53 protein-coding genes, 3 tRNA genes, 1 rRNA gene and 1 pseudogene (1 of these 58 running past the window's edge) are annotated in these 57,341 nt (G+C 61.2%); 25 read left to right on the top strand and 33 right to left on the bottom strand.

What is annotated here, in order from left to right:
* From DNK06_RS22135 to DNK06_RS22115, 5 genes are all read right to left on the bottom strand, one after another.
* On the bottom strand, positions 1-607 hold the beginning of the coding sequence (locus tag DNK06_RS22135; protein ID WP_131182153.1) for a type I secretion system permease/ATPase. It extends 1,529 nt beyond the left edge of the window; the window shows 607 of its 2,136 coding nt (coding positions 1-607); its start codon is at positions 605-607; its stop codon lies off the left edge, out of view.
* Between the two features lie 64 nt (positions 608-671).
* Positions 672-2,456, bottom strand: a complete 1,785-nt coding sequence (locus tag DNK06_RS22130) for a TolC family outer membrane protein (RefSeq protein ID WP_131182152.1) — start codon at positions 2,454-2,456, stop codon at positions 672-674.
* 660 nt (positions 2,457-3,116) lie between these two features.
* A complete protein-coding gene (locus tag DNK06_RS22125) occupies positions 3,117-5,459 on the bottom strand; it encodes a TonB-dependent receptor (RefSeq protein ID WP_242674774.1) in 2,343 nt (780 codons plus the stop codon).
* Positions 5,460-5,700: 241 nt separating this feature from the next.
* Complete coding sequence (locus DNK06_RS22120; RefSeq protein ID WP_131182150.1) at positions 5,701-8,115, bottom strand: hybrid sensor histidine kinase/response regulator; 2,415 nt, start codon at positions 8,113-8,115, stop codon at positions 5,701-5,703.
* A 55-nt stretch (positions 8,116-8,170) separates the two neighbouring features.
* Positions 8,171-8,944, bottom strand: a complete 774-nt coding sequence (locus tag DNK06_RS22115; RefSeq protein ID WP_131182149.1) for a response regulator transcription factor — start codon at positions 8,942-8,944, stop codon at positions 8,171-8,173.
* Between the two features lie 146 nt (positions 8,945-9,090).
* Here DNK06_RS22115 and DNK06_RS22110 point away from each other — a divergent pair, with 146 nt between their 5' ends.
* From DNK06_RS22110 to DNK06_RS22055, 12 genes are all read left to right on the top strand, one after another.
* Positions 9,091-10,065 carry a LysR family transcriptional regulator gene (locus tag DNK06_RS22110; RefSeq protein WP_131182148.1) on the top strand — a complete coding sequence of 325 codons (975 nt, stop codon included), beginning with the start codon at positions 9,091-9,093 and terminating at the stop codon, positions 10,063-10,065.
* A 104-nt stretch (positions 10,066-10,169) separates the two neighbouring features.
* A complete protein-coding gene (locus DNK06_RS22105) occupies positions 10,170-11,900 on the top strand; it encodes a tetratricopeptide repeat protein (RefSeq protein WP_131182147.1) in 1,731 nt (576 codons plus the stop codon).
* Complete coding sequence (lolB, locus tag DNK06_RS22100) at positions 11,900-12,520, top strand: lipoprotein insertase outer membrane protein LolB (protein WP_131182146.1); 621 nt, start codon at positions 11,900-11,902, stop codon at positions 12,518-12,520. Before DNK06_RS22105 ends, lolB begins: the two co-directional genes overlap by 1 nt.
* Positions 12,521-12,735: 215 nt before the next feature.
* Positions 12,736-13,611, top strand: a complete 876-nt coding sequence (ispE, locus tag DNK06_RS22095; RefSeq protein WP_131182145.1) for a 4-(cytidine 5'-diphospho)-2-C-methyl-D-erythritol kinase — start codon at positions 12,736-12,738, stop codon at positions 13,609-13,611.
* Positions 13,612-13,636: 25 nt separating this feature from the next.
* Positions 13,637-13,711, top strand: a tRNA-Gln gene (locus tag DNK06_RS22090).
* A gap of 59 nt (positions 13,712-13,770) precedes the next feature.
* A tRNA-Gln gene (locus DNK06_RS22085) sits at positions 13,771-13,845 on the top strand.
* Between the two features lie 44 nt (positions 13,846-13,889).
* Positions 13,890-14,831, top strand: a complete 942-nt coding sequence (locus DNK06_RS22080; protein WP_131182144.1) for a ribose-phosphate pyrophosphokinase — start codon at positions 13,890-13,892, stop codon at positions 14,829-14,831.
* A 234-nt stretch (positions 14,832-15,065) separates the two neighbouring features.
* Positions 15,066-15,692, top strand: a complete 627-nt coding sequence (locus DNK06_RS22075; RefSeq protein ID WP_131182143.1) for a 50S ribosomal protein L25/general stress protein Ctc — start codon at positions 15,066-15,068, stop codon at positions 15,690-15,692.
* Between the two features lie 51 nt (positions 15,693-15,743).
* Positions 15,744-16,334, top strand: a complete 591-nt coding sequence (gene pth / locus DNK06_RS22070; RefSeq protein ID WP_131182142.1) for an aminoacyl-tRNA hydrolase — start codon at positions 15,744-15,746, stop codon at positions 16,332-16,334.
* 34 nt (positions 16,335-16,368) lie between these two features.
* The gene (ychF, locus tag DNK06_RS22065) at positions 16,369-17,469 is read left to right on the top strand and encodes a redox-regulated ATPase YchF (protein WP_131182141.1); all 1,101 of its coding nucleotides are present in this window, start codon (positions 16,369-16,371) and stop codon (positions 17,467-17,469) included.
* Between the two features lie 147 nt (positions 17,470-17,616).
* Positions 17,617-18,183, top strand: a complete 567-nt coding sequence (locus tag DNK06_RS22060; protein WP_131182140.1) for a cupin domain-containing protein — start codon at positions 17,617-17,619, stop codon at positions 18,181-18,183.
* Between the two features lie 151 nt (positions 18,184-18,334).
* Positions 18,335-18,411 (top strand) — tRNA-Met (locus DNK06_RS22055).
* 73 nt (positions 18,412-18,484) lie between these two features.
* On the opposite strand, the gene DNK06_RS22050 is transcribed toward DNK06_RS22055, so the two are convergent.
* The 11 genes and pseudogenes from DNK06_RS22050 to DNK06_RS22000 all read right to left on the bottom strand — a co-directional run bounded on the left by DNK06_RS22050 (position 18,485) and on the right by DNK06_RS22000 (position 26,455).
* On the bottom strand, positions 18,485-18,790 hold the full coding sequence (locus tag DNK06_RS22050) for a HigA family addiction module antitoxin (RefSeq protein WP_070881183.1): 306 nt from the start codon (positions 18,788-18,790) through the stop codon (positions 18,485-18,487).
* Positions 18,791-18,802: 12 nt separating this feature from the next.
* Positions 18,803-19,069 (bottom strand): type II toxin-antitoxin system RelE/ParE family toxin, encoded by a 267-nt coding sequence (locus DNK06_RS22045; RefSeq protein ID WP_131182139.1) that lies wholly within the window; start codon positions 19,067-19,069, stop codon positions 18,803-18,805.
* Positions 19,070-19,124: 55 nt separating this feature from the next.
* Positions 19,125-19,301 (bottom strand): annotated as a pseudogene (locus tag DNK06_RS22040) (tyrosine-type recombinase/integrase); the annotation flags it as partial.
* Positions 19,302-19,366: 65 nt separating this feature from the next.
* Positions 19,367-20,860 (bottom strand): aldehyde dehydrogenase, encoded by a 1,494-nt coding sequence (locus DNK06_RS22035; protein WP_131182138.1) that lies wholly within the window; start codon positions 20,858-20,860, stop codon positions 19,367-19,369.
* 27 nt (positions 20,861-20,887) lie between these two features.
* Positions 20,888-21,649, bottom strand: a complete 762-nt coding sequence (locus DNK06_RS22030; RefSeq protein ID WP_131182137.1) for an SDR family NAD(P)-dependent oxidoreductase — start codon at positions 21,647-21,649, stop codon at positions 20,888-20,890.
* Between the two features lie 25 nt (positions 21,650-21,674).
* On the bottom strand, positions 21,675-22,505 hold the full coding sequence (locus DNK06_RS22025) for a transporter substrate-binding domain-containing protein (RefSeq protein ID WP_131182136.1): 831 nt from the start codon (positions 22,503-22,505) through the stop codon (positions 21,675-21,677).
* 94 nt (positions 22,506-22,599) lie between these two features.
* Positions 22,600-23,325, bottom strand: a complete 726-nt coding sequence (locus DNK06_RS22020) for an amino acid ABC transporter ATP-binding protein (RefSeq protein WP_131182135.1) — start codon at positions 23,323-23,325, stop codon at positions 22,600-22,602.
* Complete coding sequence (locus tag DNK06_RS22015) at positions 23,322-23,978, bottom strand: amino acid ABC transporter permease (protein ID WP_131182134.1); 657 nt, start codon at positions 23,976-23,978, stop codon at positions 23,322-23,324. The genes DNK06_RS22020 and DNK06_RS22015 overlap by 4 nt, the downstream gene beginning before the upstream one ends.
* Positions 23,979-23,980: 2 nt before the next feature.
* Positions 23,981-24,643, bottom strand: coding sequence for an amino acid ABC transporter permease (locus DNK06_RS22010; protein WP_131182133.1), 663 nt, complete (start codon positions 24,641-24,643; stop codon positions 23,981-23,983).
* A gap of 204 nt (positions 24,644-24,847) precedes the next feature.
* Positions 24,848-25,915: an LLM class flavin-dependent oxidoreductase gene (locus tag DNK06_RS22005; RefSeq protein WP_131182132.1), complete on the bottom strand. Its 1,068-nt coding sequence runs from the start codon at positions 25,913-25,915 to the stop codon at positions 24,848-24,850.
* Between the two features lie 24 nt (positions 25,916-25,939).
* Positions 25,940-26,455 carry a flavin reductase family protein gene (locus tag DNK06_RS22000; protein ID WP_207390042.1) on the bottom strand — a complete coding sequence of 172 codons (516 nt, stop codon included), beginning with the start codon at positions 26,453-26,455 and terminating at the stop codon, positions 25,940-25,942.
* A gap of 178 nt (positions 26,456-26,633) precedes the next feature.
* Here DNK06_RS22000 and DNK06_RS21995 point away from each other — a divergent pair, with 178 nt between their 5' ends.
* Entirely contained in the window at positions 26,634-27,056 is a 423-nt protein-coding gene (locus tag DNK06_RS21995) for a Rid family hydrolase (protein ID WP_131182131.1), read from the top strand.
* Between the two features lie 281 nt (positions 27,057-27,337).
* A complete protein-coding gene (locus DNK06_RS21990) occupies positions 27,338-28,063 on the top strand; it encodes a GntR family transcriptional regulator (protein WP_131182130.1) in 726 nt (241 codons plus the stop codon).
* A gap of 263 nt (positions 28,064-28,326) precedes the next feature.
* Here the strand turns inward: DNK06_RS21990 and DNK06_RS21985 are convergent, their stop codons facing one another.
* Together DNK06_RS21985 and DNK06_RS21980 are read right to left on the bottom strand one after the other, a co-directional pair.
* Positions 28,327-28,680 (bottom strand): excalibur calcium-binding domain-containing protein, encoded by a 354-nt coding sequence (locus tag DNK06_RS21985; protein ID WP_242674771.1) that lies wholly within the window; start codon positions 28,678-28,680, stop codon positions 28,327-28,329.
* 200 nt (positions 28,681-28,880) lie between these two features.
* Positions 28,881-29,270, bottom strand: coding sequence for a DUF3592 domain-containing protein (locus DNK06_RS21980; RefSeq protein ID WP_165493699.1), 390 nt, complete (start codon positions 29,268-29,270; stop codon positions 28,881-28,883).
* Between the two features lie 221 nt (positions 29,271-29,491).
* Here DNK06_RS21980 and DNK06_RS21975 point away from each other — a divergent pair, with 221 nt between their 5' ends.
* The 3 genes from DNK06_RS21975 to DNK06_RS21965 all read left to right on the top strand — a co-directional run bounded on the left by DNK06_RS21975 (position 29,492) and on the right by DNK06_RS21965 (position 31,274).
* Entirely contained in the window at positions 29,492-29,854 is a 363-nt protein-coding gene (locus DNK06_RS21975; RefSeq protein ID WP_131182128.1) for an RcnB family protein, read from the top strand.
* Between the two features lie 119 nt (positions 29,855-29,973).
* Complete coding sequence (locus DNK06_RS21970) at positions 29,974-30,420, top strand: hypothetical protein (RefSeq protein WP_131182127.1); 447 nt, start codon at positions 29,974-29,976, stop codon at positions 30,418-30,420.
* A gap of 194 nt (positions 30,421-30,614) precedes the next feature.
* Complete coding sequence (locus tag DNK06_RS21965) at positions 30,615-31,274, top strand: DedA family protein (RefSeq protein WP_131182126.1); 660 nt, start codon at positions 30,615-30,617, stop codon at positions 31,272-31,274.
* 66 nt (positions 31,275-31,340) lie between these two features.
* Here the strand turns inward: DNK06_RS21965 and DNK06_RS21960 are convergent, their stop codons facing one another.
* From DNK06_RS21960 to DNK06_RS21950, 3 genes are read right to left on the bottom strand one after another with little or no spacing between them, the layout of a single operon-like run.
* Positions 31,341-32,783: an AdeC/AdeK/OprM family multidrug efflux complex outer membrane factor gene (locus DNK06_RS21960; protein WP_131182125.1), complete on the bottom strand. Its 1,443-nt coding sequence runs from the start codon at positions 32,781-32,783 to the stop codon at positions 31,341-31,343.
* Entirely contained in the window at positions 32,780-35,923 is a 3,144-nt protein-coding gene (locus DNK06_RS21955) for an efflux RND transporter permease subunit (protein ID WP_131182124.1), read from the bottom strand. The genes DNK06_RS21960 and DNK06_RS21955 overlap by 4 nt, the downstream gene beginning before the upstream one ends.
* 14 nt (positions 35,924-35,937) lie before the next feature.
* Positions 35,938-37,080, bottom strand: coding sequence for an efflux RND transporter periplasmic adaptor subunit (locus tag DNK06_RS21950; protein WP_165493700.1), 1,143 nt, complete (start codon positions 37,078-37,080; stop codon positions 35,938-35,940).
* Between the two features lie 209 nt (positions 37,081-37,289).
* Between DNK06_RS21950 and DNK06_RS21945 the strand changes: the two genes are divergently transcribed.
* Together DNK06_RS21945 and DNK06_RS21940 are read left to right on the top strand one after the other, a co-directional pair.
* Positions 37,290-37,925, top strand: a complete 636-nt coding sequence (locus DNK06_RS21945) for a TetR family transcriptional regulator (RefSeq protein ID WP_131182122.1) — start codon at positions 37,290-37,292, stop codon at positions 37,923-37,925.
* A 55-nt stretch (positions 37,926-37,980) separates the two neighbouring features.
* Positions 37,981-38,454: an LEA/WHy family protein gene (locus DNK06_RS21940; RefSeq protein WP_131182121.1), complete on the top strand. Its 474-nt coding sequence runs from the start codon at positions 37,981-37,983 to the stop codon at positions 38,452-38,454.
* A 9-nt stretch (positions 38,455-38,463) separates the two neighbouring features.
* On the opposite strand, the gene DNK06_RS21935 is transcribed toward DNK06_RS21940, so the two are convergent.
* The gene (locus tag DNK06_RS21935) at positions 38,464-39,357 is read right to left on the bottom strand and encodes a YihY/virulence factor BrkB family protein (RefSeq protein WP_131182120.1); all 894 of its coding nucleotides are present in this window, start codon (positions 39,355-39,357) and stop codon (positions 38,464-38,466) included.
* Positions 39,358-39,626: 269 nt separating this feature from the next.
* Here DNK06_RS21935 and DNK06_RS21930 point away from each other — a divergent pair, with 269 nt between their 5' ends.
* Complete coding sequence (locus DNK06_RS21930) at positions 39,627-39,968, top strand: zinc ribbon domain-containing protein YjdM (protein ID WP_131182119.1); 342 nt, start codon at positions 39,627-39,629, stop codon at positions 39,966-39,968.
* Between the two features lie 37 nt (positions 39,969-40,005).
* Here DNK06_RS21930 and DNK06_RS21925 read toward each other — a convergent pair whose 3' ends face one another.
* The gene (locus DNK06_RS21925; protein WP_341869472.1) at positions 40,006-40,704 is read right to left on the bottom strand and encodes a hypothetical protein; all 699 of its coding nucleotides are present in this window, start codon (positions 40,702-40,704) and stop codon (positions 40,006-40,008) included.
* 408 nt (positions 40,705-41,112) lie between these two features.
* Between DNK06_RS21925 and DNK06_RS21920 the strand changes: the two genes are divergently transcribed.
* Complete coding sequence (locus DNK06_RS21920; protein ID WP_165496318.1) at positions 41,113-42,030, top strand: ABC transporter substrate-binding protein; 918 nt, start codon at positions 41,113-41,115, stop codon at positions 42,028-42,030.
* Positions 42,031-42,116: 86 nt separating this feature from the next.
* On the opposite strand, the gene DNK06_RS21915 is transcribed toward DNK06_RS21920, so the two are convergent.
* Together DNK06_RS21915 and can are read right to left on the bottom strand one after the other, a co-directional pair.
* Complete coding sequence (locus tag DNK06_RS21915; protein WP_131182117.1) at positions 42,117-43,037, bottom strand: DMT family transporter; 921 nt, start codon at positions 43,035-43,037, stop codon at positions 42,117-42,119.
* A gap of 2 nt (positions 43,038-43,039) precedes the next feature.
* Positions 43,040-43,681: a carbonate dehydratase gene (can, locus tag DNK06_RS21910; protein WP_131182116.1), complete on the bottom strand. Its 642-nt coding sequence runs from the start codon at positions 43,679-43,681 to the stop codon at positions 43,040-43,042.
* A gap of 156 nt (positions 43,682-43,837) precedes the next feature.
* Here can and DNK06_RS21905 point away from each other — a divergent pair, with 156 nt between their 5' ends.
* A complete protein-coding gene (locus DNK06_RS21905; RefSeq protein ID WP_131182115.1) occupies positions 43,838-44,086 on the top strand; it encodes a hypothetical protein in 249 nt (82 codons plus the stop codon).
* A 1-nt stretch (position 44,087) separates the two neighbouring features.
* On the opposite strand, the gene rimI is transcribed toward DNK06_RS21905, so the two are convergent.
* The 4 genes from rimI to DNK06_RS21885 all read right to left on the bottom strand — a co-directional run bounded on the left by rimI (position 44,088) and on the right by DNK06_RS21885 (position 48,071).
* Positions 44,088-44,540, bottom strand: coding sequence for a ribosomal protein S18-alanine N-acetyltransferase (gene rimI, locus DNK06_RS21900; protein WP_131182114.1), 453 nt, complete (start codon positions 44,538-44,540; stop codon positions 44,088-44,090).
* Complete coding sequence (locus DNK06_RS21895; RefSeq protein WP_131182113.1) at positions 44,537-45,340, bottom strand: energy transducer TonB; 804 nt, start codon at positions 45,338-45,340, stop codon at positions 44,537-44,539. Before DNK06_RS21895 ends, rimI begins: the two co-directional genes overlap by 4 nt.
* A 141-nt stretch (positions 45,341-45,481) precedes the next feature.
* The gene (locus DNK06_RS21890) at positions 45,482-46,726 is read right to left on the bottom strand and encodes a saccharopine dehydrogenase family protein (RefSeq protein ID WP_131182112.1); all 1,245 of its coding nucleotides are present in this window, start codon (positions 46,724-46,726) and stop codon (positions 45,482-45,484) included.
* A gap of 247 nt (positions 46,727-46,973) precedes the next feature.
* A complete protein-coding gene (locus tag DNK06_RS21885; protein WP_131182111.1) occupies positions 46,974-48,071 on the bottom strand; it encodes a carboxynorspermidine decarboxylase in 1,098 nt (365 codons plus the stop codon).
* 297 nt (positions 48,072-48,368) lie between these two features.
* On the opposite strand from DNK06_RS21885, the gene mksB reads away from it, so the two are divergent.
* From mksB to mksF, 3 genes are all read left to right on the top strand, one after another.
* Complete coding sequence (gene mksB, locus DNK06_RS21880; RefSeq protein ID WP_131182110.1) at positions 48,369-49,613, top strand: Mks condensin complex protein MksB; 1,245 nt, start codon at positions 48,369-48,371, stop codon at positions 49,611-49,613.
* Positions 49,614-49,807: 194 nt separating this feature from the next.
* Positions 49,808-50,503, top strand: coding sequence for an Mks condensin complex protein MksE (gene mksE / locus DNK06_RS21875; RefSeq protein WP_131182109.1), 696 nt, complete (start codon positions 49,808-49,810; stop codon positions 50,501-50,503).
* On the top strand, positions 50,500-53,334 hold the full coding sequence (gene mksF, locus DNK06_RS21870; RefSeq protein WP_131182108.1) for an Mks condensin complex protein MksF: 2,835 nt from the start codon (positions 50,500-50,502) through the stop codon (positions 53,332-53,334). Before mksE ends, mksF begins: the two co-directional genes overlap by 4 nt.
* A 56-nt stretch (positions 53,335-53,390) precedes the next feature.
* Here the strand turns inward: mksF and DNK06_RS21865 are convergent, their stop codons facing one another.
* The 4 genes from DNK06_RS21865 to rrf all read right to left on the bottom strand — a co-directional run.
* Positions 53,391-55,688 carry a PqiB family protein gene (locus DNK06_RS21865; RefSeq protein WP_131182107.1) on the bottom strand — a complete coding sequence of 766 codons (2,298 nt, stop codon included), beginning with the start codon at positions 55,686-55,688 and terminating at the stop codon, positions 53,391-53,393.
* On the bottom strand, positions 55,681-56,304 hold the full coding sequence (locus DNK06_RS21860) for a paraquat-inducible protein A (RefSeq protein ID WP_131182106.1): 624 nt from the start codon (positions 56,302-56,304) through the stop codon (positions 55,681-55,683). The genes DNK06_RS21865 and DNK06_RS21860 overlap by 8 nt, the downstream gene beginning before the upstream one ends.
* The gene (locus DNK06_RS21855; protein WP_131182105.1) at positions 56,291-56,950 is read right to left on the bottom strand and encodes a paraquat-inducible protein A; all 660 of its coding nucleotides are present in this window, start codon (positions 56,948-56,950) and stop codon (positions 56,291-56,293) included. The genes DNK06_RS21860 and DNK06_RS21855 overlap by 14 nt, the downstream gene beginning before the upstream one ends.
* A 312-nt stretch (positions 56,951-57,262) precedes the next feature.
* Positions 57,263-57,341 (bottom strand): 5S ribosomal RNA (gene rrf / locus DNK06_RS25555); the annotation flags it as partial.

Genomic DNA, 57,341 nt, shown 5'->3' with positions numbered 1-57,341 from the left:
CGATGGCCAGTACCCACAAGGTATCGGTGGCCTGGTTGGGCACCACCCGGTCGTACACGTTCATCACGAACAATGGCATGACCAGGGCAAACAGGTTGATGCAGAACGCCGCAGCCAGCACATCACGGTAAACCCGCCGGTTGGCCTTGATCGCACTCCAGAACCAGTGTTCGCGCAGCGGATCGTCTCCCTTGTCACCGCGCTCGGCCTGGTTCAGGCTGAACGCCCGGCGGCAGTATATGGCCAGCCCGCTGTAGCGCGCCGCCAGCTCCTCCAGTGCCAGCTCCTCGCCCTGCATGCCCAGTTCCGGAAGCAGGACATGAGCCGTACCCGCCTGCAGATCCAGCGACTGCAACAGGCAAGCACGGTTGCCGTCCAGCAGCAGGATGCACGGCAAAAGAGTCGGGGTGATTCGTCCCAGTACCACCCGCGCCAGGCTGGCACTCATGCCGACGCGCTCGGCCGCTCTCGCGACATGGGCCGGTGAGAGACACCCGGCCACCAGTGGCAGGCCGTCCACCAAGGCATCGCGGGAAGTGGCCATGCCATGAGCGTCGGCCAACCACAGCAGGCAGGCACTCAAGGGATCATCGGAAAGTACGTCCATGACATCCTGGCAGTCGAAGGAAATGGCGCGGAAAGGCCGGTCGCCTCCCCACTTAATCTATGGGTTACTCGGCACGCTTGACGTGCAGCGCCACCCGGCGGTTGGCCGAACGCCCCTCAGCGGTGGCGTTACTGGCGATCGGCTGGTCGGCGGCGACACCCGAGGTGGAGATGATCTGTGCACGTACCCCGTTTTCCACCAGAAAATCGCGTACCGCCGTAGCGCGGGCCAGCGACAACTCGCGGTTCAGCACATCGCTGCCGGTATCGTCGGTGTGCCCAACGACGCTGATCGCACGCAGCTCGGTGCCACCCAGGGTGTCGACGAAGCGCTGCAAACGCGCCCGCGAGTCAACCTTTATCATCGGACTGCCGACATCAAACAGGGCGTCGCCGGACAGCTCGATGGTTTCCTCGGCCATGCTCTCCTGGGTGTAGCGGCCGATGTTCAACTGCGCATCGGCAACCGTCGCGCAGTAGCGGCTGGAAGCGACCGCGACATCGCCGGAGAGGCTGTCCTCCAGGGTCGGGATACTGGCACTGGACACCGACAAGCTCTGCAGCAGTTGTCCCATGCTGTGCAGGGTACGAATCTTGGCGATCTGCAGATCAAAGTCGCCATTCACGCCAGCGCGCTCGGCCTGGAAGGCCTCGTTCTCGGAGTCGAGCACGTCGAGCAGCGAACGGCGGCCGATATCGAACTGCTCGCGATAGGCCTGCACCACACTTGCCGAGGCTTTACGATGGGCCTCCAGGGAGGTTCGCTGCTGGTTCAGGTTGAGCACATCGGTATAGGCAATGGTCGCGGTCTGGCGCAGGTCGACACAGGCTTTGTCACGCAGGCTCTCGGCCTGATTGATACGGCGGTAGGCAGCGCGCTCGGCGGCGCGATCGCTGCCGCCCCGGAACAGGTTGTAGCGCGCGCGCACTTCGATGATGTTCTCGCTGCCGTACGAATCGGGGTCGGTACGATTATCGAAACTGTTGTTGTTCTTGTAGATGCCCTGGCGCATGCCCAGCTCGAAGGTCGGGTAGCGGCTGGACTTGGTTTCCTCTAGGGCCGACTCGGCGGCCTGGGTATTCTCAAACGCCGCATACAACGCCGGGTTGTTGGAGTAACCAGTGCGCAGCACGTTCTCCAGAGCGGCCGGAATCCGCCCCTCGGGCAGCGACACCGATTCGAGATTCTCGCCCGGGGCCTGCCCGACCAAGCGCTGGAAGCGCGCGGTGACGCCCTGCAGATTGGCGATCTCGGTCATCAGGTTGGTTCGCGCCAGCGACAGGCGCCCTTCGATCTGCTGCAGGTCAGCGCGGTTGCCGACGCCAGAACCGGCGCGCTGCTCGACGTGCTCGCTGGTGCGCAGGTGGTTGGCCACGTTTTTTTGCGCCAGAACCACCAGTTCGCGGTGGCGCAGCACGCCGAGATAGGCCTCGCTGGCTTCCAGGGTCTTGTTCTCGGCCTCGTCCAGCAGTTCGTAGTAGCGCACCCGACTGGTGTGCTCAAAACGGTTCAGGCGATTGCGCACACGAAAACCGTCGAACAGCATCTGGGTCAGGGAGATTTCCGCATAGTTGCGCGAATAATCGCTACGGCGGTCGAACTGCCGATTGGCCTGGCCAGCCGAGGCGCTCAGATCGACCGAGGGCAGATAACCACCGAACACCTCACGACGGTCTTCGGTCGACGCATAGAAGGCCTCCAGGCGCGATTGCAGCTCGGGATTTAACTCGAGGGTCTCCTGCACCACGGCGAGCAGGTTGTCCTGCCGTTCGGCAGCGGTTACCGCCACGGGCGCAAGCCCGATGCAGATGGCGAGGGCAAGTTTGGCGAACGGGGATTCTATGTGCATGACGTCCTCTAAGCGGTCTGAGTGCTCGATGATGTGTTCCCGGCACTGGGCTGGGGCGTTGGGTATGGGCGATGTCGCCGTACCATGACGAGTGCAGGCCGGCCCGGGGCGCCGTACGGCCACCGGAGGTGGGCATCAGGCGCCCGCGAAAAACGGCAAGAAGGGTGAGTGGCGGCAGGCCAGGACAATTGGCAGCGGCAAGTGACCGAGCGGAGCGCGGCAGCCTTTCCCTGGCCCATGGGCCCTCTCCCTCACAATGCCAGCCACCGCAGGAACCCTCCTGAACGGCAGGCAATGTAGGGAGCGCCGCGCGGCAGAAGAAGAGCTTCGGCCGGGAATCTGCGTCTCGCTCAGGCAACGAAATGGCGCCCCGGCAAAGGTCGGCCATCGCCGGGCCGGGCTGAAACGCAGAAGGAAGCAGGCCCCGGCGCAACGAGCACCTTTGCCGCAGCGGATGGCAAAAGCCTGGCACGCACGTGCTGGACGCCGCGCGATCGAGTGGAGGAAGGGAACTTTCCCCAAGCGTTCGATGCCGCCGGGGCGAACAGTCCCGGGATCACCTCAGCGTGGCTACGGCCGCGAACGCGGCGCCGTCCGGGGTTTGCCCCAACGGGCGGTTCGAGCCTGCACCGCGGCCGGGGCGGAAGCGGCGTGGCCCGATCAGTAACGCCCGCGCCAGGTCACGCCGAGGGTGCGCGCGTCGCCCGGCAGCACGGCGTAGTCGCCAGAGCCCAGGGTGGCGTAGACGGCACTGGCATAACGCTGATCGAACAGGTTGCGGGCCCACAGCTCGACGGCCCAGCGCTGATCCGCACGGCCCATGCCGAGGCGCAGATCGCTCACCCCGTAAGCCGACTGGTAACTGCCGGCGCCCCTTTCCAGCACGCCGTAGTAGCCGCTGCGCCAGCTGTGATCCAGCGCCGCGAACAGCTCCAGGCCGTGTTCCAGCGGACGCCGGTAATCCAGCCCCGCCGTGGTGCTCCAGCGTGGCGCGTTGAACAAGCGCTTGCCCGCCAGGTCGCACGACCACTGCCCGCTTTCCGGGGCACAGGGGGCGTTGTCGAACGAGCGATAGCGGGCATCGCTCCAGGCGATGCCCAGGCGCAACTGCACCCGCTCACTGGCCCGCAGGCGCCCGTCGAGTTCCACGCCACGCAAGCGCACCCGACCGACGTTGATCAGGTTATCGCGCAGGGGTGGGGAGAGATCGTTGGCCGGCGCGCTGTTGCTCAGCACCTGGTAGTCATCGACGTCGGTCTGATAGAGCGCCACGTCGAGCGCCAGCCGCTCCTGCCACCAGAGACTCTTGAGGCCGACCTCGAGCGAAGTCGCCCGCTCGCTGCCGAACACCGGGGCGACATGCGCGCTGGTCACGTCGAGGTTGATGCCGCCGGCCTTGTAGCCCCGCGACCAGCTGGCATAGCCGACCACGCCCTCGCTCAATGCATAGCTGAACGCCAGCTGGCCGGACAGATTGTGCTCTTCGAGCCGATTGCGGCGGGCATAGTCCCTGCCAAGGGTGATATCGCGCAGCAGCTCGCCCGCCAGCTGCGACACCGGATCCGGCCCCAGCGGCGCCAGGCCTGACACCGCACGGGTAATGCTGGCGCGCTTGCGCTCGCGGGTGTAACGCAGGCCCGGGGTGATGGCCAGGCGCTCGCCGGGGCGCCAGGTGAACTGGCCGAACAACGCCTGACTGTCGCTATGCTGCTCGCCCTCGAAGCGCTGGCGCGCGCCCTGCAACAGCGATGGCGGAATCATCGCCGGCGTGATGCCGCGCTGGGCGGTCTCCGGGCGATCGCCGAGAAAGTACGCCGCCGCATCACCGCCAAAAGCCACATTGACCTGGCGCTGCAGGCGCTGACGCAGGTAGTACAGGCCCAGCACGTAATCGAACCGCTCGCCGAACGCCTGCGCCAGGCGCAGCTCCTGGCTGAACTGGTGATGATCGAGCCGGGCCGCGGAACGGGCCACGGACAATGCCGTGCCGTCGGCGTCCTGCTCGCCATCGTAGACCCAGTCGCGATAACCGCTGATGCTGGTCAGAGTCATGCCGTTGTCCAGTTCGCCATCGAGCTGCAGGGTCAGCGCGCGCTGCAGCGTTTCCAGGTCGTTGGCCTCGTTGTGCTGCACACGCCGGGCATAGGGGGCGACCGGCAACAGCGGGTAACCGAGGTAAGCCGCGCGCTGGCGGGTCGCCGTACTGAACTGGCTGGCGGTGAGCACGGCGCTTTCGTCCTGGCCGGCGTACTCGGCGATCAGCCGGGCGCTGAAACGCTCGCCGGGCGTCCACAGCAACTGGCCACGCAACCCCTGGCGATCCTCCTCGCCGAGGGTTTCGCCGTTGTAGCGATTGTCGATGGCGCCGTCACGCACCAGGTCATAAGCACTCAGGCGTGCCGCCAGCACGCCCTCGACCAGCGGCCCGGAGACGCTGGCGCGATACTGGCGCAGACCGTCCTGGCCCAGGCTCACCTCAGCGCGCCCTTCGCTGACGAAGCTCGGAACCCGGCTCAGCAGATTGATGGCGCCGGCGGTGGAGTTCTTGCCATACAGCGTCCCCTGCGGCCCGCGCAGCACCTCGACCCGCTCGATATCGCCGAAATCGAGCAGCGACATGCCCTGGCGTCCCAGGTACACGCCATCGGCGAACACCGCCACGCTACCGTCGAGCCCGTCGTTCGCCGAACTCGATCCCAGGCCCCGGATACCGTAAGCGGCATAGCGCGGATTGGGCGCCGTCAACATCAGGCCGGGGATGCGCTGCGCCAGCGTCTCGGCCCGGTACAGGCCGGCGCCGCCGAGTTGCTCGTCATCCAGCACATCGATGGCGATCGGCACCTGCTGCGCCGGCTCTTCACGATGGCGGGCGCTGACGTTGATCGCGTCGAGCAGCCAGACGGAATCGTCGGGCAATGGCGTCGCCAATGTCGGCCCGGCCAGGGACAACAGCCAGAGCGAACCTGCGCGGCAGATGCTCCGGCGTACGATGATGAACAGCACGGCTGACCTCGTTGTTCTTATACGCATCGAACGCTCCCGGGTAGATCGGAGGCTCGCTGTCGTCGACTTTTCCCGCCTTTCATCCGTGCCGGCCAAAACACCGTCTGCCCCAGCAAAGGCCGAGGACGCACAGGCTCCGTAAGATAACGCAATCACCCTGTCGCAACATGGGCACCATGAGCTCGGGTCTGTTGACGTTTCAGCGCACGCCGCAGGGCTCCGGCGCGGTCGTGCGGAAACCTCAACAGATCCTGGCAGCCGGTTTGGCGCCCGCCGCTTCATCGCCGCCGCCCGGCGCATTCGCGGGCAGCAAGGCGCCGATACGATCCAGCAGTTGGCCGGTATTGGCCGGTTTGAGTATCTCGCCATCGAATGCCAGATCGGCCGGCAGGTGCGCCGGATGCTGTGCCGGCGTTGCCGAATAGAGCAGCACGGGTAACCCCGGCCGCTCGCTGCGCAAGCGCTGCAACAGGATCCAGCCATCCATGACCGGCATCATCTGATCGGTCATCACCAGATCGACCGCCTGCTGTTCGAGCAACTCGAGCGCCTGTTGACCGTCCGCGGCCAGCAGCACATCGAAACCATAGCCACTCAACAGGTCGTACAGCCACTCACGGTTCAAGGCGACGTCGTCGACCAGCAGGATGCAGTGGCTCTCCTGCGGTGCGACCCCGGCATGACTGTCGCGCAGCCCAATGTCCAGCTCGTGCTCGCTGGCCGGCGTGAGGCGCAGGCGGAAACCGATACGGCTGCCGCCCTGCTCCAGGCTGTCGATCTCCAGTTCGCTGCCCATATGGCCCAGCAGCTGCGCCACGATCGACAGGCCCAGGCCGCTACCCTGGATCTGGCCGACGTTGCTGCCGCGGCGGAAGGGTTGCAACAGGTTGTCCCGCTCGCTCGGGGCGAAGCCGATACCGTTGTCGCTGACCCGGAAACACAGCTCCACGCATTCGCCGACCGCCCCGGGCACACTGCTGACCTCCAGGGTGATGCGCCCATGGCGGGTGAACTTGGCGGCATTGCCCAGCAGATTGAGCAATACCTGGCGCAAGCGGCGGAAATCCGCCTGCACGATAGCCGGTAGATCCGCGGCGAACAGGCATTCGAAATGGTTGTCCTGGCGCGTGGCGAGAAAACGCCCCTCCTCCTCCACCTCGCGCAGGAAGCCATAGAGGTAGCCCGGCGCCAGGGTGAGCTCCAGTTGCTGCAACTCACCCCGGGAAAACTCCAGCAGCTCGTCGATCAATTCCAGTTGCTGGCGTGCGCTGCGCTCGATCTTGTGCGGGTAGTCGGGTTGCGGCTGGCTGCGCAGCAGGCGCGCGTAGTCGATGATGCTGACCAGTGGCGAACGCAGATCGTGACTGATCCGCGCCATCAGCGAACTGTGCGCTCGCAGCGATTCGCGCAGCTGCGCGGTGCGCGTCGCCACCGTGCTTTCCAGGCGCTCGTGCTCGGCCTGACGCTGCTCGTCGAGCTCGCTCAGGGCGCGCTGCTCCCGGCGCCGGACGAGAACGACCTCGGTGACCAGGGTGCAGACCAGCAGCAACACGCCGGGCAGGGTCGACGCCAGGCTGAGGAAACTGTCCCGAGACTGCCAGGGCACGAGCCGATCCAGCGACAGCAGATGGCGCACGGCGAACTGCACCAGGAACAGCGCCGGTACCACCCAGGCCATCCAGCGCAACTTCACGCCATGCAACCAGGCCGCCAGCAGCGTGGCCGGCAGCACCAGGTAGAGGGTCAGGCGCAAGATCCACTCGACATGGATGCGTCCATCGGGGGCGTGACCCAGCCAGTCCCAGACTCGCCCGCCGATGTAACTGAGCAGGATCAGGCCGAACAGAAGCCCCCAGCCCCTGGGAAGATGACGAACGCCGAGCAGCAGCCTGACATAACCGAGAAAACAGGCGAACGCGAGGATGCTGAGCCATGTGCTGATCGTCTGCGTCCAGGGCACCGCCGCGGGCCAGAGGATCAGGTAACCGTTGACCACGCAGGTGAACAGGATATAGGTCAGTACCGCTGCGGCATGGGCGATGAGCAATGGCGTCGCCATGATCCGGCCGAGGATCAGGCTGAAGGGCACCACCAGCAGCACGATGCCAAGGGTGATGCCGTCGGCCAGGTAGAGGGACTGGCGCCGTTCCAGCAGCAGCTCGTCCGACCACAGCCGCGGTTCGAGGATGATCAGCGAGTCGCTGGCCACCCGTACCAGCACATCGACCCGCTCGCCCTCGGCCAGCGTCATGGGAAAACGTGGCTGGCGATCCACCACCGTCCATTGCTCCAGCGGGTAGGCACTGCCGCCGCGCAGCGTCTGCCAGGCGTCGCCACGGCGGATATGCACCTGGATGTCCTGCAGGCGCGGCTCGCCCACCGTGAACCAGCGCAGGCATTCGTGCTCGCCGGGATTGTCCAGTTCGAAGCGCAACCAGTAGGCGGAGCGGCTGTATTCGAGGGTCAGGCGCTGTGCGCTCGCGGCGTCGAAGGCCGACGCCGGCAACGCCAGCACCTGGTCGGCAGTCAAGCCCGCCGCAGGATCCTCGAAGAGGCGCATGGGAGGATCCAGCTCGGCATCGCAGGTCGCGGCCGAGGCGAGATTGACGAGCGACAGCCCCAGCAACAGCACGGCGAGCAGCACCGAGCGACTCATGACCTCGGCACCGCGCCCGCGACGCCCATTCATCGATACCCAGGCGCAAACGACATCACGTCTGCGCCCGTTCTTGCTGGCGGAACTGGCTGGGCGTCATGCCCATGCGCTCGCGAAAAGCCGTGGTGAAATTGCAAGCGCTGCGAAAGCCGACCAGATCGGCGATGTCCTGCACGCTCATGCCGCTATCGGCCAGCAAATCCAGGCCCCGCTTCAGGCGTACTTCGCGGATATAGGCGAACACCGTCGTTCCCAGGTGCTCACGAAAGATGCTCGACAGGCGCTTGTCGTGAGTGCCGACCTTACGGGCGATCTCGGCCAGCGAGGGCATATCGTCGAGGTGCTGGGCGATCAGGCGCATGGCGGCGCGCAGCAGCACCTCAGCGTCAGTAGCGGGTTCCACGTCGGCAGAGGTAATGGCGCCGAGCGACGTTTCGCGCCAGGCCAGTTGCAGGTGAATGCGGATACGCGCCAGCACTTCCTGGGGCTCGCAACTCTTGAGTACGTAATCGACACCGCCCAGCGTCAGGCCTTCGAGCCGTTCGTCGACCGCGCCGGCGGACGTCAGGAAGATCACCGGCACCCGACGTGTAGCCGGCGCCTCACGCAACAGGCGGCACAAGGTGAAGCCATCCATGCCGGGCATGCGCACATCGAGCAGGATCAGGTCTGGTTTCAGGGCCAGGGCACGCTGATAGCCCTGGTGGGCATCACTGGCCAGGGATAGGCGCCAGGACTGTTGACGCAGTAATCCGATCAGGCCTCGAAGCTCTTCTGGAGAGTCGTCGATGACCAGAATATGCGGTGCAGTAATAAAGCCGTTCTGCATGACTACGCCTACCCCCGACATTGATCGGCATACGCTCGATCATTAATCCGCCCATCCGCCCCGCTGGAAAAAGCCGCATCCGCTGCAGCAAAGGCCGCTCTGTCAAGCGGGCAATACGATAGCGCAAAGTCATGTAGGTAAATACGATGCAACGTTCCACCCACGACAACACTGCGTCCCACAAACCCCAACTCAAGGCCGCAACCCAAGCCAGCATCCTCGGCGAGCTCTACTGGCTGATCTGCGTGGTCGAAGCAGGTAGCTTCTCGGCTGCAGCCGAGCGCACCGGCATCGCCAAATCCAGCCTCAGCCGGCGCATCATCCTGCTGGAGAAACGCCTGCAGGTGCAGTTGCTTAACCGCAGCACCCGTTCGTTCAGCATGACCGCCTTGGGCGAGCGTATCTATCGTCACGCCCTGGATATGCTCAGCGCCGCCGAAGCGGCCGAAGCTACGGCCCAGGAAGCCAACGGCACACCGAGCGGGCTGCTCCAGCTGTGCGCCCCCGCCATCTTCAGTGACTGGCTGCTCGAGCGGCTCGGCCGCTTTCAGGCCAGACACCCGAAAGTCAGCTTCGCCCTGATCAACAGGGACGGGCAGACCGAGTTGAGCGCCCAGCGCCTGGATCTGTCACTGAGCCTGGACGAAGCACCGAGCAACAGCAGCGATATCGTCGCCCGCCCTCTCGCCCGCCTGCAAAACGTGATCGTCGGCAATGCCGCGTTGCTGGAACGCCTCGGCCACCCCTTGCGCCTGGACAGTGTCGACGACCAGCACCTGCTAGCCTTCGGTACGCCCCAGTCGCCACGTCCCTGGCTGCTGGCCGACGGCCAACGACCGCTGCACAACTCGGCGTTCAGCTCACCGAGCCTGCAAACGCTGCTCAACGCCGCCCGTGCCGGCATCGGCCTGGCCTGCCTGCCCTTGCACGCCTGTCACGACGACCTGCAGCGTGGCAGCCTGCAGGCGTCCTGCCCGCAGGAGCGTCCGGCCTCAGGCACTCTGTACGCCTTGACTCCCGCCCACCGCGGAATCACACCCGCCGTACGCGGTCTTATCCAGTACATCCGCCACGACTTGAGCCAGGCACAGCATCCGGGAATGCAACCAGTAGCCGACTGAGAGAGTCCAACCTCACATCGCCAGGACACACGGCCTGCCCCATGGGCTTGCCCAACGGCTTGTGTCATGATGGCCAAAACCGCAGGTTAGTCGCATTTCCCCTTATGAATAGACCCATCGCGTTGCTGACCGCCCTTGCCTTTTTGGGTGGTTGCCAGACTTTTGCGCCGTCCGAACCGGACGGTAACGTACCCGTGGAAGAGCCGGGCAACGAAGCACAGGCCGAGGCGCCTGAGGCGTACGGTTCGTTCAGCCAGGAAACCCTGCTGGCACTGCTGACCGCCGAGCTGGCCGGCCAGCGCAATCGCTTCGATATCGCCCTGAGCAATTACGTCCAGCAGGCCAATTCGACTCAGGATGCGGGCGTCGCCGAGCGCGGCTTCCGTATCGCCGAATACCTGGGCGCCGATCAGGAAGCGCTGGACACCTCACTGGTCTGGGCCAAGAACGCGCCAGCCAACGTCGATGCGCAACGCGCCGCCGCCGTGCAACTGGCGCGCGCCGGTCGCTACGACGAATCCATGACGTATATGGAGCGCGTACTTCAGCGTCAGGGCAATACGCACTTCGATTTCCTCGCCCTGTCGGCGGCGGAAACCGATCCGGACACCCGCGCCGGCCTGCTGCAGAGTTTCGACCGCCTGCTCGGCAAATACCCGAACGACGGTCAGTTGCTGTTCGGCAAGGCCCTGCTCCTGCAGCAGGATGACCGCCCCGAAGAAGCCCTGAAGCTGCTCGAGAACAGTGACGCCAAGCATGACCAGGCGGCTCCTCTGCTGCTGCACGCGCGCCTGCTGCAAAGCCTGGGGCGTGGCGAAGAAGCGCTGCCGCTGCTCAAGAAAGGCATCGAGCAGAGCCCCAACGACAAGCGCCTGCGCCTGACCTACGCCCGCCAGTTGGTCGAGCTGGGGCGCATGGACGACGCCCGCAGCGAGTTCTCCTCGCTGCTGCAACAGTTTCCCGAAGACGACGACCTGCGTTTCTCCCTGGCGCTGGTCTGCCTGGAAGCCGAAGCCTGGCGCGAAGCCATCGTCTACCTGGAAGAACTGGTCGCGCGCGACGCTCACGTTGACCCGGCCCAATACAATCTGGGCCGTGCCCACGAAGCACTGGGCGAAGTGGACGAAGCCCTGCTCGCCTACTCCATGGTCGGGGGCGGCAACGATTACTTGCCAGCCCAGGCACGCATGACCGATCTGCTCGTCGCCAACGGCCGTGGCGCCGAAGCCTCCAGGCACCTGGCCGAAGCGCGCGACAGCGAGCCGGACTACGCGCTGCAGCTGTACCTGATCGAGGCCGAGTCGCTGTCCAAGCAGAACCAGCCCGACCAGGCCTGGACGCTGATCCAGCAGGCGCTCAAGCAATATCCGGGCGACCTGAACCTGCTCTACACCCGCGCCATGCTGGCTGAACCGCGTAACGACCTGAAGCAGCTGGAGCAGGATCTACGCACCATTCTCGACCGTGAGCCGGACAATGCCATGGCGCTCAACGCCCTCGGCTACACCCTGGTCGACCGTACCGATCGCCATCAGGAAGGTCTGGAGCTGATCGAACAGGCTCACACCCTCAACCCCAACGATCCGGCGATTCTCGACAGCCTGGGCTGGGCGAACTTCCGCCTGGGCAATCTGGCCGAAGCGGAAAAACTGCTGCGCCAGGCATTCGAGCGCTTCCCGGATCATGAAGTCGCCGCCCACCTGGGCGAAACCCTGTGGGCTCAGAACAAGCAGCGCGAGGCCAGAAATATCTGGCGCGACGCGCTGAAGGAACAGCCCGACAGTGAAATTCTGCGCAGCACCGTGCTGCGCCTGACCGGATCAGAGAGGCCCTGATGCAGTTTCGCCCCTTACTCGCACTCGCCCTGGTAACCCTGCTCGCCGGCTGCTCCGGCCTGTCCACCCGTGAAGCGGTGGAACAGGGCCAGGGCGATCCGGCTCGCTGGCAGGCGCACAAGCAGCAGATCAGCACCCTCGATGGCTGGCAGATCAACGGCAAGGTCGGCATCCGAGCCCCCCGCGACTCCGGCAGCGGCACGCTGTTCTGGCTGCAACGCCAGGACTACGCGGACATTCGCCTGTCCGGCCCACTGGGCCGCGGCGCCGCACGCCTGACCGGGCGCCCGGGTGACGTGCAGCTGGAAGTGGCCAACCAGGGCCGCTACCAGGCCGAATCGCCGGAAGAACTCCTGCAACAACAACTGGGCCTCAACCTGCCGGTGTCCCACCTGCTCTGGTGGATTCGCGGCCTGCCCGCACCGGACAGTAAAAGCCGCCTGACGCTGGACAGCGACAGTCGCCTGGCGCAACTGAGCCAGGATGGCTGGGAAGTCAGCTACACGCGCTACGCCGAGCAGAACGGCTACTGGCTACCCGAGCGCCTGCGCCTGGAGGGTCACGACATCCAGGTGACTCTGGTGATCAAGGACTGGCAGCCGCGCCAGCTCGGCCAGTAACCCACCCCCGCGCCCTCTGATCGGGCACGGTGTCAGGTTGCCGGGTGGTTGGTAGGCTTCATGGTGGATGGGTGGATGGGTGGAGCGTCATTCACCCTACGAACCATCGCCATCCACCTGAAGTTGCCCCCCCCCAACAAAACACCAGAACCTGCAGCATCATCTGCCGCGGCAACGCATAATCAGCGTAATTTCACCGTTATCAGTACAGCCCCATGACGACCCATGCCATCCCCGATCACGCCGAACTGATCCTGCCGGCTCCGGCCAAGCTCAACCTGATGCTGCACATCCTCGGCCATCGCGAAGACGGTTATCACGAGCTGCAGACCCTGTTTCAATTTCTCGACCACGGTGACGAGCTGGGTTTTGCCCTGCGCGACGATGGCGTCATTCACCTGCACACCGCGGTCGATGGCGTACCCCACGATAGCAACCTGATTGTGCGTGCCGCTCGGCAACTGCAGGAACAAAGCGACACGCGTCTCGGCGCGGACATCTGGCTGGATAAACGCCTGCCCATGGGCGGCGGCATCGGCGGCGGCAGTTCGGATGCCGCCACCACCCTGCTCGGCCTCGCTCACCTCTGGCAACTGGATTGGAGCGAGGATCGCCTGGCAGGGCTGGGTCTGAGCCTGGGCGCCGACGTGCCGGTATTCGTACGCGGCCGCGCAGCATTCGCCGAGGGCGTTGGCGAGAAACTCACACCGGTCGAGCTGACAGAGCCATGGTTTCTCGTCGCCGTACCGCAAGTGCTTGTCAGCACAGCAGAAGTTTTCTCCGACCCTGAGTTGACACGCGATACGCCGCCCATTAAAGTTCGCAGCCTTCTTGAGGGGGGTGGTCGTAACGACTGCCAGTCGGTCGTCGAGAAGCGTTACAGTGAAGTTCGTAACGCCCTGATCTTGCTGAACAAATTTGTTCCAACAAGATTGACCGGCACTGGAGCTTGTGTGTTTGGGAGCTTCCCAAACAGGGACGATGCTGATAAAGTCGCCCGCCAACTTCCAGCCACACTGCCAAGTTTTGTTGCGCAAGGTGCCAACGTTTCGATGTTGCATCGCAGGCTTCAGGAACTGGTCAGGAAGTAAATGCGTAGCATCGGTTATACGTTACAGGGGCGTCGCCAAGCGGTAAGGCACCAGGTTTTGATCCTGGCATGCGTTGGTTCGAATCCAGCCGCCCCTGCCATAACCACCCAAGGGTGGCTCGTAATACCGAATTGAGCAGCATTGCGTCACACACGATACAGGGGCGTCGCCAAGCGGTAAGGCACCAGGTTTTGATCCTGGCATGCGTTGGTTCGAATCCAGCCGCCCCTGCCATTTTTATACTCATCCAGGTTACCCTCAGCCGGCAGGTACTGCGCGTGTCCAAGATGATGGTCTTTACGGGGAACGCTAACCCCGATCTGGCGCGACGTATCGTTCGTCAGCTGCACATCCCCCTCGGCGATGCCTCTGTCGGAAAATTCTCCGACGGCGAAATCATGATCGAAATCAACGAAAACGTCCGCGGTAAAGACGTCTTCCTGATTCAGCCGACGTGCGCGCCAACCAATGACAACCTGATGGAACTGGTAGTGATGGCCGACGCCTTCCGCCGCTCCTCAGCCACCCGAATCACTGCAGTCATCCCCTACTTCGGCTATGCCCGCCAGGATCGCCGCCCGCGCTCCGCCCGCGTGGCAATCAGCGCCAAGGTCGTGGCCGACATGCTCGCCAACGTAGGCATCGACCGTGTTCTCACCGTCGACCTGCACGCGGATCAGATTCAAGGCTTCTTCGATATCCCGGTAGATAACATCTACGGTTCGCCAGTACTGGTGGACGACATCGAAGATCAGCGTTTCGACAACCTGATGATCGTCTCCCCGGACATTGGCGGCGTGGTGCGTGCTCGCGCCGTGGCCAAGTCCCTGGGCGTGGATCTGGCGATCATCGACAAGCGTCGTGAGAAAGCCAACCACTCCGAAGTGATGCACATCATCGGTGACGTGGAAGGCCGTACCTGCATCCTGGTCGACGACATGGTCGACACCGCCGGCACCCTGTGCCACGCGGCCAAGGCTCTGAAGGAACACGGCGCCGCCAAGGTGTTCGCTTACGCGACTCACCCGGTACTGTCGGGCCGCGCCATCGAGAACATCGAGAACTCGGTACTGGACGAACTGGTGGTGACCAACACCATCCCGCTGTCCGCTGCCGCGCAATCCTGTTCGCGTATTCGTCAACTGGACATCGCGCCGGTTGTCGCTGAAGCGGTACGCCGCATCAGCAATGAGGAATCGATCAGCGCGATGTTCCGCTAGGAGCATGCTCACGATTTAGCGAGCTAGAGCCATGCAAGGCAGAAAGCGGCGAGGAAGCGGAGTTTACGAGTCTGTAAATGAGCATTCCGAGCCGCTTTCTAACGCAGCAGGGCCGACGCGCAGCAAATCGTGCCGCTGATGAAAACGCCTGGCCATTTGGCCAGGCATACCACTGAACCGCCCCGTCGCTGGTCGCAAGCGTAACGGGCGGTTTGGTTATTCTGGAGAAGTGAAATGACTGTTGAATTTACCCTGAATGCCGAAGCGCGTTCCGACCTAGGGAAAGGTGCGAGCCGCCGCCTGCGTCGTAACGCCAGCCTGGTTCCAGCCGTGATTTACGGTGGCGAGAAAGCCCCCCTGTCCATCAGCCTGGTTGCCAAAGATTTCGCCAAGCTGCTGGAAAACGAAGCGGCCTTCAGCCACGTGCTGAACCTGACCGTTGACGGCAAGAAAGAAAACGTCCTGATCAAAGCCCTGCAGCGCCACCCGGCCAAAGGCTTCGTTCTGCACGCTGACTTCATCCGCGTCGTTGCCGGCCAGAAACTGACCGCCCACGTACCGTTGCACTTCATCAACGAAGCCACCTCGGTTGGCGTCAAGAAAGGCGGCGGCGAAGTCCTGCACAGCCTGAACGAAGTCGAAGTTTCCTGCCTGCCGAAAGACCTGCCGGAATTCATCGAAGTCGACATCGCCAACGTCGAAATCGACCAGACCGTTCACCTGTCCGACATCAAACTGCCGAAAGGCGTTGAGCTGGTTGCTCTGGCCCACGGTAGCGATCTGCCGGTTGCCAGTATCCACCTGCCGCGCGTTCGTGTAGAAGACGCAGCTGAAGGCGAAGGCGAAAGCACCGCCGAGTAATTGGCGAGCTCCACACCTCGGTGTGGAACTGCTTTAGGAAAGGGCTCCTGTATGACTGCCGTACAACTGATCGTTGGCCTGGGTAACCCGGGCCCCGAATACGACCAGACCCGGCACAATGCAGGGGCCCTTTTCGTTGAGCGCCTGGCAGACAGCCAGCGCGTCAATCTCAGCGTCGATCGCAAGTATTTCGGCCTGGTGGGCAAGTTTGTCCATCAGGGTCGCGAAGTTCGTCTGCTCATCCCCACCACCTTCATGAACCGCAGCGGCCAGTCCGTGGCGGCGTTGGCGAATTTCTTCAAGATCAAACCCGAAGAAATCCTGGTGGCACACGACGAACTCGACATGCCTCCCGGCGTCGCCAAACTCAAACAGGGTGGCGGGCACGGTGGGCATAACGGGTTGCGTGACATCATCGCGCAACTCGGCAACCAGAATAATTTCCACCGCCTGCGGCTTGGCATCGGTCACCCCGGGCACGCCAGCATGGTCTCCAACTTCGTGCTCGGCCGCGCTCCGCGTGGCGAGCAGGAACTGCTGGATACCAGCATCGGCTTCGCCCTCGACGTCCTCCCGGAAATACTCGCCGGTGACTGGCCGGTAGCGATGCGCAAGCTGCACAGCCAGAAAGCCACTCTCTAACTTTATCTACCGCCTTTGGCGCGAGGGACACACCATGGGATTCAATTGCGGCATCGTCGGCCTACCCAACGTCGGCAAGTCCACCCTGTTCAATGCCCTCACCAAATCCGGTATCGCGGCCGAGAACTTCCCGTTCTGCACCATCGAGCCGAACAGCGGCATCGTACCGATGCCCGATCCGCGCCTCGACGCCCTGGCGGAAATCGTCAAGCCCGAGCGCGTGATCCCCACCACCATGGAATTCGTCGACATCGCCGGCCTGGTAGCGGGCGCGTCCAAGGGTGAAGGCCTGGGCAACAAGTTCCTCGCCAACATCCGCGAGACCGACGCCATCGCCCACGTGGTGCGCTGCTTCGAAGACGAGAACGTCATCCACGTCGCCAACAGCGTCGACCCCAAGCGTGACATCGAGATCATCGACCTCGAACTGATCATGGCCGACCTCGACAGCTGCGAGAAACAACTGCAGCGCGTCACCCGTACCGCCAAGGGCGGCGACAAGGAAGCCGTGGCGCAGAAAGCGCTGCTGGAAAAGCTCATCCCCCACTTCACCGAAGGCAAGCCGGCGCGCAGCCTGCTGAAAAGCCTGGGTGACGACGAGAAGCGCCTGGCCAAGACCTTCCACCTGCTGACCACCAAACCGGTGATGTACATCGCCAACGTGGCCGAAGACGGTTTCGAGAACAACCCGCTGCTCGATGTGGTACAGGCCATCGCTGACGAAGAAGGTGCCATCGTGGTACCGGTGTGCAACAAGATCGAGGCCGAGATCGCCGAGCTGGACGATCTGGAAGAAATGCAGATGTTCCTCGAGACCATGGGCATGACCGAGCCAGGCCTGAACCGCGTGATCCGCGCCGGTTACTCGCTGCTCAACCTGCAGACCTACTTCACCGCGGGCGTAAAGGAAGTCCGCGCCTGGACCGTCAAGGTCGGCGCCACCGCGCCACAGTCCGCCGCCGCGATCCACACCGACTTCGAGAAAGGCTTCATCCGTGCCGAAGTCGTCGCCTATGACGACTTCATCCAGTTCAAGGGCGAAGCCGGTGCCAAGGAAGCGGGTAAATGGCGCCTGGAAGGCAAGGAATACATCGTCAAGGACGGCGACGTGATGCACTTCCGCTTCAACGTCTGACCTCCCCCCAGGCCCGCCCACGAAGCCCCTCGAGCGCCCGCCCGAGGGGCTTCGTATTTCGCGGGCACCCACTTCCCAGCGATAACCGCAACACCTGCGCAACATTGCCCTCTATAAGATGAAGCCATTGCCTCGAGAGGGCTCGTCATGGACACGTTTTCCCGCCGCCTGATCCTCCACTACCTCGCCAGCCTCGGTGAGGCATCGAGCGCTACCGGAGCAACATCCGCCCCAGTTCCCGTCACGGCGAAAGTGGAAAAACTGCTGCTTCTGCGCAACGACTGGGTGCCGAACAACGGCAAGCATCCGGTGCTCGTCTATCGCCAGGCATTGAAGGACGAGGGGCTGCCGGCGCCATCCGGCACGCAGCGTCTGTTCGGTAAAAATGCCTGGCCCGCGCAATGGGTTGATGGCATCTATGACTATCACCACTACCACAGCAATGCCCACGAAGTGCTCGGCGTCATCCAGGGCGAAGCCCGGGTCATGCTGGGCGGCCCGGGCGGCCGGGAACTCAGCCTGCACAGCGGTGATGTATTGGTACTGCCGGCTGGCACCGGTCATTGCAACCTGGCCAGCAGCGACGACTTCCTCGTCGTGGGCGGATATCCGCAGGGCCAGCAGCCGGATCTCTGCCGTGCGGCACCGACGCCGGAACAGCAGCGCGCCATCGAACGGACGCCCTACCCGCATCGTGATCCCGTCTTCGGCTAGACAGCCCGAGCCTGCAAGGCCCCGCCTCGACACAGCGGCTATCAGCATGGCGCGCCTTGCCAAAAAACGGCTAAACGGTTGAAAGTGCGTAAATTATTATGCCCACTGGGGTTGACACGACACTGACGGATGCGGAAAATGCGCGCCACTCGGCTACGTAGCTCAGCTGGTTAGAGCATAGCATTCATAATGCTGGGGTCCGGGGTTCAAGTCCCTGCGTAGCCACCAAACAAAACAAGGGTTTACCGAAAGGTAAGCCCTTTTTTGTTTCTGGGGCAGACTACAAACAGACCACCGTACCTCACGCTTGGGCACGTAGTGGCTCAATCTCGTGCTCAATCTCTTCGCCATTGGCGGCAAAAGTCGTTGCTAACGAATAGTCGGTTTGCAGGTTCATCCAGAACTGAGCAGACGTATCAAAATAGCGCCCAAGGCGAATAGCCATATCTGCAGTCACCCCACGTCGCTCACGAACGATTTCATTCACCGTGGGAGCAGATACATGGAGCGCACGAGCCAGTGCAGCCGGGGAAATATCCAGCGGCTCTAGAAACTCTTCGCGAAGGATTTCGCCCGGATGGATGGGGCGCATACCGTTAATTGCCATGGTGCGACCTCCCTAGTGATAGTCGACTATTTCAACATTCGTCGGGCCGGCGTCCGACCACTCGAAACAAATGCGGAATTGATCATTGATTCTAATGCTGTACTGACCTACCCGATTTCCCTGCAATGCCTCAGGTAGAGACCGTAAGTCTCGAAGCTCAGTGGCCGCGTGCAGCATGGTTAACTTCCGCGTGGCGACATTGAGGATATTCTTCCACCGCCGCGAATCACCGGTTTCGAACAGAGCCCGAGTCTCTGGACACTTAAAGCTCAAAATCACGCTTTAATCCTTAACGTTAAGCGTTATAGATATACTACATCATTGCTCTGGATATTCAAGTGAACGCGTGGCCACTCTGCTGCAGCGGCGAGAGCCTCAGCGCTGATTCCAGATGATCAGGCGATAGATGCGCGTAACGCATGGTCATCGCAATGGATGAATACCCCAGGATGCGCTGCAGGCTGAGAATATCCCCTCCCCCTATCATGTAATGACTGGCGAAGGTGTGCCTCCCCCCCGATCATTAATCGGGGGCTGGTTCGGCTGCGCGGCTCAACTGACTAAATAGTCACAAGCCTACAATTTGATCCAGGTCGACTTAAGCTCAGTGTATTTGTCGAACGCATGCAGCGACTTGTCGCGACCATTGCCCGACTGTTTGAAGCCGCCAAATGGAGCAGTCATATCGCCTCCATCATATTGATTGACCCAGACGCTGCCAGCTCTCAAAGACTTGGCCGTCAGGTGCGCCTTGGAAAGGTCAGCGCTCCAGACGGCTGCCGCCAAGCCGTAGATCGTGTCGTTGGCGATCCTGACCGCCTCTTCTGCCGTGTCAAAAGCGATGACTGACATCACCGGGCCGAAGATCTCTTCTTGGGCGATTTTCATGGCATTGTTCACGCCATCGAAAATCGTAGGCTCGACATAGGTACCGCCCGTCTCCTCAAATATGCGTTTTCCACCCACCACCAGTTCTGCACCATCGGCCTGACCCGCAGCAATGTACGACAGCACCGTGTTCATCTGCTGAGTGTCGACCAACGCGCCCACCATGGTGGCCGGATCCAGCGGATTGCCGGGCTTCCAGACCTGCAACGCGTCGACGACCAAACCGAGGAACTCTTGCTTGATCGAACGTTCGACCAGCAAGCGTGAGCCGGCCGTACAGACTTCGCCCTGGTTATAGGCAATGGCACTAGCCGCCGCCTTGGCTGCCGCATGCAGGTCGGGGGCATCGGCGAAGACGATGTTAGGGCTCTTGCCGCCCGCCTCCAGCCAGACACGCTTCATATTCGACTCGCCGGCATATACCAGTAGCTGCTTGGCAATGCGTGACGAGCCGGTGAACACGACCGTGTCAACATCGTGGTGCAGCCCCAGCGCCTTACCCACCGTATGCCCGTGCCCGGGCAGCACATTAAGCACACCCTTGGGCAAACCGGCCTCGACCGCCAGCTGCGCGATACGGATCGCGGTCAGCGGTGATTTTTCTGATGGTTTCAGTATCACCGAATTGCCGGTAGCCAGCGCCGGGCCGAGCTTCCAGCAAGCCATGAGCAGCGGGAAATTCCAGGGCACAATCGCAGCCACCACGCCGACCGCTTCGCGCGTCACCAACCCCAACTGGTTGTGGGGCGTGGGTGCCACCTCATCGTAAACCTTGTCGATGGCCTCCCCGCTCCAGGCCAGTGCGATGACCGAGTTGGGCAGATCGATACCGATCGAGTCTTTGATCGGCTTGCCCATGTCCAAGGTTTCCAGCAGCGCGAGTTCCTCGGTGTGCTGCTTAATCAGCTCGGCGAAGCGAATCATCACCGCTTTGCGATGAGCAGGTGCAGCGCGGGACCAAGCACCGGATTCGAACGCGTTACGCGCGTTGCTTACCGCACGATCGGCATCGGCACTGTCGCAGCATGCAACCTTGACCAACAGCCGGCCGTCGATTGGACTGAGACAATCGAAAGTCTCGCCCGATACGGCAGTGGTGTAAGCACCATCGATGAACGCACGACCTTCGATCTTCAGCGCTTTGGCGCAGGCTTCCCAGTCGGTATGAGTCAAGGCGGTCATAAAATATCCTCTTTTATTGTTATTGAGTCAGAGCGAGATGCCGCCGTCAGTGATCACCGTTTGGCCCGTGGTCATACGCGCCGCGAAGCCCAGGTAAATGATCATCTCGGCGATGTCGGCAGTGGTGGCCCAACGCTTGAGCGGAGTGGCGCTTTCGGAGGTCTTCTTGTGATCTTCGGTCCATTCGATCGCCCAGCTGCTGATGACAGCGCCAGGGGCTACCGCGTTGACACGAACCTCAGGAGCCAGCGCCTTTGCGAGGTTCTTGGTGAGGTTGATCACGGCCGCCTTAGAGGCGCTGTAGCTGATACTGCTGCTGACTGAACTGAAGCCTGCAATGGACGCCGTATTGACGATCGCCCCACCGCTTTCTTTGAGCGCCGCCGCCGCCACTCGCGAGCAGCGGAATACGCTCATGAGGTTGGTATTGAGGATCAATGCCCACAGCTCTTCGGTCACATCGTCCAGTTGCCCGATCGGGATCGGCTTGCTCACGCCGGGTGTGCCAGCGTTGTTGACCAACAGATCGAGACGGCCAAGGTCGGCAACGGCCTTGAGCACCATGGCCTGCGCCGCCTGCGGATCCCCCAGGTCGCCCGGCGCGGCAATCGCCTGGCCGCCTGCGGAGATGATCGAGGCGACGGCCTCCGAACCACGGCTGTCGTCCGGCAGGTAGTTGATTGCCACGACAGCACCATAGCCTGCGAGCATTCGCGCAGTTTCGAGACCGATACCCGACGCAGCGCCCGTAATGAGCGCGGTTTTACCCTTCAAATCGAATGAAAGCATGATGATTCCCCGGAATTGAAAATACTTAGTAGTCAACGCCTTTGACGTTAAGTGCTGGCGGCTCGGTGTCGGCAATGTAGGTGTGGTACAGCTCGGCGAAGCGACCAGATGCAACCTGGTTCCAGATGAACAATTTGACCCAACCAAGCATCTCGGGATCATCGCGGCGTACGGCAATGGACACCAGATCAGGCGGGAACGGCGCCTCTCCAGCCATGGCGAAGGTAGGAAACTGCCCGCTCTTGAGCAGAGTGCTGGCAACAGCCGTGGCCTGCAGCACAGCATCGACCTTGCCCTGCTGCAAGGCCAGGAACGCTTCAGTGTCGTTGCCATAGCCGATGTAGGAAGTCTTGGCATCATTCCAGTTGGCGACGTCTTTCTTGAGCATCTGTTCGGTGGAAGTGCCGGTCACGCCGCCCAGGGTGTGCCCTTTGAGATCGCTGTACTGCTTGATACCGGTATCCTTGCGGGTGATGACGGCAGTGGTGTAATTCATGTACGGCTGGCTGAAGCCGACGGTCAAGCCGCGAGCGACGGTGTTACTAGTGGATGCGATCAACACGTCGATGCGATTGGAGACCAACGCTGGAATACGATCGGACGACGGCGTTTCGACGATTTCCGCCGTGGCCCCCAAAGCCTTGGCCATGTCTTTGCAATAAGCGACATCGAAGCCTTCGGGTTGGTTATCAGGGGTACGAAAACCTGACGGTGGGGAGTCGAGCATGACCCCGCAACGCAGTTTCTTCGCCTGCACGACCTTGTCCAGCGCCGAAGCGGCCTGGCTTGCAGGAACGACTGATATGCCAGCTACGGCGGCCAGAACGGTGCACAGCATGAGTTTTTGAACGTTCATGATTTACCCTCAGAATGATCGATGGGTGCTGCAAATCCCGCCCGGCGACATTGGGTCGACGAGCGCTGATACCGATGGTGAAACAGGTGATGAATCAGTGATGCTCGCGACGCAGGAATTTCTGCGTGTGCTCGCTGGTCGGTTGCCCCAAGACCTGGGCCACCGTGCCGATTTCTGCAACGGTGCCCGAATGAAGGAATGCGACCCGGTCACTGGAATTGCGCGCAAAGGCAATGTCGTGGGTGACCACCACCATAGTCATTCCCTCCTTGCGCAGCATGCGCATGGTGTCCAGCACCTCGCCCACCAGCTCCGGATCCAACGCTGAGGTCACTTCGTCGAACAACATGTAACTGGGCTTCATGGCCAACGCTCGGGCGATCGCAAGGCGCTGTTGCTGGCCCCCTGACAAACGCGAGGGCAGCAGATCAGCCTTGCCGCCCAGGCCAACGTGTTCCAGATGACTGGCGGCCAGTTCGCTAGCCTCACGGCGGCTTTTGCCTGCTACCAGTCGCGGTGCCAGAGCCACGTTTTCCAGCGCCGTGAGGTGCGGAAACGCATTGAACTGCTGGAATACGATGCCCAGCTTCTGGCGCAGCTTATTCAGATCCGTCTTGCGGTCATGCACATCGATGCCGTCGACCTTGATATGGCCCCCCTGGATCGGCTCCAGCGCGTTGATGCACTGCAGCAGCGTCGATTTTCCGGAGCCGCTGGCACCCAACAGACAAAGCAGTTCGCTTTTATGCACATCCAGGTCAATACCCTTGAGAATCTCGATATTGCCAAACTGCTTACGAACCCCACGGATCTCGATCACAGTGCCATCCTCCGCTCAAGGCGTGCGCTGTAGCGCGACACCGGGTAGCAAATCACAAAGTAGAAAAGTCCCACGCCCAGCAGTAACAGCAAGGCTTCATTGGTGCGTGTGATGAGAATCTGCGATGACTTCATGAACTCGACATAGCCCACGACGCTGACCAACGCAGAGTCCTTTGCCAGACCCAGCAGCAGGCCGACCCAGGCAGCGAAACTGGTACGTACAGCCAGCGGAGCACTGATAAAGAAGAACTCCTGCAAACCACTCATGCCCAGTGAACGTGCCGAGCGACGGTAGGTTTGCGGTACTGAGGCGAGGCCCGCGCGCACCACCTCCGCAGTGACCACCGCCATTGAAGAGCTGAGGACAATTACGCATAGCCAGAAGGTGTCGAAGTTCGCACCTGCCAGCGATAGGAAGCTGTTGGCGAGCACCAACTGGATAATCAATGGCACGCTGCGCACTACGTCGATGTAGGGGGCTGTGACTACCCGCAGAAACACCGAGCTGAAGCGCATCCATCCCAGCGCGATGCCCAGCAACGTGCCGAACGACCCGGCCACCAGAGTCACCCACAAGGTACGCCCTGCTCCTTGCAGCAAGAACAGTGCGTCGCGCCAATGCAAGCCCGGATCAGACAAGACGAATTGCATGGTTAGACCCTCAGCCAGCGCCGGAACACCACGCGTGCACCCAGCTCAATGAACTTGGCCATCACGTAGTAGATCAAGGCGGTAATTAAGAAAAACTCAAAGCTGCGGAAGCTCACCGACTGCGCCGATTGCGCGGAGCCGGACAACTCATGTAGGCCAACCAACATGCCCAGCGAGGTGTTGAGCAGAGCCCACACTGCCTGGGTGACGTAGCCATAAAAGACAATGCGCAGCAGTTGCGGGAAGATCACGTGCAAATAGCTTTGCAATCGCGTGAGCCCGAGGGAACGCGCCGCAGACAGTTGCTGTTTGTGGACGGCCGCCAGCCCGCCGCGAAAGATCTCGGCCAGGTAACCCGCGTTGTTGAATGACAGCGCAATCAGCACCGCCGCGTAACTGCTGATCTGGATCCCCAGGGAGCCAAGGCCGAAGTACATCATGTATATCTGAAACAGCACCGGTGTGTTGCGCGCCAACTCCACCCAGGCACTGGCGAACCTGTATGCGGAGCCCTCCCCTTGCTGGCGCCAGAGCGCCAGTGCCAACCCTGCCACCGTACCGAACAACATCGACAAGATGGCGATCTGTAGCGTCAGCCACGCACCCGCCAGCAGCTGGGGTAGCGCATCCCACACCATCGACCAATAAAAAACATACCCAAACATGCGTCAGCACCTCTATGAACGGCACGGGCACTAGCCCGCCAGACAACGAGTCCGGAGTCGAACTCAGACTGGGGCAGACTTGCAAAAAACTTGCTCATGAGCGCTGTGCCGCGCTTATTTTTTATTATTGGTGTAGCGACTTCTTGATGCATGGCCCGGGGCGTCTAGTGCGTGGGCCTCGGGCATTGGAAATGCGTGATGTGATCAGCCGCGCAGGCCAATGTTTTCGATGGGCCCCAGTTCGCGTTCGATCAATGGCACTACTTCGGTCGCGAAGCGCTCCAGCGATCGCTTGGCACGCGCCAAAGGCATGCAACCAAACTGGAAGTTACAGGCGTAATGTATCGGGTTCAGCCGCTGGATATCCTGAATCATCCGTACCGCCACCTCTTCAGCCGAGCCAATCACCGTGTTCGCAGTGTACTGCTCGATGGTCTGCTCTCCTGGCACTGCCTGATCCCGGATGAAATGCCCGTCCATCGGCAGTGTGTTGTGGCGCAAATGGTTAGCCATGCGGCCGACGTAACGCGCGCGTTCTCCGGCCTCCAGCGCCTCGCTGCGGCTGTCGGTGACATGTACGTATTGCATGATCGACAGCGGTTTGGCCGCTGGGTCGCAGCCGACCTGCCGCCAGTTGTCGCCCAGCCCGTCGACCATCTTGTACAGAACCGGCGACCCCAGGGTGCTTGCCGCCAGAAACGGTATGGCGTCGGTATTCTTGAAGCGCTCAAGCAATGCCGGTTGCGTTGAGGTGTAGTACACAGGCGGCATCGGTTTCTGCACCCCGCTAACCGCGAAAGTGGTATGAGGCACCTGAATGTGCTTGCCCTGATACTCCACCTCCCCACGGGTGAGCGCCTGCTCGATCACGTCCCAGGACTCCAGGAACAGGCCGACCTTGTCATCGATGGGAATACCGTAGCGCTCGAATTCAAACAATTGATAGCCGGTTCCCAGGCCGATCACCGCGCGCCCTTCGGACTGGATATCCAGGAAGGCGATTTCTTGCGCCAGACGCAGCGGGTTGTACAGCGGCAGCACCAGCACACCGGCTCCCAGCTTGATCTTCGAGGTCCAGCCAGCGGCGTAGCTCATCATCATCAGCGGCGAGGGGCACGACGAGTAATTGCAGAAGTGATGCTCGGCAAACCAAGCGATATCAAAGCCGGCTTGCTCGGCAGCTTGCACCATCTGCCTGGTATCGGACATGACGCCAGCGACGCCAGCAGCATGATCGCGAAGGGTCATCAGACTGAAAATCCCGAACTTCATTGGGTTACTCCTGAGTGGGTTCGTTTAAACAGCGGCCGCCAAGGGGGCGGTGCCGACATAAAGACCGTTTTGGTAGATCAGCGGGCTGATTTCCTCAGCAAAGCTCAACGCCTTGACTCGACCGATCACCACAATGTGGGTGCCATAGGCAAGGGTGGTCTCAACTTCACAAAAAAGATTCACCTGAGCGTCAGCCAAGTAAGGCACACCGTTCTCCCCCGCGTGCCAAGTGCCCTCGCAGAAGCGCTCGGCGCCTTTGAGGCGTCCACCGAAGCTGCTGGAGACCGCTACATGTTCGCTGCGCAGGACATTCACACAGAAGTGTTGCGAAGCAGTGAGCGCCGGCACCATTGAGGCACTGGAATTGATGCAGGTGATGATTGATGCAGGCTCCGCACATAGCGATGTAACAGCAGTGGCGGTGAGCCCGAACCACTGATCTTCATGGGTACAGGTGATCACACTGACGCTGGCCGCCAGGCGGCGCATCGATGATTTGAAACGATCCTGGAGGTTCTGCTGGAGGTCACCGACGCTCATGGAATTCATCTCATCAAGGCTATTCGACGACCAAAGAATTGATGATTGTCAACAATTGGTCAAGCACTGTCTTTTAGTTTTTTTATCGATCCTGGCAATTTGACAACACGCTTGACAGTCCGACACATTGTTGACAATCATCAATAAATATCTCCCAACAACAGAAGCCAGGCCACCCATGACCCAAATCACAAAACTCAAGTCCGGCAGCATTCTTGAAGAGAAAGAGAGCTTTTCCCGTGCTGTCGTGGTCGACAATTGGATATTCATGTCGTTGACTTCAGGCCGTGACTACAAGAGCAGGGTCATGCCCAACACTGCGGTGGGTCAGGCAGAGAACGCACTGCGTAACGTCGAAGGCGCGTTGCAGGCCGTCGGCTCACAGTTGAGCGATGTTGTGCGCTCGCGAATTTTTATTCCCCATCAAGCGGATGTCAGCGCGGTAATGGCATTAATTGGTGAGCGCTTTCGTGGCATCGACCACGCTCACTGCGTGACCTGCTCACCGCTGGGTGGTTCGGAGTACTTGTTCGAAATTGAAGTCACGGCCTACAAGGGCGCCGGGGCAGGATCACAGGAACGCCTGACCATCAGCTTGTAACCACCAACGCCACGTCTGCTGGCAGGCACGTAGCCCGGCGAGCCGGAGGTTCTGAAGCCTCAGGTGTATCGTCGGCACGATAGGTTCGGGCTTGGCGGCTCTGGTGCCGCTGAGGATCAGGTCACCGCCAACGCGCCGTTGAGCAAATTCGTAGAACAATGCTGATTATCAACAATAATCCACGTATGATGCTGCGATTACTCAAACGGCGATAACTCTCGGCACTTCAGCACAAGGCCCATGATTCGCTTCACAGACATATGCAGGATGGATTGAAAAAAATGGTTGCCAAAAACAAAACGGTGGGTGTCACACTGGCGCCAATGTCGAACATGGAAAGTGCCCAACACGCAGCCGATCAAATTCGCGCAGCGATCATCCAAGGTCAGTTCCGCCCTGGCGACCGCCTGATCGAGAAACAGCTAACCGAACAATTGAATCTGTCACGTCATCCTGTACGCGAAGCATTGCGCAGCCTAAGCCGTGAAGGCCTGGTGGAAATGCGCGTAAATCGTGGTGCGGTGGTCGCCGAACTCGACACTAATGCGATTCTGGAGGTCTATTCGATTCGCTCAGTACTGGGCAAACTGGCACTCAAAGCCTTGATCACCACTCCCAAAGCGCTGACGCCAGCCGTACTCAAAAAACTTGAAGCGCTTGCTAAAAAAGCGATAAAGCTGGCTCGGCAAGAGAACCAGGCCAATTCGATCGCCAACGATATGCAATTCCAAAGCAGCATCGTTCAGGCCAGCGGTCTAGAGCGCTGTGCGCGTTATTTCGATGAACTGACCGCTGAAGTCCACCGTTTCAACAACCTTTCGCGTATTGCCTATATTGATCGAGAGGCGGACGCGATCAATTACATACTAGGATTGTATGAGGCGATTGAGGCACGTGACCTATCGAAGGCCGAAGGTATCTGGCAGCGTAAATTCAGCCGCGCTGCGGAACGTTTTATCGAACACACAACTGTATCTGCAACAGCTGACAAACTGCAGGTCAGTTAACCAGCGATATTTCATGATCATGCGGGAGACATTTAAATACGTTATCCCTTCCAGGCAGCCGGATGGCGATACCAGATCGGTGGATATTGATGCGGGGTAGACGGTCGGAGTCCGGTGGAGTACAAAACACTCCTCCCAAGCAGTAACAATTCCTTAACCTGTATGCCTGCGTGTATGCCCGACTGTGTAAAATCAAGGGATTACCGAAAGGTAAGCCCTTTTTTGTTTCTGAGGCGAACCAAAAACAGGCTACATCCCGACTATCAGCGACACCACTGTCGTTCACAGGGCACACCATCATTGTTCCCATCCATCTTCACGCCAGAACAATTGCGTAGAAAGAACGTAGCCTCCTCGCAAGACGTCATCTGAGAACAGTGAAGGCGGCCATCACATTGATATCTAGACGCAGCCTGTGGCTTTGGCTGCGGATCGGTCGATGGGAACGAAGGAAGAAAGCGCTCTAAAGAGAACGACTGAGCCGGCTGCTTAATAACGGGATTGCTCAACACCGATCCATCCTGGCCAATATTGGCGATGACCGGGCTTTCAGGCTTCTTCATATAGAAGTGCCAGAAAGCAAACCCCAGGATCAGCACCACAATCCACTTCTTCACTCTCGCACTCCATTTGCCCCAAGGGCTGCACACAAACGCATGCAGACTAGGTTACAACATGGCCCGACTGGCTGAGAGGAGAAAGCCTCAGCATGTGGTCGGAGTGCGATCAGGCACATAACGAGCAGCCACTATGCCGTCAGGGCAGCTTTATCGAATTGGACGGATGTGCTGAATCGTCGCAAGCCGACAGTGTTCGACTATTCAAGCAGCAGCTCGACCACCAGAAAGATGCTGGAGATGCCGCACAGCAGCACCCCGAGCCAGAAGAACGAAGCGCCGCGCTGTACCGGGGTGTCGATCACCGCGTGTTTGGGGAAGGCGGGGTCATAACGAACCGGCACCACATCGCCTTTGCGGTAGTGGCGCCAGTTGCTCATGCTGCTTTCATGCGTGTGCAGGTGGCCGTGTTCGTCACGCCATTCGAAACGCGGGTAGCGGCTCGGCGCGTTGAGCCCCCAGGCGCTGGCGATGATCCGTCCTTGCGCCTGCTGCCAATCCCGGCTGGCACGACGACGGGACAGACCAATGCCCATCAGCACAGCACCGACGCAGCCGAATACCAGGGCAAGAAATACGGAAACGGGCATGACTGACTCGAATAGTGGAACTTGAACAATAGGCGTATCAAGTGCGCCGAAGTTCATGGAAAAAAGACACCGTTCGGCAGCATGTGGGTCGTGCAAGACCTCCACGTCATGTCCGGCGCTCGTCGAACGAACACCCTGCCAGCTCCTCCGTAAATTTAGGTTGAGTTTTCTGCAACCTGTTCCTGTCCATAATCATGGATATGGAATAAGGAGAGTCACCCATGAAAATCACGCCTACCCTCAGCGTATTGCTCGGCACTCTGCTGGTCACCGGCCTCGCCCATGCGGCCGACCCTGCAGAGCAGGAACCTGCCCGCGAGGCTTACCAGAATCAGGTGTTGCAACAGCAGCCCGATCAGGAAGACCCGGAATCCAAGGATCCGATGCACATCGGCCAACTCAAGGAAGGCACGCCCGCGCCGCACAAATACTGGCGCGACGATTACGCTATCAAGGATCTGAAAAAGCACAACCTGCCCGAGCCTGAAGACAAGGAACACGAGCACTGGGTGAAGATCGGTACCGACTACGTATTGCTGAACAACAATACCGGCACCATCCAGCGCATCATCAAGGCCAAGTAAGCGCTCTGGCGCAGCATGCCGACACGGAAAAAAGCTCATTAGCGCCGCGCAAGTAGCTATCATTCACAAACGTGTCCGCCATGCGTGCGTGTCGGCCCTTTCTCTTCTAGGGATGGATGATGAAAGCTTCAGTTCGTAAACCCTATAGCCCGCGTAGCGAGCTGATACGCGGTGCCGCGGCTATGGCCGTCGGCGCCGCGCTGGCTTATGGAGGCACCTACCTGTTCGCCCTGCTGCGACCCGCGTCGCAACCGGCTGCGCCAGAGGTCGTCACCGCGGTACCGCCCCTTGCGGTGCGCACGCCCCTTGTCGTCACCAACGCGCCTGCGCCAGGCGAAGATCCCTGGTGGCGCGGCGACGCCGAGTTCTGGCAAGAGCAGGCACGCCTGAACAGCGCGGTAGTGGCTCCGCAGTACCGCGATCTGCAATTGGCCTGGTTCGAGCGGATGGCGGCCAATGCCAAGCAGCGCGCCCTGTTGGGCGCCACGGGCAGCGAACCGCTCGCCGTACCGGCCAAGGAAGCGCAAACCACCGAGCTGCATATCACCGAGACCGCGCGTCGCTAACGGCAGCGCCCCTCCCCCAATTACTGGCGCTTTCGTCGCCCCGTGCCCGTCTGACGGAACGCTTGCCCTCAGCACTGCTCAAAAGCCTGCCTGACCCCGTGCAACACGCACCTTTGCACGTTGACGCAAGCATAATGCCGCCCCAGCGCCCGCCCTGAATCGCAGCGGGCCTGCGCATACCGTTGGAGCCCTTGATGGAATTCATTCACCTGGTTATCGATTTCATTCTGCATATCGACCAGCACCTGGCGACCCTGATCGCCCAATACGGCACGTGGATCTACGCGATCCTGTTCCTGATCGTGTTTTGCGAAACCGGCCTGGTGGTGACGCCCTTCCTGCCAGGTGATTCACTGTTGTTCGTGGCGGGCGCGATCGCCGTGCACGGCAGCATGAACGTGCACCTGCTGGTGCTGTTACTGATCACCGCGGCGATTCTCGGCGATGCGCTGAACTACACCATAGGCCGCTTCATGGGCGAGAAGCTGTTCAGCAACCCGGACTCGAAGATCTTTCGCCGCCGTTATCTGGACATCACTCAAGGCTTCTACGCACGTCATGGCGGCAAGACCATCATCCTCGCGCGCTTCGTGCCCATCGTACGCACCTTCGCGCCATTCGTAGCCGGTATGGGCCGGATGAGGTATGTCCACTTCGCTGCCTACAACGTGGTCGGCGCGATTCTCTGGGTCACTCTGTTCACCTACGGCGGCTACTTCTTCGGCAACCTGCCTGCGGTGCAAAGCAACCTGCACTACCTGATCATCGGCATCATCATCGTGTCGATCCTGCCGGGTATGATCCAGTTGGTTCGCCACAAGGTGAACGGCTCGGCTCGCGCGCAGATACCGTAACGGGCGGCACGCAGATATGAAAAAGCCCCGGAAATCCGGGGCTTTTTTTGGCCTGAACGAAGTGGCTCAGGATTGCGGTGCGCGGGCCGCGGTCTGGGTACGTTCGTTCCAGCCACCACCGAGTGCCTTGTACAGGTTGATCTCGCTGGTGAGCTGCGACAGACGCACACCGATCAGCTCCTGCTGTGCGCTGAACAGCTGACGCTGAGCATCGAGCAGGGTCAGATAGCTGTCCACGCCGGTACGGAAGCGGCGGTCGGCGAGGTTGTAGTAGCTCTCCGAGGTTTCCACCAGGCTGCGCTGAGCCTGCAGTTGCTCTCCGTAGGTGCCACGAGCAGCCAGGCCATCGGCGACCTCCCGGAAGGCAGTCTGCACCGCTTTCTCGTAGCTCGCCACCTGGATGTTCGTCTGGATCTCGGCATAGTCGAGGTTGGCGCGCAGACGCCCGGCCGTGAAGATCGGCAGGTTGATCTGCGGCTGGAACAGCCAGGTACCCGAACCACCATCGAACAGCCCCGACAGCTGGCTGCTGGCTGTCCCGGCATTGGCGGTCAGGCTGATGCTCGGGAAGAACGCGGCACGCGCGGCACCGATGCTGGCATTGGCGGCAAGCAGTTCACGCTCGGCCTGCAGCACGTCCGGACGACGCTGCAGCAAATCGGACGGCAGGCCAGCCGGGATGTCGGCCAGCAGTTGTTTGTCCAGGCCTTCACCTTGCGGAAGATCGGCTGGCACGGCGCCGCCCAGCAGCACGCCCAGGGCGTTGCGATCCTGGGCGACCAGACGGGTGTACTGAGCCAGGTTGGCCTGAGCGGTCTGCACCGAAGTACGGGCCTGGCTCAGGGCCAGGGCGTCGGTCACGCCGACATCGAAGCTGCGCTGAGTCAGCTCCAGGCTGCGCTGGAAGGTGCCCAGGGTGTCGCGAGTCAGACGTAGCAGTGCTTCGTCGGCCTGCAGGGTCAGGTAGGCGTTGGCCACACTGGCGATCAGGCTGATTTGCGTACTGCGCTGCGCTTCCTCGGTAGCGAAGTACTGTTGCAGGGTCTGCTCGTTGAGGCTGCGCAGACGTCCGAAGAAATCCACTTCCCAGGCATTTACGCCGACGGTGGCGCTGTACTGCCCGCTGACGGTCGAGCTACCGGTCTGCGACAGGTCAGCCGGCAGGCGCTGACGCGAACCGCTGCCATCGGCCGAGATGCTGGGGAACAGCTCGGAACGCTGGATGCGGTACTGGGCGCGGTAGGCCTCGACGTTCAGCGCTGCGACGCGCAGGTCGCGGTTGTTGTTCAGCGCGGTTTCCACCAGCCGCTGCAACGCCGGGTCACGCAGGAATTCGCGCCAGCCAAGATCGGCCGCTGCGACCGAGCCCTGAACCGTGCTGCCCTCGTACGCCTGGCCCTGGGGCCAGGCACCTTCTACCGGCGCCTGCGGGCGCTGGTAGTCGGGGATCATGGTGCAGCCGCTGAGCACGATGCTCGCGACTGCCAGAGACAACAGGGACTGCCTCACAGGCCGGCCTCCTTCTCGTTGGTTTCTTTGTCGCTCTTGTCCTTGAACATGGAGCTGACCAGTACGTAGAACAGCGGGATCCAGAAGATCGCCAGAACCGCGGCCGTGAACATACCACCGATCACACCGGTACCGATGGCGTGCTTGCTGCCTGCCCCCGCGCCGCTGGAGACCGCCAGCGGAACCACGCCGAGGATGAACGCCAGCGAGGTCATGATGATCGGACGCAGACGCATGCGGCAAGCTTCCACTGCGGCTTCGACATGGCTCTTGCCCTGCTCGTGCAACGCCTTGGCGAATTCGACGATAAGAATCGCGTTACGCGCCGACAAACCGATGGTCGTGATCAGCCCCACCTGGAAGAACACGTCGTTCGACAGCCCACGACCCAGGGTGAACAGCAGCGCGCCGATGATACCCAGCGGAACCACGAGCATGACCGAGAACGGAATCGACCAACTCTCGTACAGAGCCGCCAGGGCGAGGAACACCACCAGCAGGGACAGCGCATAGAGCGCTGGCGCCTGAGAACCGGAAAGGATTTCCTCGTAGGACTGCCCCGTCCAATCGAAACCGATACCTTGCGGCAGTTGACTGGCAATCTCCTCGACCGCAGCCATGGCCTCACCCGAACTGCGGCCAGGAGCCGGCTCACCGAGGATCTCGATAGCGCTCACGCCGTTGTAGCGCGACAGCTTGGGCGAACCGTACGTCCACTCACCCGAGGCGAACGCGCTGAACGGCACCATCTGGCCCTGGTCGTTACGAACATGCCACTTGTCGAGATCTTCCGGACTCATCCGCGAGGTGGTTTCACCTTGCAGATAGACGCGTTTGACCCGGCCTTTGTCGATGAAGTCATTGACGTAGCTACCACCCCAGCCGACCTGCAGGGTGCTGTTGACGTCCGACAGGGAGACACCGAGGGTGCGTACCTTCTCGTCATCGATAAGCAGCTTGTATTGCGGCTCGTCCAGCAGGCCGTTGGCGCGAACGCTAGCCAGAGCTGAGTTTTCTCGGGCCAGTTGCAGGAACTTGTCACGGGCTTCGTTCAGTGTGGCCTGACCAACGCCGGCACGATCCTGCAGGAACAGGTTGAAGCCGGTGGCGTTACCCATTTCCATTACCGCTGGCGGGGCGAAGGCGAAGACCATGGCATCGCGGAACTCACCGCCGAAGAATCGGCCCTGAGCACGCTGCGCCAGATCGAACACGCTGGTGCCGGCGGCCGTACGCTCGGACCACGGTTTGAGCATGATGAATGCCATACCCGAACTCTGGCCACGGCCGGCGAAGTTGAAGCCGGTCACGGTGAATACCGAGTTGACCACATCCTTCTCGTCTTCCAGCAGGTACTTGCGCATGTCATCAACGACAGCCTGGGTACGTTCGGCGCTGGAGCCCGACGGTGTCTGCACCTGGGCGAACAGAACGCCCTGATCTTCTTCGGGCAGGAACGCCGACGGAATCAGGGTGAACAGCCAGGCCATCGCCGCGACGATTACCGCATAGATGATCAGGAACGGAGCCTTGCGCTTGATGACACTGCGCACGCCACGCTCATAGCCATTGACGCTGCGCTCAAACGTGCGGTTGAACCAGCCGAAGAATCCACGCTTCTCGTGGTGGTCGCCCTTGGCAATCGGCTTGAGCAGGGTGGCGCACAGTGCCGGTGTGAAGATCAGCGCGAGGATTACCGAAAGCACCATGGCCGAAACGATGGTGATGGAGAATTGCCGGTAGATCACCCCCACCGAGCCGCCGAAGAAGGCCATCGGCAAGAGCACTGCCGATAGCACCACGCCAATGCCCACCAACGCGCCCTGGATCTGGCCCATGGATTTACGCGTCGCTTCGAGCGGCGACAGCCCCTCTTCGCGCATCACCCGTTCGACGTTTTCGACCACCACGATGGCATCGTCCACCAACAGGCCGATGGCCAGAATCATGGCGAACATGGTCAGGGTGTTGATGCTGTAACCGAACACCGCGAGCACACCGAACGTACCCAGTAGTACCACGGGTACAGCAAGGGTCGGGATCAGGGTGGCCCGGAAGTTCTGCAGGAACAGGTACATCACCAGGAAGACCAGCACGAAGGCTTCGATCAGGGTCGTGATCACGCCGTTGATCGACTCTTGCACCACTGGCGTGGAGTCGTAAGGCATGACCACTTCCATCCCTGCCGGGAAGAAGGGCTTCAACTCGTCGATGGTGGCGCGAATCGCCTTGGCGGTATCCAGGGCGTTGGCACCCGTGGCCAGGCGGATTGCCAGACCGGAAGCGGCATTACCATTGAATTGCGCGCGAACGTTGTAGTTCTCACCGCCCAGTTCGACTCGAGCGACATCGCCGAGGCGTACCTGGGAACCATCACGATTGACCTTGAGCAGAATGTCGCGGAACTCCTGCGGCGTCTGCAGTCGGGTCTTGCCGATGATGGTGGCGTTGAGCTGCTGACCAGGCGCGGCCGGCAGACCACCGAACTGACCGGAAGATATCTGTACGTTCTGCGCTTCCACAGCAGTACGTACATCGACCGGGGTCAGTTGGAAGTTGGTGAGCTTGGCTGGATCCAGCCAGATACGCATGGCGTATTGGGCGCCGAATACCTGGAAGTCACCGACACCTGGAGTCCGCGAAATCGGATCCTGCATATTGGCGACGATGTAGTTGGAGAGATCCTGGTTGGTCATGCTGCCGTCGGTAGAAACCACGCCGATAACCAGCAGGAAGTTCCTCACCGACTTGGTAACCCGCAGCCCCTGTTGCTGAACCTCTTGAGGCAGCATCGGAGTCGCCAGCTGCAACTTGTTCTGTACCTGAACCTGGGCGATATCCGGGTTGGTGCCCTGGTTGAAGGTAACGATGATCTCCATGCTGCCATCGGAGTTACTCGCCGAGCTGATGTAGCGCAGCCCGTCGATACCGTTGAGCTGCTGCTCGATCACCTGAACCACGGTGTCCTGCACGGTCTGTGCGGAAGCACCCGGATAGTTGACCTGAATACTAACGGCCGGGGCCGCGATGCTCGGGTACTGGTTGACCGGCAACTTGAGGATGGACAGACCGCCCGCCAGCATGATCACCAGCGCGATCACCCAGGCAAAGATCGGCCTGTCGATGAAGAAATTCGACATCGTGTAATCGCTCCTTAGCGGTTGGCAGCCTGGTCGGAAGCCGACGCCTGCGGTTCAGCTACATTCTTCGCTTCGGTGGTCTTCACTTCGGCGCCTGGTTGCACGAACTGCAGACCTTCGGTGATCAGCTTGTCGCCAGGGTTCAGACCCTCGAGAACCAGCCAGCGGTTGCCGGCGGTACGCTCGGCCTTGAGCTGACGCAACTCGACCTTGTTCTCGGCATTGACCACCAGCGCGGTCGGATCACCCTTGGAATTGCGCGTCACACCTTGCTGCGGTGCGAGGATGGCTTTCTGATTGACGCCAGCGGCAAGCCGCGCGTGAACGAACATGCCCGGCAGCAGGTTGTGATCCGGGTTGGGGAACACGGCACGCAGGGTTACCGAACCGGTGCCTTCATCGACCGACACTTCGGTGAATTCCAGTTTTCCTTCGTGCTCGTAGTTGCTGCCGTCTTCCAGACGCAGTTGAACCTTGGCAGCGTTCTCGCCGGCCTTCTCCAACTGACCGCTTTCCAGTTCGCGGCGCAGGCGCAGCAGATCCTTGGTCGGCTGGGTCACGTCGACGTAGATCGGGTCGAGCTGCTGGATGGTCGCCATGGCGTTGGTCTGGCCGTTGCTGACCAGAGCCCCCTCGGTTACCGCAGAACGGCCGACACGACCAGCGATTGGCGCCAGCACCTTGGTGTAACGCACGTTGATACGAGCCTGCTCCAGCGCAGCCTCTGCCTGCAGGCGCGCCGCCTGGGCTTCGTCGTAGGCCTGGCGGCTCACGGCCTGATCGGCGACCAGATCCTTGTAACGCTCGGCCAGAGACTTGGCCGATGCCAGTGTCGCCTGGGCGCTCTTCGAGGCCGCCTCGTAGACCGACGCATCGATCTGATACAGCTGCTGGCCGGCTTTGACTTCCGAGCCTTCCTGGAACAGGCGCTTCTGGATGATGCCATCGACCTGCGGACGCACCTCGGCAATGCGATACGCAGCGGTACGACCCGGCAACTCGGTGGTCAGGGTGTAGGACTCGGCCTGCAGCGTAACGATACCTACGGTAGGCGCTTGCTGGGGTGGTGGCGCTGCATCTTCGCTGCAACCAGCGAGCGTCAGCGTGGCCAGAGCGATAGCGGAAACCAAAGCGGCGAAGGCTGGCTTCTTCTGCATCTGAAAGAACCTCATTGTCATATTGATTCGAGCCGCGCGGGCGGTACCTGGCAGATAGCCGAGGTGGATACTGGGAATAGAGCGCAAATATACTTACATCCGAGAATGTTTGTAAACGCATCTTTTGTGTAACACTGTGGCCTGTCCGTAACCCTGATCCAGGGTTTTCATCCACTTATCGATCTTTTCAACACGCGGAACCTGCTCAGATGGCGAGACGCACCAAAGAGGAAGCCGAAGAAACCCGAACGCACATTCTTGATGCGGCCGAGCGGGTGTTCTATGCCAAGGGCGTGTCCGGCACCTCCCTCGCGGACATCGCGGCTACGGCCGGCGTGACTCGGGGCGCTATCTACTGGCACTTTCAGAACAAGGTCGACGTATTCCAGGCCATGCTCGACCGCCTCATGTTGCCCCAGGAAGAACTGGCCCGTGCCTGCGAAAGCGAGGACGAGCCCGACCCACTGGGCAACATGCGCCAGTTGTTGGTGCAGCTACTTCTGCGCATGCACAGCGATGCCCAATGTCGCCGCGTTGGAGAAATCCTGCAATACAAATGCGAATACACCGCGGAACTCGGCGACCTGCGCCAGCAGATGCAGGCATTCAACCAAGATTGCGATCAGCGCATTGCAAGGACGTTACGCAATGCCGTGAATCGCGGCCAACTGCCCGCCGATCTGGATTGCCAACGCGCGGCTATCTGCCTGCATGCCTACATGGATGGCATCCAGGCCCACTGGCTGCTCAACCCCGAAGCCTACGATCTCGGCGCCCATGCCCATGCCATGGTGGAAGCGATGATCGATATGCTGCTGTATAGCCAGGCCTTGCGCACAGCCTGAGCCGAAAGCCGCCGCCCGCGGTCACAATTGCATGATCGACCGTCGGAGAAATGCCATGCGCCTCGCAGGATCACTGCGTCACCTGACCATTGTGCTGCTGATATCGGCCCTCACCGCCTGCGCCACGCTGGCACCGCGCGACCCGCTGCAGATCGACCTGGTCGGTCTGGAACCGCTACCCGGCGAGGGGCTGGAAATGCGTTTTGCAGTGAAGCTGCGGGTACAGAACCCCAACGAGAGCGCCATCGACTTCAATGGCGTGTCGCTGCAGCTGGATATAAACGATCAGCCTCTGGCACGCGGCGTCAGCGACCAGAGCGGCCAGGTACCGCGCTTCGGCGAAACCGTGATCAGCGTGCCAGTGACCATTTCCGCCTACTCGGTATTTCGCCAGGCCTGGGGCGCCAGCGGCTATCAGCCCGGCCAGAGTTTGCCGTATCAGCTACGCGGCAAACTCGCCGATGGCCTGTTCGGCACTCGCCGCTTCAGCGACAGCGGGCAACTGACCTGGCCACCAGCGCAGCCCTGAGAGTGCGGGTCACCGGGCAGGATCAGCGTCTGGCTCGACCTCTTTTTCGCCCGGCTCCTTGCCCTCTTGCGAATAATGCTCGATGACGGCATTGAGCTCGGCGCCAAACAACAGCACCGCGCAAGAGATGTACAGGTACAACAGGAACACGATGATCGCCCCGATGCTGCCATAGGTGGCGTTGTAGTTGGCGAAGTTCTGCGCGTAATAGGCAAAGCCGAGCGATGCACCGATCCACACCACCACGGCCAGCACCGAACCCGGCGTGATGAAGCGGAAGCGCTGTTCAACGTCCGGCGCCACGAAGTACACCACCGCCACCACGACCATCAGCAGGAACACCGCTATCGGCCAGCGTAGCCAGTTCCACAGAGTCACCACGATCTGCTCGATGCCGATCTGTTGCGCCAGCCAGCTCATTACCTGCGGACCGAGCACCATCAGCGCCGCCGCCGTGAGGAGTGCTGCAGCAATGCCGACGGTGTAGAGAAGCGACAAGGGGATGCGCTTCCAGGGTTTGCGGCCCTCTTTAACGCCGTAGGCCTTGTTCATCGCATCCATGGCCGAGCGCACTGCCGATGAGGCCGTCCACAGCGCCACCACGATACCGATCGAGAACAGACCGGCCTTCTGGGTCTGCAACTGATCGATGACCGGATTGACCAGCTCGACCGTGGATTGTGGCAGCACCAGTTCGGCCTGCTGTCGCAACCAGTCGAAGAACGGCTGCATATCCAGCAGGCTGATCAGCGCGACCAGGAACAACAGAAAGGGAAACAGCGAGAAGAACATCTGGAAGGCCAGAGCCGACGCGTAGGTAGGTAATTCGTCCTCGATGAAATCGTTCACCGTGGTCTTCATCACCTGGAACAGGCTGACACCCTGCAACTTGGGTAAAAACATAGCGCCTCCACTGGCTATGACGGGCCGCCCGTTCGCGCCCCGGTGAATCATCGGTAGATGCAGTGCCCGATCCCAGATCAGGCGGCTGCTATCGGTTGGAGGTACCGAACCCGACATGAGTTCGGGTTATCCACACCCACACCGTACAACGGGCAATAGTTGTCAGGTTATTCCATGACCAACACCGCCCTGATGCAGCGATCCCCTGACAACCGTTAAACCCTATATAATCTACGGCCTTTTATTAATGGTCTCAGAAGGATCCCCCCGTGAGCGCGCTGCCACCCTGCCCCGCCTGCAACTCCGAATACACCTACGAAGACGGCTCCCTGCTGATTTGCCCGGAATGTGCCCACGAATGGTCGCCCAACGCCAACGAAGCGGTCGGCGACGACGCCAAGGTGATCAAGGATTCAGTCGGTAACGTACTGCAGGACGGCGACACCATCACCGTGATCAAGGATCTCAAGGTCAAGGGTTCGTCGCTGGTGGTCAAGGTCGGCACCAAGGTCAAGGGCATTCGCCTGGTCGACGGTGATCACGACATCGACTGCAAGATCGACGGCATCGGTGCGATGAAGCTCAAGTCCGAGTTCGTCAGAAAGGTCTGATCGCTGCAACAGCTCGCCGGTTTCAGATGGCGAGCTGTTACTGCACCGGCAGGAAATTGAGAAACAGCAGGCTGTGGGCGTAATTCACGCCGATACGCCGGTAGCGCTCGTCGAGCACATCACTCAGGTAATCCAGGCGCGCGACGATCTTGCCGAACTCCACGGCGAAGCTCAGGTTGCGGCCTTGCTCGGATATCTCGTTGGACAGCAGCAACGGATTGCCCTGGGCATCACGTCGGGTCGCCAGCATCCAGGTGGCCTTCTCGATATTGCGTGCGGCGTTGTGCACGAACTGGGCGTCGATCGAATCGGTGAGATAGAACTGGGTACGCCCTCCATGGGCGGTCACCAGCATGCTGCCGATGGCATAGATGAAGGCGCCAACCCGGTCACCTTCAAATTCGGCGCTCAGCGCATAGCTGAGCGCGACGATATCCTGCCGGCCGGCCAATGATGGCGGCGGCTGCCTCGCCTCGATGGCCTGTTGCACCGCACGCTGGGTAGCCTCGCGGTCGCCCAGGCCACTCTTGCGCCATTCCCGTGGGTTACGCTGGTAGAGCTTTTCCATCAGGCGATAGAGGCTGTTGAGGTTATTGCGCATGCCGATGGTGGCGAGGCGGTCGGAATGGGTCTGGAACAGTTCGCCGGGGTTGGCGGGAGAGCTGTTGCTGAGAAAAGCCCGGTTGTCCTGGTCGCGGGCGCAACCACTCAGGCAGAGCGCCAGCGTCAGCAACATCAGTCCGTGCCAGCGGACACTGCGACGAGGCACGAAAAACGCCGTCAGCAGGGTGACGGCGCATGATCTGAGAGTTCGAGAGGTAGCCGAGTAATCCATTAACTCACGATTCATCCGTCTACAGATGGCATAACACTAGCATCCGAATTGCCTTTGCGCCCATGACAACGTCACGTTTGCGCGGGCGCCAACCACGGACATAGACCCTGTATCACCGAACAAAGTTTTCCACAGCCTGAAATTAGCCCTACAAAGGCCGTGGTTACGGGCTTTGCCGTCCTGGTCTGGCAACGTTTGCAATCTTTACCCGTTGAGAAAGTTTCTCGATCAGCATCGAGTGCTATGTTCCCCGCCCTGAGGATTTCGGCACGTCAGCCGCGACCCATCACAACAAGGAGCATCATTCAGGTGAAGAAGGCCACTCTGCTTACCCTGCTGGCACTGGCAATCGCCGGTTGCAGCCACAATACCCAGCAACAGCCGGGCACCGTCAGCATCGCCCAGGCCGACGGGCAGGTCGAAGTCGTTCACGATCCGAAGCGGGTCGTCACCTTCGATTACGGCAGTTACGACAGCCTGATTGCCCTGGGCGTTGGCGACCGCGTAATAGCGACTCCCGCCAGTGTGCCGCCATATCTGGCGGACAAGAGCGGTGATCTTCGCGACGCCGGGGGCATGAAGACACCGGATGTGGACACCGTGCGCAGCCTGCAACCGGAGTTGATCCTGGTCACCGGACGCCAGGGCGAAAGCCGCGCCGCATTGCAGCAGATCGCCCCGACCCTGGATATGGGTATCGCCGCTGACGACTACTTCACGGGTGTGGCCCATAACGTCAACCTGCTCGGGCAGATCTTCGGCAAGTCCGCCGAAGCGAAGCAGGCGCTTGCCACGCTGCACGACAAAGCCGAAAAGACCCGCCAGATCGTCGCCTCGTCGGGCAAGCGCACCTTGGTGCTGACCCATAACGATGGCCGCTTCTCGCCTACCGAACAACCAGTGATCTATTCGCTGCTGCAGGCGCCGCGCACCCTGCCCGCCCCCGAGCCGCAAGCGCCCGACGCCCCCCGCCAGCGCCCACAGCCGCTGACGGCAGAGGACATCGCAGCCGCCAGCCCGGACGTGATCTTTATCATCGACCGCAGCGCCGCCATCGGTGCCACACCTCTGGATGTCGCCACGCTGGCGAACTCGCAGCTGGCCAGCACACCGGCCGCCCAGGCCAAGCGCATCGTCTATCTGGATCCACCACTGTGGTACCTGTCCGGCGGCGGCCTGCAAAGCCTGGATCTGCAGATCGACCAGGTGCTGGCTGCTTATCGTTGAGCAGGTTGGTGGCGTGTAAAGGTGGATGACAAGAGCGTCAGCTACGCGCCCCGATCCACCCTACGCTTCCTACTTGGTGGGCTGCTTCAGCCCACCGCTTGCTGCGACCGCCTCGGCAACGTCGCCAGCAGCAGGCCGGCAAAGATCATCGCGCCACCTGCCCAGTGGAATATCTGCAGCGCCTCGCCCAGCAGGATCCAGCCAAGAATCGCGGTGAACACCGGCATCAGGTAATTGCCCATGGCTGCCGTCGATGCACCGAGCACTTTCACTCCGTGGTTCCAGCCGAGATAGGCCAGCAGCGAAGCGAATACCGCGGTGTACGCGATGGCGGCCAGGTTGGCAGGAGTCGCCAATACCTGAGCACCGCTGGAGAGTTCGTAGAGGTATAGCGGCAGGATCAGCGGCACGCCCAGCAGCATGAAGATGCCAAGCAGCGCCAGCGGCGGGATCGGCGCCAGGTACGACGACCAGCGCCGCAGCAATACGGTGTAGAGCGCCCAGTCGATCACCGCCAGCAGCATGATCAGGTCACCGCGATTGAATGCCAACCCGGCCAGTATCTGCCAGTCGCCACGGCTGATCAGCACCAGCAGACCCAATACCGCCAAGCCCATTCCCCACCAGGCTCGGCGTGCCGGCCACTCGCCCAGCAACAGCCCGGCACAGATGAAAGTCATCAACGGGATGCAGGTATTGACCAGAGTAATGTTGATCGCCGCAGTGGTTTGCGCCGCGCTGTACAGGAAGGTGTTGTAACCGGCGATGCCGAGCGCGGCGATGACCAGCAGGCGCCAGCCGGCATGCCGCAATGCGGCGCGATGACGCCACAGCGGCAGCGCCACGAACGGCAGCACGATTATCAAAGCCAGGCTCCAGCGCCAGAATGCCAGGGCAAACGGCGGAATCTCACCCGCGAAGGCGCGCGCCACCAATGCATTGCCGGCCCAGCACAGTACGGCCACAAGAACACCGGCAATCGCCAGCTGGCGTGAGGATCCACTCATTTTCATGACTGCGGTGGGCGCAGGCGGTACTGCTCGGGCAGTTGCTCGGCACCACTGACGGTAACGCCGAGATCCTTCCAGCGACCATCTTTCAAACCATAGATGCAGCCATGCACCGACAGTTGCTGACCACGGTGCCAGGCGTTCTGCACGATGCTGGTGTGGCTGACGTTGCCCACCTGCTTCATCACGTTCAGTTCGCAAAGGCGGTCGACACGCGCCTCTTCGTCCGCAAGAGCGGCCAGGTGCTCGTGCTGCTCGTAGTAGATGTCCCGAATAGTGCGCAGCCAGCCATCGATCAGACCGAATTGCACATCGTGCATGGCCGCCCGCACACCACCGCAGCCGTAATGACCGGTGACCAGGATATGCCTGACCTTGAGCACATCGACGGCGAACTGGATCACCGACAGGCAGTTGAGATCCGTATGCAGCACGACGTTGGCCACATTACGGTGCACGAACAACTCACCGGGCAGCAGCCCGACGATGTCGTTGGCCGGCACCCGGGCATCCGAACAGCCGATCCACAAATACTCCGGCGTCTGCTGGCGAGCCAGGCGGGGAAAGAAGTCCGGGTCGTTCTGGGTGATGGTTTCAGCCCAGCGCTCATTGTTATCGAACAGGTGCTTCAGGTCGCTCATGCCTGTGGCTCGCGAAAGGATCGATGTGCACCATACGGATGCATCGCCCTTTTTGACAAGACGATTTCCACTCAACCTCACGCTTCACGGGCTGGAGCATGACGTACGAAACGCTGAATCGTTCAGTCGCCAAGGCCGACGGTTCTGGAGTTCGTCATGGCTGACAAAACGCCGAAAACCACCGGGCAGCAGGTCATCGATAACCTGAGAGAGCCGTCCGTTCTTCTTCATGATGTGGTGAAGGCGTTTTCGCCCAAGGGCCAGCCCGAAGCCGGCCTCACCCGCGACGGTACGCCCGTCGATCGCACAGTCGATAGCCGTGATGGCGACGAGCAGGCACCACTATTGTCGAATGAATACGCTTTGAACCTGGTCGACGGAGAGCGCCGTCAGGCACGCCGCTGACTCATTCGACCAGAGTGCAAGCCATCACCAGGGCGTCTTCACGTCCCCCCGGCGCCGGATAGTAATCACGTCGCCGGCCGATTTCATTGAAGCCGTAGCGCTCGTACAGACGGTAAGCGGCCTGATTGCTGGAGCGCACTTCGAGAAAGCACTCGCCGGCCTTGAGCTGAGCGGCGCGCTCCATCAGTTGTTCCAGCAGACGCAGGCCCAACCCGCGGCCCTGGCTTTCCGGTTTGACGGTGATATTGAGCAGATGCGCTTCGTCGATGATCACGTTGATCACCCCATGGCCGACCTGCTGGCTGCCTTCGAACATCAACCACACTTCGTAGGACTTCAGGCTGTCGAGAAAGATGCCGCGCGTCCACGGATGGCTGAAGGCCGCGTACTCGATCTTCAGCACCGTATCGATATCCGCCTCGGTCGCCCGGCGGAAGGAAATCGCATCACTCATGCCGACGCCTCCAACCAGCGCCGCCTAACCCGTTGCATGGCCTGCCACAGCTCTCGTTTGCGCTGTGGCTCATCCATCAACAGCTCCAGGCCGGGCAGCGCCCAGGCGGCACCCAGCTCTTCGACCTGCAGCTCGCGGTTGTAGGCATCGCCATCTGCGTCGCCCGCGAAGCGAATAGCCGGCAAGCCGATCAGCCACAGGCAGGCGCAGGGCTCCTGCTCTTCCAGGCGCGCACCGATGAAACTCTGCACGAAGTCCAACGCCGCTTGCGGCCCCTGATCCATATTGCCGCGCACCAGCAGCGGCCAGCGCACTGGCTCGCCGATGATCTGCGGGCTGTCCGGCAGGCCGGCGGCGCGCAACAGATCCTTGAGCAGCAGGTAGGCCGGATCGCGACTCTGAAAAGGCTCGCCAGTCGGCAGCTCGACCAGCAGCGCACAACTTCCGGCGCGCAACAACTGCAGGGCGAAACGCGGCGGGGGGGCCGGTCGTTCACGAGGCGGCGGCGCACTGACTTCGGCAGTCGTCGCAGGCTCATTGGCCCTGGTTGCGGAGCCGGGCTTGAGCACCTCGATGCGTGGCCGCTCGCGAACCACCTCGTTGCTTGCCGGAACGACCACAGGCTCCGGCGGCCTCGCCAGTGCCTGGGGTGGCGCGACGACTTCAGGCTCCGGCTCTGGCTCGAAGGAAACCAGCAACTCGGGCCGCGAAGGCGCCGCGAAAGGCAATTCGACACGGGGCAGCCAACTGGCCACTTGCATGGCATCCAGATAGGCGCGGCGTCGCAGCTCGGTGTTCAAACGTCAGGTACCCGGTACTTCGATTTTCAAGGGCGCTGATTGTCGCGTGAATCGTCTGCTGCGGGTAGCCCCAATGTCCAAACCAGCGCCCAAAGAAAAAGGATCGCCGAGGTGATCCTTTTTTCGTTCATCGGGCTAGGCTCAAAGCGCCTGATCCCAGGGGCGATCGCCGTGCTCATCCTTGATGCGCGTCGGCAGGCCCATCACGTCCAGCGCCTTGAGGAACGGCTCGGCTGGCAGCTCCTCGACGTTGACCATGCGCTGCACGTCCCACTCGCCACGGGCGACCAGCAGGGCAGCTGCCACGGGCGGTACGCCCGCGGTGTAGGAGATGCCCTGACTGTCGGTCTCGGCGTAGGCTTCTTCGTGGTCGGCGACGTTGTAGATGAAGACTTCGCGCGGCTGGCCATCCTTGCTGCCTTTGACCAGATCGCCGATGCAGGTCTTGCCGGTATAACCCGGCGCCAGCGAGGCGGGATCGGGCAGCACGGCCTTGACCACTTTCAGCGGCACGACCTCGAGGCCTTCGGCAGTCCTGACCGGTTGCTCGGAGAGCAGGCCAAGGTTCTTCAGTACGGTGAACACGTTGATGTAGTGCTCGCCGAAACTCATCCAGAAACGCACATTCGGCACGTTCAGGTTCTTGGAAATAGAGTGCACTTCATCGTGGCCGGTCAGGTACAGGTTCTGCTCGCCGACGACGGGCAGATCATCGGTACGCTTGACCTCGAACATGCTGTTGGTCGTCCACTGGCTGTTCTGCCAGCTGTAGACCTGCCCGGTGAACTCGCGGAAATTGATCTCCGGGTCGAAATTGGTGGCGAAATACTTGCCGTGGGAGCCGGCATTGACGTCGAGAATGTCGATCGAATCAATGCGGTCGAAATGCTGTTGCTGGGCCAGCGCCGCATAGGCATTGACCACGCCCGGATCGAAGCCCACGCCGAGAATGGCGGTGACGTTCTTCTGCTGGCATTCCTCGAGGTGTTTCCACTCGTAGTTGCCATACCAGGGCGGCGTTTCGCAGATCTTGCCCGGTTCTTCGTGAATGGCGGTGTCCAGGTAGGCAGCGCCGGTATCGATGCAGGCACGCAGCACCGACATGTTGAGGAAGGCGGAACCGACGTTGATGACGATCTGCGATTCTGTCTCGCGGATCAGCGTCCTGGTCGCTTCGATATCCAGTGCGTCAAGCGCGAATGCCTTGATCTCGGCCGCCTGTTTCAGGCTGCCCTTGGCATGCACGCTGTCGATGATGGCCTGGCATTTGGAGATGTTCCGTGACGCAATGGCAATACGACCGAGTTCGTCGTTGTGCTGCGCACACTTGTGGGCCACCACCTTGGCGACACCTCCTGCACCAATGATAAGAACGTTCTTCTTCAATTGTTTCACCTCCTGAGTACTGCATTTCTATGACAGTTGCTGCGTTATCAAGAACCGGCTCACGAGAATCAGGCCTGTTCCATCCCGACATCGATGGCCGGAGTAAGGCGCAAGCGGACATTCGATTTGGTGGGCTTCATGACGTAGGGTGGACGACGCTTCACCCGTCCACCACTCTGCGATCGCAATGGTGGATGAAAAGAGCGTCATCCACCCTACGTCCGCTTCCGCCTTATAGCTGCCGCCTCTACGACAAGCTCGACAGGTAGTCTTCAAAACCAAACTCACGAACCACCTCGACGCTACCGTCGAGTTGTTTCACTACGATGGACGGCATTTTCAGGCCGTTGAACCAGTTTTTCTTGACCATGGTGTAGCCCGCCGCATCGACGAACGACAACCGATCGCCAATGGCCAGTGGACGATCGAATTGGTACTCACCGAAGATGTCTCCGGCCAGGCACGACTTGCCGCACACCATATAGGTGTGTTCGCCTTCGCTGGGCGCCAGCTTGGCATTGAGACGGTAGATCAGCAGATCGAGCATGTGCGCTTCGATGGAGCTGTCGACCACGGCCAGGTGCTTGCCGTTGTACAGGGTGTCGAGCACGGTGACTTCCAGCGATGCGCTCTGGGTGATGGCCGCCTCGCCAGGCTCCAGGTAGACCTGCACGCCGTATTTCTCGGAGAAGGCCTTGAGCCGCGCGCAGAACGCGTCCAGCGCATAGCCTTCGCCGGTGAAATGAATGCCGCCGCCGAGACTGACCCATTCGACCTTGTGCAGCAGGTGACCGAAGCGCTCTTCGATATGACCGAGCATCTGATCGAACAGGCTGAAATCGCCGTTCTCGCAGTTGTTGTGGAACATAAAGCCGGAGATCTGCCCGATGACGGCTTCGATCTTCACCGGATCCCACTCGCCCAGGCGACTGAACGGGCGCGCCGGGTCGGCCAGCAGATAGTCCGAACTGCTCACCTGCGGGTTCACCCGAAGGCCACGCACCTTGCCAGCGGCCGCCTCGGCGAAGCGCTCCAACTGGCCGATGGAGTTGAAGATGATCTTGTCGCAGTTTTCCAGCATCTCCTCGATCTCGTCGTCGGCCCAAGCCACGCTGTAGGCGTGGGTCTCGCCGGCGAACTTCTGGCGACCGAGCTTGAGCTCGTAGAGCGAGGATGACGTGGTGCCGTCCATGTACTGCTGCATCAGGTCGAACACCGACCAGGTGGCGAAGCACTTGAGCGCCAGCAGCGCCTTGGCACCGGAGTGTTCACGCACGTAGGCGATCTTCTCCATGTTGACCAGCAGCTTCTGTTTGTCGATGAGGTAGTACGGCGTTTTGATCATTGCGCAGTCCGTAATAAAGGTCGGCCAACAGGAGCCCGCCAGCCTCCTGAAAAAAGCGGACGCGAATTGTGCCGACAACCGACGCATATCGAAAGTCCATTGAGCATATTTTGTCCATTTGCGGATATTTCGGGCCGCGAACCGGACACACGATGATCGGTCGATCCGCCGCAGAGCATGCCCACCCGCCATGACGACCGCGTGACAAGCTCTCGTGATGCGCAGCGTGTCACTTAGAGCTTGGCGCCGCTTTCCCGTACAATTGGCGTTTTTTCGAAATCGAGCGACAGCCCCGCGATGATCGACCCCAAACGCGTATTGCGCGCCCTTGCCGAGCACTGGGCTCTGCTCGAACCGCTCTGCGAACGCTTCGATGCCGGCACCCTGAGCCTGGTGGAGTTGCGCAACCAGCTCACCGCCCAGTTGCCGCCGCAAAGCACCCCCGTGGATGTGACCGCCCTGCTCGATCAGTGGATCCGCCTGGACATCCTGGTGCCCGTGGCCAAGAGCCCCAACCGCTTCGAGCTGAACGCGCAGATCCACGACTTTCTCGCCTACCTGCGCCGCGAGCACCGCCTCGGCCTGTGCCTGGAAATCGAAGCCTATCTGCGCCATCTCGAGCGCCTGGCCGGCTATATCCAGGACGCCTTCGAGATTCGCGACGGCAACGATCTGGCCCGCCAGTTGCGCCTGCTCGACATGCGTGTGCGCGATGTTCTGAAGAAACTCGGCAACGATGAGCAGGCGCTGATGGGCGTGGCCGAACGGGCCAAGACCAGCGACCGGCAGATTCCCCTGCGTCAGCGTTATGCCGAAGTGCTGGCCACCTGGGATGAATACGTCGAGCCGATGATCCAGCTGGTCGCCGCCGACGGCGCCTTCGAGCAGGGCGTGCGCCGCGTCGAGCAGGTGTTGCTCAAACTGCTCGGCGAACAGCAACGTCTCGGCCAACTGGTCGACGACGACCTGCTGCTGCGCACTCACGCGCGCATCCTGGAAATGCAGACCACCGCCCAGCTGACACTGCGCAAGGCCCGCGAGCTCCTGCTACCGCTGCGTGAAGAGGCACGCCGACACAACGCCGTGACGCGTGGCGCAGCCCTGGCCCTGTCGGTGATCCGCAAGAAAGGCATCGATGCCGTCCCCCAGGCTGCCATGCCACTGTTCTCTCGGCCGCAGAGCAATTTCCTCGGCAGCGCGTCCCAGGTCGAGGCCTATGTCTACGCCCTGGCCCGCTTCGAGGCCAAGCCCAACCACTTTCCCAAGGCCAGCGGCAAGCGCAAGGGCGACAGCCCGCGTGCGCCGAAGACCGCGCGGGAAATGATCGAACGCTGCGAGCAGGCCCTGCCGCTGCCGGATCTGATGGTCTGGCTGCTGGAGCAGGAGCCCGAAGGCGCCACCGACGAACTGCTCTACTGGTTCTCGCGCCTGTCCCGGGAAAGCCGCTTCCAGCGCGATCGCCTGGAGCGCCGCCAGTACCTGACCCGCGAACACGAGGTGAGCCTGAGCTCCTTCGCACTGGTGGGCCGCCCCAATGCCTGAGTGCTGCGTAGGGTGGATCGGGGCGCGCAGCCAACGCTTTTTTGTCCACCTTGGCGACCGCCGGGCGGTGGACGGATGAAGCGACGTCCACCCTACCCCCAGAGCGGCACATGGACAACGCGCTATTTATCCACCATCGGCCACCACGAATCATCCGCTGCAGCCTGGGCTCCAGCTGCCAACGAGCATCGCATATGAACATCGACCTTAAAGAAATGACCCAGCTCGCGGCGATCTTCCGCGAACTGTTCAAGGGCTATCACCTGTCGCGCAGCGAGCCCGAATGCTACGCCCAGCTCTCCACCATGCAGGATCAGTATCGCGCCCTGTTCAGGGCGATGGGCTTCGAGCTGGTGTGCGACCCGCGCGGCTTCTACTACTTCGTGCCGGAGCAGGCTGCCGCCCAGGTCAACAAGACCGCCCAGCGTCTGGCGCTGTTCACTTTCATCATGGTCGAACACCTGGCCGATCAGGGGCGCGACCCGCTGTCGGTACTCGACGGTGGCAGCATCGGCCGCGATGAATTGCCGGCCCTGCTCGACAAGTACCGCGACCTGTTCCAGCAGGCCGAAGTCACCACCCACGAAGAGCTCGAAGACAAGATCATCCGCCGTCTGACCCAACTCGGTTTCGCCGAGGACAGCAACGGCGTGTACCGTTTTCTGCCACCGATGCATCGCTTTCTCGACGTCTGCCTGTCGGTGCAGCACGACCGCGACCTGGCGGCCAGCCTGCACAGCACGGAACTGTCGTTGCCGGCGCCGGTGCTGATCGACGATGACAGTGGTGACCCGATCATCACCCTCGACGATACCGTCGAAGAATCCGAGGAAGAGGCCATGGCACGTGCCCTGGCCGAAGAGCGCGCCGCACAGGAGCAAGACGCATGACCCAGGAACGCTACGGCATCCGCCGCTTCGCGCTGCTCAATACCGCCGGCTACAGCCTCGGCCTGTTCCCGCTGGAGAACCCGCTGTCGGTGTATGGCGCCAACAACCTCGGCAAATCCGCATCGATCAACGCCTTGCAGTTTCCGATCCTGGCACGCATGTCGGACATGAGCTTCGGCAAGTACAGCCTGGAGCAGTCGCGCAAATTCTACTTCGCCACCGACACCAGCTACATCCTCGTCGAAGTCGCCCTGCCCCACGGCCCACACGTGATCGGCGTGGCCGGGCGCGGGCCGGGTGGCGGCTTCGGCCACCAGTTCTTCGCCTACGCAGGCGAACTGGATCTGGATCACTACCAGCAGGGCGGTACCTGCCTGCGTCAGCGCGAGCTGTTCAAGAACCTCGGCCAGGCCGGTATCACCGCCTATGAGCTGAAGCCGGACGAACTGCGCCGACTGCTGGTCGGCGGACACACCAGCATTCCGCTGGATCTGACCCTGATTCCGCTGCGTTCGACCAGCGAGCAGAGCCTGAAGACCTTCCGCGCGCTGTTTATCAACCTTCTCCATATGAGGGAGATCACCGCGGCGAAACTGAAGCAGCTGTTCCTCGATGCCTTCGAGCACAGCCTGCGTTCCGGCAGCGTCGACTACATCGCCGCCACCGAAGAAGCCTTCCGCGATGTGCGCCGCATGGAGCAGGACTATCAGGCCCTGGTCACCGCCGGCCCGCTGATCGAGGCCCTGGCTTCGGGCGTCACCCAGCGCGAACACCTGCGCGGCAAGCTGCATCGCCTGTCGCCGCTGCTCGACTCGCTGCTCGGCACCTGGCACGACTACGCCGATGCCCGCAAGGAAGAGCTGGTGATTCAGGCCGAGCACTACCGCAACGAGCAGGACGGCCTGCAGAACGATCAGCGTGGCGGCACCCAGGAACTGATGCGCATGGAGCGCGAGATCAGCGAGATCCAGCGCTGGCTCGGCGAACTGGCGGTACTGAAGAACCGCTTCGCCCTGGTCGATGACGTCAAAGTGCTGGAAGCCCAGCTGCTTGCCGCCAAGGACGCCCACGATGAATTGGCCGGCGCCCTGGCTCAGTCCCGACAATTCTCCAGCGAAGACCTGGACGAGCGTCTGCGCGATCTGGAAAAACGCCTCAAGTCGGTCAAGCAGCAGCTCGACCACGCCGACAACAACAGCTATTCGCGCCTGCGTGAAGAATTCTCCCAGGCTGACGTCGATCGCCTGATGCGCCTGTTCAACGGCCAGCTGTTCAGCCTGCCGCTGGGCGAGAAAGGCATTCAGCTCGACGATAGCGACCTGTGGGTCAAATCCCTGGAAGCCATTCTCGACGGCTTCAAGGGCGAGCGCTTTCAGGTGCCCGGCCTGGACATCGACCTGTCGCACATCGAGCCGCCGGCCCTGCAGGCCCTGGCCGACCGCGCCGCCCTGCGCGACCAGAAGGATCGCCTCGACCGCGAATACAAGCAACTCAAGACCCAGCAGTCGGTCGCTGCCGACCGCGCCGCCAGCAAGGCCCTGGCCGAGCAGCTGTATCAGGCCGTGCTCGATGCCCAGAAGGCTCTGGAAGACTTCCGCCGTAGCCAGACGCTGACAGCCGAGGAAGACGGCAAGCTGGAGAAGCTCGCGCAACTGGAAGCCGCCCAGGACGAACTCAAGCGCGCCAGTGATGCCTTCACCGAGCGCGTCCAGCAGCTATCCGCCAAGCTGCAACTGGTCGGCCGTCAGATCGCCGACCTGGAGGCAAAGGAACGCACGCTGGAAGATGCCCTACGCCGTCGCCAGTTGCTGCCCGCCGACCTGCCCTTCGGCACGCCGTACATGGAACCGGTCGACGACTCGCCGGACAACCTGCTGCCGTTGCTCAATGACTACCAGGACACCTGGCAGGGTCTGCAGCGCATCGACGGGCAGATCGAAGCGCTGTACGCCCAGGTACGCCTCAAGGGTGTCGCCAAGTTCGACAGCGAAGACGACATGGAGCGCCGCCTGAAACTGCTGGTCAACGCCTACGCCCACCGCCAGGACGAAGCACTGACCCTGGCCAAGGCACGCCGTGCGGCAGTGACGGACATTGCACGGACATTGCGCAATATCCGCAGCGACTACGACAACCTCGAACACCAGTTGGCGCTGTTCAATCGCGAGATCAACAAGCGTCAGGTTTCCAACCTCTCGAGCTTCCGCATCGTCCTCGCACCGAACAAGGACGCTCTGCGACATATCGATCAGATCATTCACAGCGCTGGCCAGTACGAAGAAGGCGAAACCCTGTCGGTGTTCGACCTCAGTCAGTCCAGCGAACAGGATGCCAAGAACGAGGAGGCCAAGGAATACCTGGCGCGCCTGGTCGCCGCCAACGGCAACCAGTTGGGCCTCAAGGATCTGTTCGAACTGGCCTTCGAGATCACCAAGGTGCACGGTCAGCCAGTGATCCATACAGACATCGATGGCGCCGCTTCCAATGGCACCACGATGACCATCAAGGCGCTGACCAACATGTACCTGTTGCTGCACCTGATGGATCGCGATCAGGCCGGTCGTGTACGCCTGCCCTACTACCTCGACGAGGCGGCGGACATCGATGAGCGCAACCAGCAGGCGCTGATCGAAACCAGCCTGCAACTGGGCTTCGTGCCGATCCTCGCCTCGGTAAAACCCCAGGTATCGGCCACCGTGGCCATCGACCTGGAAGGTGGCAGCGGGCCGAACGGCATCTATATCGACGAAGCGGACTGGAAGTACATCAAGCGCCGCGAGCAAGCCGAAGCACCGGCAAGCAGCGAGCAGGATGCGGCCGAGCCGGCCTGATATCGCTGTACAACGCAAAAGGGCCGCATTAGCGGCCCTTCTCGTTTTCGGTCACATCATCTGGGTAGGCTTATCTTGGGTGCCCACTCCAGCCATTGCGGTTGCGACTCATCGAACAGCGCGAAGGTCTGCCCGGCTCTGGCCGTGTTGCTGTCACCCTCCGGGGTGGCAAAGGCAACGCCGCCAGCGATCAGGGTTTCCAGAGACTCGGTACGTACCGTCATGCCCTTGAACAAGCCAACATCAATACCGAAACCCGAGCTGTTCCAGAAACGGCTGCCGGTTTTCACCAACCCGGCATAACGCGGCTCGATAAGCACCTGAATCAGCACCCGATCCGCCGTGGCGCCCAGCTCGTAACCCGTTACCTTGCCGACCTGAATTTCCCGGTAGGTAACCGGCGCACCGGCCTTCAAAGAACCACGTCGCGCGGCACTCAGCACCAAGCGCAGGCCAGGTTCTTCGGCGACCTGCTCAGGCGGCTGCTCCAGCGCGACGAATTCGCTCTGCCGGCCGTTGCCTTGCCCCGACGGCAGTACTTCGATGTACTGACCACCGATCAACGTATCGAGGTTGGCAGCACCGGCAAGACTCAGCTCAGGCTTGACCACCCAGAAGCGCGAACCGGGTCGCAACACCTGCTGCGCCGCCGTGGTGATTCGGCCATGCAGCATTACCGCCTGCAGATCATCGGTCAGCTCTACACGTTCGATCTTGCCGATCGGCAGCCCCTTGAAGCGAATCTCGGTGCCGGGAGACAGACCGTCACCACGCGCCACGCGGATGCTCAGTACATCACCGTGCTGCATCGCCGCATCGCGGTCGGCATACAGGTTGAAACGCTGCACCCGCTTGGCTTCGGCCGGCGCTTTCAGGTCGTCGGTTTCAAAAGCGATGCCACCGGCCATCAGGGTCTGCAGGGATTCGCTCTTGACCTCGATACCGGACAAGCCGCCCTTGAGGGTTATGCCGCTGACATTCCAGAAGCGCGTGGTGCGATTCACCAGCCCGGCGTATTCCGGCTCGATGTGCACACCGAGCACCACCTGCTTGTTGTCCCTTGCCAGCTGAAAGCTCTGCACCGTGCCCACCTTCATCTGCCGATAGAGGATGGGACTGCCCACATCCACTGAACCGAGGGTGTCGCTGAACAGCACCAGGTGCAGGCCCTCGGCACCGAGATCCAATGGTGGCGCCTTGGCCCGGGCAACGAATTCACGACGCGGCGTCCCCCCCAGTTCACCGGGGCGAATGGCGATGTAGTTGCCTTTGACCAGCGCTTCCAGACCGGTGATACCTGCCAGGGAGATCGACGGTTTGACCACCCAGAACTGGCTGTCTTCGACCAGGTAATCCTCGGCCAGTGGATCCATGGCCAATTCGGCCGTGGCACTTTTCAGATCCGGATCGACCTTCAGGACTTTCAACGTTCCCGCCTGGATACCTTTGTACATGACAGGCGTGCGCCCGGCCTGCAGGCCCTCGAAGTCGGTCAGCTTGACCACCGCCTTGATGCCCGCCTGCGCGGCATCGAAGTCCTCGTAGAGCCGGAACGGCTTGCCCGGGTCGGTAGGCGGACTGTCCTTGCGATGCTCGGGCGTGGCGAAGGCGATACCACCGGCAACGATGCTGGCCAGGGATTCGCTGCGGAATTTAACGCCGGAGAAATTGGCGTCGACGCTGATGCCGCTGGCATTCCAGAAACGCGTATGTTTGCGCACGAGATCGGCATAGGCGGGCTCGATGAATACCTTCACATCGACCGAAGTCTGATCATCGGCAAGCTCATAGCTTTTCACCCGACCGACCTGGATCTGCTTGTAGAACACCGGGCTGTCACGGTTCAGCGAGCCAAGTCGCTCGGCCTTGAGTGTCAGGTGCAGGCCGGGCTGCTCATCCGATAAGGGCGGCGCCTGAGGCAGCGCCTGGAAATCATAGGTCGGCTCGCCGTTCCCTGGACTGACGGCGATGTAGTTCCCGGAGACCAGCGTCTCCAGCCCGGTGATACCGGCCAGGCTCACACTCGGCTTGACCAGCCAGAAGCGCGTGCCGGAACGCAGCTGGTACTCGACGTCCTTGCTCATCTCCAGCGTGGCGACCACACCACGCTGCTTCTCGCTCTGATCCAAAGCCAGGCCAGTGACCTTGCCGATCGACATGCCCTTGTAGACCACCTCGGTCTTGCCCGCCTCGATCCCTTCGCCGCTAGCGAATACCACCTGGATCTCGATGCCCGCCTCACTGTAGGCACGCCAACCCAGCCAGCCACCGATCAGCAGCGCGATCAGCGGCAACACCCATATCGCAGACCAGTTGGAGGCCGGACGCGTCCTGGCCGTGGGCAGATCATTCATGGTCGTCATCCGATTCCGTGTTATCCCAAATCAAGCGAGGGTCGAAGGTCAGCGCTGCCAGCATGGTCAGGATCACCACACTGGCGAAAGCCACCGCTCCCATCCCTGGCTCGACGCTCGCCAGGCTGCCGAATCTGACCACTGCCACGAGAATGGCGATGACGAAGATATCCAGCATGGACCAGCGGCCGATCCATTCGATGAAGCGGTACATCAAAATTCGTTGGCGAGCCGACATCGGCTGATGGCGCTGCACCGAATAAAGCAGCAGACCAATGCCGACCAGCTTGAAGGTCGGCACCACGATACTGGCGATAAACACCACCGCCGCAATCGGCAACATGCCATGACCGACCAGAGTGATGACGCCAGACATGATGGTGTCCGGCTGGCCCTTGCCGAGGGAATTGACCGTCATGATCGGCAGTATGTTCGCGGGAATATAGAGAATGGCCGCGGTGAGCAGCAGCGCCCAGGTACGCATCAGACTGTTGGGCTGGCGCGGGTGTATCCGCCCTCCGCAGCGCGAACAGAACTGTCGCTTCAGCTCAGGCTGGTGGCGGTTGAGTTGATGGCATTCGTGGCAGATCAGCAGCCCGGCATCAATGGCGCGCACTGACATCCTCCCCCGCCAGGGCTTCCCAGATCTGATTGGGCGACATAGTCACCTCCAGCCAGACCTGCACCAGTAGCAGCGCAATGAAACAGAGCAACCCGAAACCCAGAGAAAGCGCGGCAATATCGGCCAATTTGACGATGGAAACCAGAATGCCCATCAGATAGACCTCGAGCATGCCCCATTCACGCATGTGGTGATAGATGCGATACAGCAGCAATCCATAGCCACGGCCGAGCTTCAGGCTGATGCTCAATAGCACCAGTAACTGACAGAGAAGCTTGAGCAGCGGTACTGCCATGCTGCACAGAAACACCACAACAGCGATGCTCTGCATACCGCTGTCATACAGCCCGAGCACACCGCTCCAGACCGTATCCTGAGTGGTTTGCCCCAGCAGATTCAAATGCATGATCGGCAGGAAATTCGCAGGGACGTACAACAGAAGCGCCGCCAGCACCAACGCCAGGCTCCGGCGTACCACCTGGTGCCGATGGTTATATAGCTCGTAGCCGCATCGCGAGCATTCCACACGTTCACCATCACTGATGTGTGGCTTGCGCATCAGCAGGTCACACTCATGGCATGCGACCAGCTCCGTCAGAGGTACTTCAGCGAACGACTGCTGCTCGGCCGACTCGGGCATGGATGGAATTCTCGAAAGGATCGAACCATTCTAAACGAGACCCCGGTAGCTACGCACAGTTATGCCGATTATTTCCGCTTGCAAACATTTCCCGGGCATCACTTAGCTCAACACCAAGCTACGTTTGTTGCGTGTCAGGTCGGGCGCGCCTTTGTAGGAGCTGCGGGGGCGCCTAGCCTTGCCGGCGAAGCTCTTGAACCGCTGCTCGTCGGCAAGGGCAGGCGCTCCCCTGAACTGGGGCCCCAAAGACTTTTCCCAGCCCAAAAAGACGAAACCCCAGACCTCTGTCGAGATCTGGGGTTTCTAGTAGAAGCTTGACGATGACCTACTCTCACATGGGGAGACCCCACACTACCATCGGCGATGCATTGTTTCACTACTGAGTTCGGGA

Origin of the sequence: Phytopseudomonas daroniae, assembly GCF_004327285.1 — a bacterium.
In the GTDB taxonomy this organism is placed as follows: Bacteria; Pseudomonadota; Gammaproteobacteria; order Pseudomonadales; family Pseudomonadaceae; genus Aquipseudomonas; species Aquipseudomonas daroniae.
This window is presented reverse-complemented; position numbering and strand designations above follow the sequence as displayed.

Excerpts from the sequence above, each read along its gene's own strand:
- DNK06_RS22130 (WP_131182152.1), bottom strand. The coding sequence starts at position 2,456 with ATGCACATAGAATCCCCGTTCGCCAAACTTGCCCTCGCCATCTGCATC.
- DNK06_RS22035 (WP_131182138.1), bottom strand. The coding sequence starts at position 20,860 with ATGACCGCCTTGACTCATACCGACTGGGAAGCCTGCGCCAAAGCGCTG.
- DNK06_RS22060 (WP_131182140.1), top strand. The coding sequence starts at position 17,617 with ATGGACACGTTTTCCCGCCGCCTGATCCTCCACTACCTCGCCAGCCTC.
- mksE (WP_131182109.1), top strand. The coding sequence starts at position 49,808 with ATGAACATCGACCTTAAAGAAATGACCCAGCTCGCGGCGATCTTCCGC.
- DNK06_RS21925 (WP_341869472.1), bottom strand. The coding sequence starts at position 40,704 with ATGTTGCTGACGCTGGCGCTCTGCCTGAGTGGTTGCGCCCGCGACCAG.
- DNK06_RS22030 (WP_131182137.1), bottom strand. The coding sequence starts at position 21,649 with ATGCTTTCATTCGATTTGAAGGGTAAAACCGCGCTCATTACGGGCGCT.
- DNK06_RS21950 (WP_165493700.1), bottom strand. The coding sequence starts at position 37,080 with ATGCAGAAGAAGCCAGCCTTCGCCGCTTTGGTTTCCGCTATCGCTCTG.
- ispE (WP_131182145.1), top strand. The coding sequence starts at position 12,736 with ATGACGACCCATGCCATCCCCGATCACGCCGAACTGATCCTGCCGGCT.
- DNK06_RS22115 (WP_131182149.1), bottom strand. The coding sequence starts at position 8,944 with ATGCAGAACGGCTTTATTACTGCACCGCATATTCTGGTCATCGACGAC.
- DNK06_RS21905 (WP_131182115.1), top strand. The coding sequence starts at position 43,838 with ATGGCTGACAAAACGCCGAAAACCACCGGGCAGCAGGTCATCGATAAC.
- DNK06_RS21965 (WP_131182126.1), top strand. The coding sequence starts at position 30,615 with ATGGAATTCATTCACCTGGTTATCGATTTCATTCTGCATATCGACCAG.
- DNK06_RS22050 (WP_070881183.1), bottom strand. The coding sequence starts at position 18,790 with ATGGCAATTAACGGTATGCGCCCCATCCATCCGGGCGAAATCCTTCGC.
- mksF (WP_131182108.1), top strand. The coding sequence starts at position 50,500 with ATGACCCAGGAACGCTACGGCATCCGCCGCTTCGCGCTGCTCAATACC.
- DNK06_RS21975 (WP_131182128.1), top strand. The coding sequence starts at position 29,492 with ATGAAAATCACGCCTACCCTCAGCGTATTGCTCGGCACTCTGCTGGTC.
- DNK06_RS21995 (WP_131182131.1), top strand. The coding sequence starts at position 26,634 with ATGACCCAAATCACAAAACTCAAGTCCGGCAGCATTCTTGAAGAGAAA.
- DNK06_RS21935 (WP_131182120.1), bottom strand. The coding sequence starts at position 39,357 with ATGTTTTTACCCAAGTTGCAGGGTGTCAGCCTGTTCCAGGTGATGAAG.
- DNK06_RS21915 (WP_131182117.1), bottom strand. The coding sequence starts at position 43,037 with ATGAGTGGATCCTCACGCCAGCTGGCGATTGCCGGTGTTCTTGTGGCC.
- DNK06_RS22105 (WP_131182147.1), top strand. The coding sequence starts at position 10,170 with ATGAATAGACCCATCGCGTTGCTGACCGCCCTTGCCTTTTTGGGTGGT.
- DNK06_RS22120 (WP_131182150.1), bottom strand. The coding sequence starts at position 8,115 with ATGAGTCGCTCGGTGCTGCTCGCCGTGCTGTTGCTGGGGCTGTCGCTC.
- DNK06_RS21990 (WP_131182130.1), top strand. The coding sequence starts at position 27,338 with ATGGTTGCCAAAAACAAAACGGTGGGTGTCACACTGGCGCCAATGTCG.
- DNK06_RS22025 (WP_131182136.1), bottom strand. The coding sequence starts at position 22,505 with ATGAACGTTCAAAAACTCATGCTGTGCACCGTTCTGGCCGCCGTAGCT.
- DNK06_RS21940 (WP_131182121.1), top strand. The coding sequence starts at position 37,981 with ATGCGCCTCGCAGGATCACTGCGTCACCTGACCATTGTGCTGCTGATA.
- DNK06_RS21980 (WP_165493699.1), bottom strand. The coding sequence starts at position 29,270 with ATGCCCGTTTCCGTATTTCTTGCCCTGGTATTCGGCTGCGTCGGTGCT.
- DNK06_RS22005 (WP_131182132.1), bottom strand. The coding sequence starts at position 25,915 with ATGAAGTTCGGGATTTTCAGTCTGATGACCCTTCGCGATCATGCTGCT.
- DNK06_RS21865 (WP_131182107.1), bottom strand. The coding sequence starts at position 55,688 with ATGAATGATCTGCCCACGGCCAGGACGCGTCCGGCCTCCAACTGGTCT.
- DNK06_RS21855 (WP_131182105.1), bottom strand. The coding sequence starts at position 56,950 with ATGCCCGAGTCGGCCGAGCAGCAGTCGTTCGCTGAAGTACCTCTGACG.
- DNK06_RS21945 (WP_131182122.1), top strand. The coding sequence starts at position 37,290 with ATGGCGAGACGCACCAAAGAGGAAGCCGAAGAAACCCGAACGCACATT.
- DNK06_RS21885 (WP_131182111.1), bottom strand. The coding sequence starts at position 48,071 with ATGATCAAAACGCCGTACTACCTCATCGACAAACAGAAGCTGCTGGTC.
- DNK06_RS22075 (WP_131182143.1), top strand. The coding sequence starts at position 15,066 with ATGACTGTTGAATTTACCCTGAATGCCGAAGCGCGTTCCGACCTAGGG.
- rimI (WP_131182114.1), bottom strand. The coding sequence starts at position 44,540 with ATGAGTGATGCGATTTCCTTCCGCCGGGCGACCGAGGCGGATATCGAT.
- DNK06_RS22110 (WP_131182148.1), top strand. The coding sequence starts at position 9,091 with ATGCAACGTTCCACCCACGACAACACTGCGTCCCACAAACCCCAACTC.
- can (WP_131182116.1), bottom strand. The coding sequence starts at position 43,681 with ATGAGCGACCTGAAGCACCTGTTCGATAACAATGAGCGCTGGGCTGAA.
- DNK06_RS22015 (WP_131182134.1), bottom strand. The coding sequence starts at position 23,978 with ATGCAATTCGTCTTGTCTGATCCGGGCTTGCATTGGCGCGACGCACTG.
- DNK06_RS21970 (WP_131182127.1), top strand. The coding sequence starts at position 29,974 with ATGAAAGCTTCAGTTCGTAAACCCTATAGCCCGCGTAGCGAGCTGATA.
- DNK06_RS21955 (WP_131182124.1), bottom strand. The coding sequence starts at position 35,923 with ATGTCGAATTTCTTCATCGACAGGCCGATCTTTGCCTGGGTGATCGCG.
- DNK06_RS22000 (WP_207390042.1), bottom strand. The coding sequence starts at position 26,455 with ATGAGCGTCGGTGACCTCCAGCAGAACCTCCAGGATCGTTTCAAATCA.
- ychF (WP_131182141.1), top strand. The coding sequence starts at position 16,369 with ATGGGATTCAATTGCGGCATCGTCGGCCTACCCAACGTCGGCAAGTCC.
- mksB (WP_131182110.1), top strand. The coding sequence starts at position 48,369 with ATGATCGACCCCAAACGCGTATTGCGCGCCCTTGCCGAGCACTGGGCT.
- pth (WP_131182142.1), top strand. The coding sequence starts at position 15,744 with ATGACTGCCGTACAACTGATCGTTGGCCTGGGTAACCCGGGCCCCGAA.
- DNK06_RS22010 (WP_131182133.1), bottom strand. The coding sequence starts at position 24,643 with ATGTTTGGGTATGTTTTTTATTGGTCGATGGTGTGGGATGCGCTACCC.
- lolB (WP_131182146.1), top strand. The coding sequence starts at position 11,900 with ATGCAGTTTCGCCCCTTACTCGCACTCGCCCTGGTAACCCTGCTCGCC.